Below are 42,760 nucleotides of genomic sequence, written 5' to 3' on the forward strand. Positions count from 1 at the left end.
GCATCCCGGCCGCGAACGCCTCCAGCCGCGGGCGGACCTGCGCCATCTCCTCCGGAGTCACGACCCGAACGAGATCACAGGCAGCGCCGGATCAGTGGGAACGACACACCTAACAAAGCCCTACTAGAGACCCTCGATCTCGTCGACGAGCTCGGCGACGGACGCGACCACCCGGCTCGGCCGATACGGGAAGCGGTCGACCTCCTCGGCGCGCACGATGCCGCTGAGCACCAGGATGGTGCGCATCCCGGCCTCGAGCCCGGCGACGATGTCGGTGTCCATGCGGTCGCCGACCATCACGGTGACCTCCGAATGCGCCTTCAGCTGGTTCAGGGCGGCGCGCATCATCAGCGGGTTCGGCTTGCCGATGAAGTACGGCGACACCCCGGTCGCCCGGCTGATCAGTGCGGCGACCGACCCGGTCGCGGGCAGCACGCCCTCCGACGACGGCCCGGTCGGGTCGGGATTGGTGGCCACGAACCGGGCGCCCGCATCGATCAGCCGGATCGCCGTCGTCACCGCCTCGAAGCTGTAGGTACGGGTCTCGCCGAGCACCACGTAGTCGGGATCGCTATCGGTGAGCACATAGCCGATCTCGTGCAACGCCGTGGTCAGTCCCGCCTCACCGACGACGTAGGCGCTGCCCTCGGGGCGCTGGTCGTCGAGGAACGCCGCGGTGGCCAGCGCGGAGGTCCAGATCGACTCACAGGGCACGTCGATGCCGGTGTTACGCAGCCGGAACTGCAGGTCGCGCGGGGTGTAGATGGAATTGTTGGTCAGCACCAGGAACGGGATGCCCGACTCCCGGAGCCGAGAGATGAACACATCGGCACCCGGGATGAGCCGTCCTTCGTGGACGAGCACGCCGTCCATGTCGGTCATCCAGCACTCGATCGGCTTGGCGTCGCCCACGCGCGTCCCCTTGTCCTCGGCGGGCCCGTCCGGCGGCCCCAGGGTACGCAGAACGGCCCCGTCCCAATCGGCGACGACCAGCGGATCCGGGGCGATCATGACCGGGAACGAATGGAGCTCGCCGGGCGTTATCACTACCGAGCGGGCCATGCAAACCGGCCCACATAAGGAGTGAGAACTGTGACGGGCACGATCGTGACCCTCCTGGTGGTGGTGGGGATCATCGCCGGCGTCGTGTGGCTCGTGCGTCAGAAGACGGCCGCCCAGGCACGTGAGCTGGAGGACGCCAAGTCCGAGGCCCGGCGCTGGGTCGAGCGGCTCGGCGGCCAGGTCCTGAACCTCATCGGCACCGACGAGCCCTCCAAGCAGGCCCTCGCCGACGCGTCCGAGCGCTACAACGCCGCCGGATCGCAGCTCGAGCAGGCCAAGAGCACGGCGCAGGCACGCCAGGTCACCGAGACCGCCTACGAGGGCCTCTACTACGTGCGCGCGGCGCGGAGCGCCATGGGTCTCGACCCGGGTCCCGAGCTGCCGCCGCTACCGGGTCAGCAGCGCGCCGGCGCGGTCTCCGAGGCGCGCGACGTCGAGGTCGAGGGGCACTCCTACAGCGCCTCGCCCAACCCGTCCGACCGCAACCGGCACTACTACCCCGGCGGTAACGTCGCCGGCCGGCCGGTGCCGGCCGGGTGGTACTCCGAGCCGTGGTGGAAGCCCGCGCTGGTCGCCGGAGCCTGGGGTCTGGGCTCGGCGCTGCTGTTCAGCTCGCTGTTCTCCGGGATGTCCGGGGTCGCCTACGCCGACGGGTACGCCGATGGCGCCGCGGCGGCCGACGGCGGTATGGACGGCATGGACGGCGCCGACGCCGGTGGCGACATGGGCGGCGACATGGGCGGCTCCGACTGGGGCGGCGACATGGGCGGCGGCTTCGACTTCGGGGACTTCTGACCCACGACGACCGACCGTCACATCCGACACCGACCGGCCCGGGGGCACCGCCCCCGGGCCGGTTCGTCTTCTCCGGACCTGTGGCCGACGCGGTGGCCCGCACGGACGTCCCGGGATCGCAGCGCGGCCCCGTCCTCGCGCGGGGCGGGCTCTACCACCGGGCGCTGGAGGGGCTGCCGGAGGCGGTTCGCGACGGCGGCACACCGTTCGAGATCGTGCACGGCACACCGTTCTTCGAGCACCTGGCGGCGCGGCCCGCCGCGGAGGCGGCGTTCCAGGCTCGACGGCCGACCGGTCGGCGCACGAGGCCGCGGCCGTCGTGGCGGCGTACGACGTCGGGCGGTTCCGGACGCTCGTCGACGTCCGCGGCGGGACCGGGATCCTGCTCCGGTCGATCCTCGCTGCGACACCCGGTCTGGACGGGGTGCTGTTCGACCGGCCGGACGTCGTGGCCCGCGCCCAGCTACCGCCCGGCGCGACAACGGTCGCGGGTGACTTCTTCACGACGGTGCCCGACGGCGGCGACGCCTACCGGCTGTCCCGCGTCGTCCACGACCGGGACGACGACGAAGCGGTGCGCATCCTCGGCTGATACCGACGCGCCATGCGCTCCGATGCGACGTTGTTGCTCCACTCCCGAGCGCGGGAGACTCGGATCAGGCCGCTGGCTGGCAGCTCGGGCACCAGAACAGATTGCGGGCCGCATGCTCGGTGTGCGCGATCGGCGTACCGCACACCAGGCAGGGCTGCCCCGCCCGGCGGTAGACGTAGACCTCCCCGCCGTGGCGGTCCTTCCGGCCCGGCTCGCCACGCCGCCGCGGGTCGTGCTCCGGGCGCACGGTGTCGATCCGCCCGCGCCTGACGCCGTCACGCATCAGCACGACCAGGTCGGCCCACATCGCGTCGAAGACCGCACGGGGCAGCGCACGCCCCGGCAGCTGCGGGTCGACGCCGTGCCGGAACAGCAGCTCCGCCCGGTAGACGTTGCCGACACCCGCGACCACCGACTGGTCCATCAGCAGCGTGGCCAGCGGGGCGCGGGACCGTGAGATCCGCGACCAGACCTTCTCCGGGTCGGCGTCGCGACGCAGCGGGTCGGCGCCGAGCCGGGCACGCAGCGCCCGTACCTCGGCGTCGACCAGCAGCTCGCAGGCCGTCGGCCCGCGCAGGTCGGCGTAGTGCGTCGCGCCGACCAGGCGCATCCGCACCTGCCCGCGCGGTTCCGGAGCCGGGACCGGGGCCTCGTCGAACGTGCCGTAGAGCCCGAGGTGCACGTGCACCACGAGATCGGGCCCGTAGCGGTGGAACAGGTGCTTGCCGTGTGCCTCGGCGCGCAGCAGCACCCGCCCGTCCAGCAGCGCGGCAGACTCGGTGAAACGGCCCTGCGGGCTCGACACCGCGACCGGAGCGCCACCGAACTGCCTGCGATGCACCCGGGCCAGCCGGTGCAGCGTGTGACCTTCGGGCACGGGGTTACGGCCGGGCCGGGATCTGGTCGGGCGGCAGCGCCGGCGGCGCCCCGGTGCGCTCGTAGTCGGCGAGCATGCCGATCCGGCGCAGGTGACGCTGGTCGTTGGAGAACGGCGTGGAGACGAACGCCTCCGCGATCGCCGCGGCCTCCTCCAGGCTGTGCATCCGGGCGCCGATCCCGGCGACCTGCGCGTCGTTGTGCTCCCGGGCGAGCCGGGCCGTCTCCACACTCCAGGTCAGGGCGGCGCGGCAGCCGGGAACCTTGTTCGCGGCGATCTGCTCGCCGTTGCCGGAGCCCCCGAGCACGAAGCCGAGGCTGCCGGGGTCACCGACGGTCTGGACGGCGGTGGCGATGCAGAAGGGCGGGTAGTCGTCGTTCGGGTCGTAATGAGCGGGGCCCACGTCGATCACCTCGTGGCCCAGACTGGCCAGGTGCGCGAGCAGGTGGGCCTTGAGTTCGAAGCCGGCGTGGTCGGAGCCGATGTAGACGCGCACGGGCCTGCATCCTGCCCTATCGCCCCGGCGGCCGGGGTCGACGGGGTCCCCGACGGTTGGGTCGTCGCCCGGGTCGACCCCGCGGGTGACGTCCGATGGTCGGTGTGCACCGACGCCGCCGCAGTGCTCGACGCGACCACCGACTGCGTGGCCGTCGGGGTCGACATCCCGATCGGGCTGCCGTCGGGTGTTGCCCGCCGCGCCTGCGACATCGAGGCCGCGGCCCGGCTCGGCCGGGCCCGGTCCTCGGTGTTCCCGGCACCGCCGCGGCCGGTGCTCGCCGCAGCGTCCTACACCGAGGCCTGCGCGATCGCCCGCGAGCTCACCGGGCGCGCGATCAGCCTCCAGACGTTCCACATCGGACGCAAGATCCGGGAGTGGGACGCGCTGGACGTGCTTCCCGCCCGCGTCGTCGAGGTGCATCCGGAGCTGTCGCTGCGGACGCTGGCGCCGGAGGTGGACTTCGCGCCGAAGAAGACCACACGGGGCGCGGGCCAGCGCATCGCCGCTCTCGCCCGCTGGGTGGACCCCGCCGTCGCACTGGCCGACCTGCCCGCCGGCGCCCGCCTCGACGACGTGCTCGACGCGCTGGCGGCGGCCTGGTCCGCGCGACGGTGGGCACGCGGGTGCGCCGAGGTGATCGGCAACGAGACCGACGAGCGCGGACGGCCGATGCGGGTCGTGGTCTGACCCTCCCCGCCGGGCCGGTGGGCGCCCGGCGCGAACCACCGGGCGCACGGTAGCCGGCAGACCGCTGGACGTCAGCGGCCGCCCGCTGCGGCGAGGACCTTCTCGGCGAAGGCGACCGCGGCGGGGTCGATCCGGTCGGCGCCGGCGGTGGCGCGCAACCACCGCACGAGGTGCGGGGCCGTCTGCGGAGAGAGCGTGACGATCCAGCCCGCCGACGCGGCCCGGGCCTCGGCCACGTGCTCGGTGCTGCCGTCCTCGCGGTGTGCGATCACCTCGGGCCGGGTGGCGAGCAGACCGCCCACGGCCCAGCGGCCGGCGGTGGCGCGATCCGCGAGCCGTTCCAGCGTGTCGGCGGCGGCGAGCAGGACGCTCGCGGAATCGGCAGCTGGTGTCCCCTCGGCGTCGTCCACACCGCGAGTCTGGCAGCCGCCGCCGTCACTCCGGCCAGTCGGAGCCCCGGATCGTCTCGACGAAGTCGCCCCGCCGGGAGCCCGGCACGAAGTGTTGGAGGACGTCGGCCCTTGACGTCGCCGAACCTCGTCGCCGAACCTCGTCTCCGGGCGCGCGAGTCGCGGTCTGTCCGCGCGCGAGTCGCGGTCTTTCGGCGCGCGAGTCGCGGTTTCCAGGTGCCGGGTCTCGGTACTTCGGACCAGCGAACCGCGAGTTCACGCCGTGGCGCGCAGTGCTCGACGTCAGGGTGCTCACCCGTGACCTCAGACCGTCACGACGTCGAGGGCTGCGCGATCGCTGCGGCCGGGAACTGATCGCCGGCTGCTTCGCCGCCCACATCACCCTGGCTGTCGAACTCGATGCGAGCCCACCGCGCCGATCCTTGATGGACGGGCTGCTTCGCCCCACGGGCCGAGCGGCAGGATGGTGACGTGCGAGAGCCCGAGGGGTACTGGGTCGAGGTCGGGGACGGAGTGCTGGCGCGCCGGCACATCGAGCTGGACCTGACCACCGGCCTCGTGCTGGGTTCCGACCGCGCGCTCGTCATCGACACCCGGGGGGACGAGCGCCAGGGCGCCGAGCTGGCCGCGGCCGTCCGTGCCGTCACCCCGCTGCCGGTGCAGGTCGTCCTCACCCATGCGCACTTCGACCACTGCTTCGGCACCGCGGCGTTCCTGCCCTGTCCGGTGCACGCCCACCCCGCCTGCCGCGCCGCGATCGCCACCACCGCCGACGCGCAGCGCACCGAGTGGGCCGCCCACTACCGCGAGCACGGCAACCCTGGTACATCCGACGCACTCGCCAGGACCAGCCCACCGTTGCCCGACCACGCCGTCGACCCGGTGTCGGCCCTCGACCTCGGTGGCCGCACGGTCGAGCTGCGCCACCTCGGGCGCGGCCACACCGACCACGACGTCGTCGTGCACGTGCCCGACGCGGCCGTCGTGTTCGCCGGCGACCTGGCCGAGCAGGGTGCCCCACCGGACTTCGGCGACGCGTTCCCGCAGGACTGGCCACATACGGTCACCGCGTTGCTCGCACTGCGGCCATGTGTCGTGGTCCCGGGGCACGGGGAGCCGATGAGCGCGCACGACGTCGCGCAACAGCGTGACGCACTCACCGAGATCGCCGGGCTGCACGCCGCGGTCGCCGCCGGCGAGCTCGGCGGGGCGGCAGCGCAGGCGCGGTCCCCCTATCCCGGCGTGCGGTGGCCGGACTGAGTGCCCGGCTCCTTGCCGGATGCGCAACCCGGCACATGCGGACGCCCCACCAGCCCCCTCCGAGACAGCCGCCTCGCACTCCCGAAACGCGCGGCGCGCGCCCGAACGGGGCGACTCGCGGGGCAGGGGAACGCGACTCGGCCGCGGAAGTACCGCGACTCGCGGGGCAGGGGAACGCGACTCGGCCGCGGGAATACCGCGACTCGCGGGGGGTTGCGCGGCGCGTGGAGATGCGGGGCGGACGCCCCGAGGGCCGGAGGGCACCATGCACGCCTACGGTGCGGTACGTGACTTTCAGCGAGGAGCTCCGGGCGTCGACGGCGAGGGTCTGGGACGCGGCGGTCGGGCACCGGTTCGTCGACGAGTTGTGGCGCGGCACGCTGCCCCGCGACGTGCTCACCCGCTACCTGGTGCAGGACAACCAGTTCCTCGACTCGTTCGTCGCGCTGCTCGGCGCGGCGGTCGCGGGGTCTCGCCGGGGTGAGCCGCGGCTGCGGCTCGCCCGCCAGCTCGGTCTGGTCGCCGGACCGGAGAACGACTTCTTCGCCCGCGCGTTCGATGCGCTCGACGTGCCGGCGGCCGATCGCACGCGCCCCGAGCTGCTGCCACCCACGGCGGGCTTCATCGCACACATGGACGACATCCGGGAGAACGGCAGCTACCCCGATCAGCTCGCGGTGCTGCTGGTCGCCGAGTGGCTCTACCTCGACTGGGCCACCCACCCCGGCGCGGAGCTCCCGGCCGACGCCATCGCGCGGGAGTGGATCGAGCTACACCGCGGACCGGCGTTCGAGGAGTGGGTCGGCTTCCTGCGCACCGAGTTCGACACGGCCACCGCGGACCTCGACACCCGTCACCGGCAGGCCGTCACGTCCCGTTTCACCCGAACCGTCGACCTCGAGTGGGAGTTCTTCGAGGCCGCCTGCACCGGCTGACCTGCACCATGGGGAGCCGAACGGTCCCCAGCCCACCACCGTTCGGCGGCAGGTGACGGTCAGGAAAAGCGGTCGTAACACCGAGCCCCTAGCGTCACCGGTATGAGTGGCCCCGAGCTCCCCCTCATCGGTGTCGAGGAGGAGTTCCACGTCGTCGACCTGGAGACCCGCCACTCGACCCCCGAGGTGGACGCGCTGCTGGCCGAGCTCGACGGCGCCGAGTTCGCACCCGAGTTGCAGCGCTCGCTCGTCGAGACCAACACCCCGCCCTGCGCGACCCTCGACGACCTGCGCCGGCACCTGAGACGGCTGCGCGCGAGGCTGCACGACGTCGCCGAACCGCTCGGGCTCGGCGTCGTCGCGGCGGGCACGGTCCCGCTGGCCGACCTGTCGGGCGACGCCATCTCGGCGGGAGCCCGCTACGAGCGGATGCAGCACGAGTACCAGCTGCTGGTGCGCGAGCAGCACATCTGCGGTGCGCAGGTGCACGTCGACGTCCCCGACCGGGACATCGCCGTCGACGTGGTCCGCCGGTGCGCGCCGTACGTGCCCACGCTGCTCGCGCTGAGCGCCAGCTCGCCGTACTGGCGCGGCCGCGACTCCGGCTACGCCAGCTATCGCAGCATGATCTGGCAGCGGTGGCCCACCGCGGGCCCGCCGGGCTCGCTCCGCAGCGCCGCCGACTACGACGCGATGGTCACCGAGCTCATCGCGTCCGGGACCATCAGCGATCCGGGGATGGTCTACTTCGACATCAGGCCCAGCGCACACCTGCCCACCGTCGAGCTGCGGGTGTGCGACGCCTGCCCCGAGGTCGACGACGTCGTGCTCGTCGCGGGCCTGTTCCGCGCCCTCGTCGCCCGAGCCCGGGAGGACATCGACGCCGAGCGGCCGCCGCCGCAGCACCGTCACGAGCTGCTGCGAGCGGCGAACTGGCGGGCGGCCCGTTCCGGGCTGGAGGGCGACCTGGTCGATCTGGTCGGCCCGGCCCTGATCCCGCCGCCGCTGGTGATCGGGCAGCTCGTCGAGGGGCTGCGCCCTCAGTTGGAGGCGCTCGGCGACTGGGAGCAGGTGCTCGCGCTGTCGGAGGCCACGCTGGCCCGGGGCAGCGGGGCGGCCCGGCAGCGCCGCGCGTTCGGCCGCCGGGGCGAGCTGGTCGACGTGGTCGACGCGTTGCTCGCGCACACCCAGGGCCGCACGCTGCCACGGGACCTGCCGGTGACCGTGCCGATCGCCCCCGAGCTGCTGTCGGGCTATCAGCCCACGGCGTTCGACGAGGCGGTGAGCGCCCACGGCACCGTGCTGCCGCACTACGGTTGGCTGTTCCGGGCGCTGGACGGGCTGGGGGCGCGCGGGATGGCCGCCGCGGAGTCGGCGCTGCGGACCGAGCAACACGCCCGTGGGGTCACGTTCCGGGTGGCCGACGACGAGCCCGACCGGCTGTTCCCACTGGACCTGGTGCCCCGCATCGTCACGGCCGAGGACTGGGCGGCGCTCGAGCCCGGGCTGGCCCAGCGGGTCCGGGCGCTGGAGGCGTTCCTGCGTGACGTCTACGGCGAGCGCCGGATCATCAACGACGGCGTGGTCCCGGCGACCGTGGTCGACAACTCCCCCGGCTGGTCCCGGCTGGGCAGGCTGGTGCCCACCGGCGCGCTCCGGGTGGCCGTCGGCGGGATCGACCTGGTCCGCGACCGGGCCGACCGCTGGCTGGTGCTCGAGGACAACCTCCGGGTGCCGTCGGGCATCGGTTACTCGATCATGAGCAGGCGGCTGGTGCGTAGTGTCATGCCCGATCTCGAGCCGCCGGCGGGGGTGGTCCCGCTGGAGGGGGTGCCGGCCCGGATGCGTGCGGCGCTGCTCTCCGGGGTCGGCGACGAGAGGGCCGACGCTGCCGGAGCGGACGAGGCGGCACTGCTGTCGGCGGGCCCGCCCGACGCGGCGTTCTTCGAGCACCGGTTGCTGGCCGAGCAGATGGGCGTCGCGCTGGTCACCCCCCGCGACCTGCAGGTCACCGACGACGGGGTGTACCTCGTCGGTGACGGTGGCCGGCGACGGCTGTCGGCGCTGTACCGGCGCCTCGACGAGCAGGCGCTGCTGGAGGCGAAGGGGGCCGACCTGCAGCCCATCGGCCGAGCGCTGGTCAACGCCGCCGCCCGGGGCCGGGTCGCGCTGCTCAACGCGCTGGGCAACGGGGTCGCCGACGACAAGCTCGTCTACGCCTACGTCCCGGACATGATCACGTACTACCTGGACGAGCCGGTGCTGCTGTCCGGCGTGCCGACCTACCCGTGCACCGATCCCGACCGGCTCACCGAGGTCCTCGACCGGCTCGACGAGCTGGTGCTCAAACCCGTCGACGGTTACGGCGGGCAGGGCATCGTGATCGGTCCGCACGCCGGTCGCCGCGAGCTGGCCGAGCTCGCCGACGCCGTCCGGGCCGAACCGGCGCGCTGGGTCGCGCAGGACATGGTGATGCTCTCCACCCACCCGACGTTCGCCGAGAGCAAGCTCGAGCCCCGCGCCGTCGACCTGCGCGCGTTCGTCCTGCAGTCGCGGCACGGCGGCAGCACGCAGGTGGAGGTGATGCCGGCTGCCCTGAGCCGCGTCGCGCCCTCGGGCAGCATGGTGGTGAACTCCTCGCGCGGCGGGGGTGCCAAGGACACCTGGATCCTGAAATGACCGCGACCGAGGAGGATCTCGTCGCCGTCCGGAGAGGTCGGCGGCACGCAGCCTCCTGATTGCCGGAGGTCGAGGACGGGAAGGGAGGCGCCATGTGCGGTATCGCCGGAGAAGTGCGTTTCGACGGGCGGGCAGCCGATATCGCGGCCGTCGCCCGGATCACCGACGCGATGCGGCCCCGCGGCCCGGACGGACACGGCGTGCACGCCACCGGCCCGATCGCCCTCGGTCACCGCCGCCTGAAGATCATCGACCTGTCCGAGCGCGGCGCCCAGCCGATGGTCGACCCGCAGCTCGGCCTCACCGCGGTCTTCAACGGCTGCATCTACAACTTCCGGGAGCTGCGCGACGAGCTGGAGGGCCACGGCTACCGGTTCTTCTCCGACTCCGACACCGAGACGCTGATCAAGGCCTATCACCGGTGGGGCGCCGGCTGCGTCGACCGCTTCCTGGGCATGTTCGCCTTCGCCGTCGCCGAACGTGACACCGGCGTGCTCATCCTGGGCCGCGACCGGCTCGGCATCAAACCGCTGTACCTCACCGAGGACCCGGGCCGGCTGCGGTTCGCCTCGTCGCTGCCGGCGCTGCTGGCCGGGGGCGGGATCGACACGGCGATCGACCCGGTGGCGCTGCACCACTACATGTCCTTCCACGCGGTCGTCCCGGCGCCGGGCACGATCCTGGCCGGGATCCGCAAGCTACCGCCGGCCACCGTGCGCACGATCCGGCCGGACGGGACGTCACACGAGCACGTCTACTGGCGCCCGTCGCACGTGCGCCGCCCCGAGCTCGCCGAGTGGACCGCAGCCGACTGGCGCGACGCGGTGCTCGAGGCGCTGCGGCTCGCGGTGCGTCGTCGCATGGTCGCCGACGTCCCGGTCGGCGTGTTGCTGTCGGGCGGGCTCGACTCGTCGCTGATCGTGGCGCTGCTCGCCGAGGAGGGCCAGCGGGGCCTGCGGACCTTCAGCGTCGGTTTCCACCCCGCAGGTGGCGAGTCCGGCGACGAGTTCGCCTACTCCGACCTGGTCGCGGAGCGTTTCGGCACCGACCACCAGCAGATCCTCGTCGACCCGGCCCGGATGCTGCCCGCCGTCGATCAGACGATCGCCGCGATGGCCGAACCCATGGTCAGCCACGACTGCGTCGCGTTCCACCTGCTGTCCGAGGAGGTCGCGAAGTCGGTCAGCGTGGTCCAGTCCGGCCAGGGCGCCGACGAGGTGTTCGCCGGCTACGACTGGTACCCACCGCTCGCCGGGGTGCCGCGGAACCGCGCCGTCAAGGCCTACGCCTCGGTGTTCACCGACCGGACGCATGCGAAGATGTCCGAGGTCCTGGAACCGGGCTGGATGCTCGACCGCGACCCGAGCCGGGCGTTCATCGCCGAGCACTTCGGCGCCCCGGGGGCGCAGGACACCCTTGATGCCGCCCTGCGTCTGGACAGCACCGTCATGCTCGTGGACGATCCGGTCAAGCGGGTCGACAACATGACGATGGCCTGGGGACTGGAAGCACGCGTCCCGTTCCTGGACCACGAGCTGGTGGAGCTCGCCGCCGCGTGCCCGCCCGATCTCAAGCTGGCGCACGGCGGCAAGGGGGTGCTCAAGGAGGCGGCCCGCGGAGTGGTGCCCGACGGCATCATCGACCGCCCGAAAGGCTATTTTCCGGTGCCGGCGATCCGGCACCTGGAGGGTCCGCTCCTGGACCGGGTCCGCGACGCGGTCACCGATCCGGTGGCCAAGGCCAGGGGGCTGGTCCGCGGTGACTGGCTGGACCGGATGCTGGCGGATCCGAACACCCAGCGGACCAATCTGGGTTCCAACGCGTTATGGCAGGTAGCACTGCTCGAGATGTGGCTACAGGAGAGGGGGATCTGAGTGGACGCGACCCACAGCAGCAGCGGAGTGGCCGTGCCGTTCACCGACCGGCGCCGTGCGCAGCTCACGGGTGACGGTCCGGCCGCGGACGTCCTGTTCGCGGCCGCCTACACCGATCCCGTCCCCTCCCCCGACGGGACCATGCTGGCCTGGATCTCCGACCGTGACGGCAGGCCGCGAGCCTGGGTCGCCCCGCTGCCGCCCGCCGGGCCGGACGGCGTCACGACCATCGCCGAACCCGACTGGCCGCTGCCCGTCGACCTCGACGACCCGGATCTCCCCCCTGCCGACGTGCAGGCACTGAGCCTTTGCCAACCTGATCACGCGTTGGCGATCATCAGGGTCTGGACTGCGGCGACGAGCTCGGCCGCCCGACCGGGGCAGGATCGGATCTTGCGCAGCACCTTCCAGTTCTTCAGCTCAGCGTTGACCCGCTCGCCCGGTCCGCGGCGGCGGGCGTGCGCGGCGTTGACGTCCTTCTGGTTGCGCGACAGCCGCCGATAGCGGCCGGTGTCGGGGTCAAGGCGGCGTCGCCGCTGTGGGACGGCGACGGTTGGGCCGGCGCCCTGGTAGGCGGTGTCGGCGACGGCGGGGATCTCGGCGTCGGTGAGCGCGGTGATGATGCCGTGCTCGCGGGCGGCGCCCATGTCGTGGCGCGCTCCCGGCAGCGGTGGGGAGAGCCACACCAGCCGGCCGATCGGGTCGGCGATGACCTGCACGTTCAGGCCGTGGGCCTTGTGCTTGCCCGAGTAGTAGGCCCGGTCGCGGCCGGATGCCATGCCGACCCGGTCGATACGCAGCAGGGTCCCGTCGAGAATCACGAACGCCTTCCGCTGCGCGACCGCGATCGCCTGCTCCAGCGTCGGGGCCATCGCCGCGAGCAGTGCGAGCGCCTCCCGGATGTAGCGGTACACCGTCGACGTGCCGATCCGGAAGCCGCAGGCCAGATCGGCGTAGGTCTCACCTTTGCGCAGGTAGGCCATCACCAGCAGGGCCTGGCGGCCAGCGGAGAGTCTGCGCCAGCGGGTCGCCCGCTGGGTGCGGTGCGCGCGCAATGCATCCGCGAGCATCCCGAGGGCGCGGCTGGACACGGTCATCCCGGACGGGTAGGACAGCACGTGAAGCTCCTGGTGAGGCGAGTTGATCTAGGCAATCGCCCGTCTACCAGGAGCTTCATTTTTTCGTGGTCAGGCCACGCCGTACGTACGCCGACCTGCCCGTCTGCCAGGTTGGCAAAGGCTCACTGGATACGGTCGGGTCGTGCTCGCCCATCCCGCCGTCGCCTACCGGTGGTTACGCGATTTCCCGATCCAGGTCGCCGCCACAGTTGCCGTCAACGGGCTCACTGTCCCGGAGGTATTGCGCGGTTTCGGTGCCGATGCAGAACACCCCGTAGATCTCGCTGATTTTGCAACGAGCCGGGCCGGCACCTGGTCGGCAATCTGGGCGAGTCCGACTTGGCCCCTACACTCACGGTGATGAGTGGTGTGGAAGGCCGCCTCGCGGCCGCGGAACGCGGCGAGAATCCCACCGTGCTGGCCTGACTCAAGACTGGCTGGGCGGTCATCGGCGACACCCAGCACCTCCCCGGGTACTGCCTGCTGCTCTACCGGGGCGAGGCGAATCATCTCACCGACCTGCCCCGCTCCGAGCGGGCCGACTTCCTGCTCGACATGTCGCTGCTGGGCGAAGCGGTGCAGAACGTATGCAGCGCGCTCGATCCCCAGTTCCGGCGGGCCAACTACGAGGTGCTCGGCAACTCCTGGCCGCACCTGCACGCGCACGTGCACCCGCGCTACAACTGGGAACCGCCCGCGCACCGTAGCTCCCCGGTGTGGTCCTATCCGGACCGCAAGGACCCGCGCCACCAGCTCGACAGCCGCCACGACGCCCTGCGGACGAAGTTGGCCGACGAGCTGAGGCGGATCACCGCCGAGGCGGGGATGGGGCCGGACGCGGCACTGCGCTGACGTCTCTGTGGCGAACCCACAACCCAGGCCAGCTCGTCGACGTGGTCGGCCGGCTTCCACCAGCCCGGACGCTGCCCGGTCATCCGGATTCCGGTCCCTCGTCGCGGACGATCCGCAGGTCAGGGTCGAGCGGGATGCTGCGGAGGACGTCCAGCATCGCATCAGCATGCGCGCCCGGACCTCGTCGGCGGCCGCGTCCCGTGCCTTCACCACCTGGGCGATCATCTTCGCGCGTGCCCGTTCAGGAGTGAGGCCGCGCGCGGACGGGGCCTCCTCGAATCGCCAGTGGTACCTCGCGGCGAACAGGGTCCCGGGCGGCTCGGTCATCCAGACACCATTCCACCGGGGCCGACGGTTTCATTTCCGAGTCCGCGCTTCCATGCGCGCGGCGTCGTCGTCGGCCTGGCGGCCATGGTGGCGGGGGCTGATGCCGTCGAACTTCGCGTCGAGGCCGCGGGCGGGCGAGCGGTCGAGGTTCTGGCCGGGGGGCGGTTGTACCGGTTCGTGGGGCGCGGGTCCTTGTGGCCCGGCGTATCCTGGACGTCGCGGAGGCTGCCCCCGCCTCGTTGAGCGCGGACGTGGCTGCGGTGTGCCGCGACGAGTGCCTGCTGATCCGGACGGGGATCCCGGCCTACTCGCGGAGCTTGCCGAGTAGGTAGTTCACCTGCTGCCGGTTCCTCCGGCGGCCCTTCAGTTCGAACAGTGTGCCGCGCCGCCCATTGAGGTAGGTGGTCGATCGCGGCGGACGTCCCGGGGCCGCTGAGCAGCTTCTCGCGCTGGCCGCCCTTTCGGTTACGGTTATGACACGTCGCCCCGAGATCCCAGGACAGGTCCATTACCCGTGTCCCGCCTGGCAGGCTTCGGAGACGCGCATATCTTGTCGCCGGTCAATGACGCCGTTGAACAGGCTATCCACGTCTAGAGCAGACTCCTGACCCAGGTCAAGGGGTGTTCGCTCGGGTTGAGCCCGGGCTCGTCCTATCCAGTTACGCAATTCGCTGCCAAGATCTAATGACGTAATTGGTGAAGGGAGCTGGGATGACCCGGTCCGAGAGCACGTCACCTGCCGCGCCGCCGGTCCCGGAATCTGCCGGGGGCGCGGTCACCGCGGCCCGGCGGGCCTGTGTCGCGGCCGCCCGGGCGCAGGCGGCGCGGTGTCGGGCCGGGCTGCGCGCCGGCGAGGACCGGTATCCGGCGGGGGAGTGGGCCGCCCTGGAGCGGGAGGCCCTGGACGCGCTGCGGGTGCTGGCCGGGTTCCTCGAGCTGCACGCCGCCGACCCGATCGCCCAGGCCATCACCACCCACCTCACCCCGGCCCCCGCCGAGCCCTGGGGGGCGCGCGGGCCGCGCCCGGGCGGGGCAGGATCCCCCACGATGAGCGTCTCGGACCGGGCCCCCGTCGACCCCGGCCCCGACCCGGAGGCCAGGCCCGGCGGGGCGCGGTTGTGCGGGTACCGGCCCGCGGCGGGCCCGCCACCGGACAACAACGACGCACCTTCACACACGCTAGGTGATCTTCTCAAACACGTTCTTAGCCTGCCGACTCGCTTCACCTATCCGCCATAATGCTGACCAATGCGAATACGTATTGTGCCGGTTAATAATCGGAGGCCGTGGAGACCTGGCGCAGCGCCTCGAGAGTCGTTGGTCCCCGTCCTGATAGAAGGATACGTCTTTGCAACGGAATGTGGGATAGCTGACCGAGAATCCAGTCCGTGGCGCTCACTCGGCGTCCACGCCGGACTCCCCGGCAGGTGATGGCGCGTCCATGTGCTCGATGACGGTGTCGTAGAGCACCGAGAGGGTGGTCTCCGTGAGCTCATCGGGGAACGAAGGGTTGCCCCACAAGTGCGGAATCCGTGCGAGATCGTCGACCATGGTCCGCGCTGCGGTCGCGAGCGCATGAACGACTCGATCAGAAAGATCGGGCCGCGCGGTAGCGAGCCAACGTTGCCACTCGGCAAGATGATCGGCACGCTGGCGACTCATCACCTCGGCGGGGCCGTTCGTGAGTTCCAACGACTCGGTAATGGTCACGGCGTGGAGATCCAGAGCTGCAGCGGCGACCTGAATGTAAGCGCGGACCAGTGCGCGGAGAACGTCGTCGTCGTCAGCCGTCTCGGCTAGCGCGCGGTACGTTTCATAGGTAACCCACTCGTGAAAACGGCTGATGACAGTGAGTAGGACGCTTGCCTTGTTCTCGAAGTATCTATAGATCCCGGGACCCACGAGGCTGATGTCGGCGCCGAAGTCATCGATGCTGGTACCGCCGAAGCCATGTCGTCTGAGCGCAAGCGCCGCCGCATTAATGAGTTGTTCACGCCTTGACGTCGGAACGCGATGGCTCGGTCGGTCACTCGCCGCGGATCGCGGTGCGTCGTTCTGATGGGACGGCCCGGTCACGGTGGACACCGACGCTTGACAAGCTGCTGCGATCAACCGATGAAGGTGTCGCTGCGGCATGCGGGCTTCGTAGTAGCCGGCACTCGTGACGATGCTGAGCGTCGAGTATGCCCTGACCTCGGCTTTGAACGGGTCGACTGAAGGGTTCTCCCGGAAGATCGCGGCCTGGACCAGATGGGCGAGTTCTCGGGTGCCGGAACGTGTCGTGGCGAGGTCCTCCAACTCGAGGTGTCTGGCTTCTCGTTGCCAGAGGACCCCCAGATGGGGAGTGGTCAGCGCAGAGATGGTGAGGGCTTCGATGACGTCGTCGAGCGAAGCGTCGCGCGAGTGGGCTTCTCGGAGGGCCTTCAGCACTCGGTCCTGATCCTGTCGGATAACGAACGAGAGAAGTGCCTTCTTGTTGCGGTAGTGGCGGTACAGGGCGCGGGCGGTGATTCCACTCTCCGCAGCGATGTCGTCCATACGCACTGCGTGGAACCCGTGACGGCTGAAAAGCCGCCCGGCGTTGTCGGCGATCTCCGACTTCCGGTCTAGCGGTCGTCGTGAAAATTCCGGGGTGGTGGTCGCCGTTCGGCCACCAGGCTTGTTGGTCTCTGCACTCGGCATGGGAACTCCGATCCTAGCCCGGACCTTTCGCCATGCGCCCGGTGGTGATCGAGACCGGCCGCGGTCGGTCTTCGCGCGGTGATTCTGCCTGGTGGGCATGACGGTGCGCCGAGGTCGCTCCGGTGGGCGCCGGGTCCGCGGGCCGGGCGGGGTGACCAGCGTGTCCTGTGCTTGATCTGGGGGGTCACCGGCGCAGGGAGGTGCTTGCTGCCTCCGGGCCGAGGGGCCGTGTCCCAATAGGGACCTTGCCGCGAACAGGGCACCATCACAGTCCTGACTGTCCCTGCCGGTCCGGCGACGGCCACCCGTTCCCGAGCCGAGCTAGAGAGGAACGGCCGGCCCAAGATGCTCCAAGCGCCCGAGCCCAGCCAGGGCCACGCTTGACCACTAGGACATCCATGCCGCCGCCGTAATCAACGTGCTGGGCGTGCTGCTGGGTCCGTGGCCTCCCCACCAGCGGGGCCGGCTATCGACAGATGCTGCGCTGGGCGACAGGGTTCGGAACGGTCCGCCGAGCCGGTGTGGAGCGCAACCGGCTCCTGGGGCAGCGTTGGTCCGCCGCCTCACCCTCAGGCGGAACTCGGTGGCGTCGCCGTACCTGGCGTCGCCGGCCACTGGCGGGCGAGTGGCGGCCCCCATCCAGAGGCGGTGGGGCCGGTGATCTGGTCGAGCATGTCCAGCGCCAACCGCCATTTCTCCCGGTGCCGGACCTCGTCGCCGATCCCGACGCGGGCCCGCCGGACCCAGTTCCGCGCCGGCCCCTCCGTGTCCCAGCCGCAGCAGCGGTGGTGTCGGACCCAGGACTCGGGCAGGAACAGCCGCCAGTCGATCGCCGCGGACGTCCCAGTCACCGCGGCGTGCACGCTGACCCCGATCTGGCAGTTCCCGGCCTTGCCTAGCGCCCCGCAGTACATCCACGTCGCCCCGGGCGAACTGGCGCCGTCCTTGGAAAACCGGGAGTCATCGATGATGATCAGTGACTGCGGGTCAATGACTGGCCCGACCACCGCCAGCCGGCGGCTCACCTCGACGTACTCCCAGGCCGAGGACGTCACGAATTGCTGCAGCTGGTGGTCGACCCCGAGCCGGCCGCCACCGGCTCGCGCCGGAACCAGATCACGAGATGGTGGCGCCAGCCCGTCAGCGACACACCTAATACAGTGCTACTAGCCGCTGGCCTCGTCCATCCCGCAGGCCCGCCTCCGCCTGTCATTGCAGCTTTTTCGAGTCGGCGGAGTCAGCGCCGTCCGCCCGCAGCAGTTGCTCCATGCACCCATCGCGGTCGGCCGCCCGGGCACCTCCATAGGGGCCATGCACCCGCTTCGATGACCCCGTTCCACCAGAACAACGCCAAGCTTCCAGGACGACCTGCGCCTGCAGCGCGTCCGCCTATGCAGGCGGACGCGCATCAGGTGCCGGTGTAGACGGGGGAACGCTTCTCGAGAACCGCATTCACCGCTTCCTTCGCGTCGGAGTAGGTGGAGAACTCCCCGGACAAGGTCTGCTCGTAGCGGTAACCGTCGTACAGGTTCTGGTACTCGATCTCGTTAAGGCTCCGCTTGACGAACTCGAGGACTAGGGGACTGTGGCGTGCCATCAGCCGGGCGATTCGGTAGGCCTCGCCCATCAGCTCTGCGCGAGGGACCACCTTCAGCACACCGCCGTATCGGGCAACCTCCTCGGCGGTGAGGTTCTCCCCGGTCAAGTGCAGGTACCGGACCAGCTGCTGGGGCACCAGCCGTGATGCGTGCTTGGCACCACCCAGCAAGCCGACGTTGACCTCGGGGAGGCCGAACTTCGCGTCGTCGGATGCGACAACGAGATCGCAGGACGCCGCAATAGCCAGCCCCGTCCCCAACGCGGCGCCGCTGACCGCGGCAACGGTCGGAATCGGGTTGGCACGGAGGGCCCAAAAGGCGTTGCGCGCGTTCTCCATACGGGCCGGGGAGTTGTCGGGATCCAGAGACGGGAACTCCCTAAGATCATTGCCCGCGCAGAAGTGCTTACCCTCCCCGGTCAACACGATGGCACGGGTGTCCGGCAGGTACTCGCGAGCGTTCTCAAAGAACTGCCGGAGCTCCACGTACATCTCCTGCACGAAGGCATTAACCGGTGGCCGGGCGAGGCGCACAGTCGCGATGTGATCGGTGATGTCCCACTTCAAATATTTGATTTCCGACACGTGTGGTCTCCTCTCGTCACGACCGACGCAATCAAGTCGTGTGTTGTCCTGGTGGATGGTGGTGCTCAGGAAGGGCGACGCGGAGCACGCCGCCTCGCGCTGATCCTCACGCCCATGTCGGTGCGTCCGGATCCGTGGGGTCGCTGTCACGCATGGGCAACGGCAGGCTCACGTTCTGCATCCTTGACGCCAGCATGGGAGAAGAGGAATCCGGAGTAGCATTTGGCGGCCGCCTCGTTTATCCTGCGTCGGTATTCGAGGCCGCCGGCCAGATACATCAGGCATTTACGCGGCTTTCCAGGGATGTTCGCGCTCATGTACCAGCTGTTAGCCCTCGGGAAGAGGGTAGCGTTGGCGATCTCGTCGAGATGCTCGCTGTACTCGTGCTCGAGGGTGTCGGTCGGCTCGATCGTGGATGCTCCTCGGTCCCGCATGTGCGCAAACGCGTTGGTGATCCACTCGGTCTGCAACTCGGAGAGCAAGATTGGGTGATAGAGGGGGGCGGGGCTGCCCGGGCCGTCTAGGAAGAACAGGTTGGGAAAGCCTGCGGTCATCAGCCCGAGCGCCGTCCGCGGTCCGGTGCTCCAGTGCTCGGCAACTGGCAAGCCCCGGCGGCCGCGGATGTCGACCCGGAGCATGGCGCCAGTGACGGCGTCGAAGCCGGTTGCGAGGATGACCACGTCGAACTCGTACTCCTGCCCACCGGCGATCAGACCACGCTTGCTGAAGCGCTCGATCGGGTTCGCCTTGGCATCGAGGAGCTCGACGTTATCGCGGGCGAACGCCTCGTAGTAGCCGCTATCGGCAATGAGTCTCTTGGTTCCGAACGGGAAGTCGCGCGGCATCATCACCTCCGCGAGCTCCGGGTCGTGGATACGCTCGCGAGTCTTCTCCCGTACCCACTCGGCGACGGTCTCGTTCGCGACCGGATTGACGAAAAGGTCGGGCCAAGTGTTGAGGAGCAGCGCAAGGCCCCCGTTCTCCCAGCGCACGTTGAAGCCGGCTTCACGCTCCTCGAGGGTGAGCTCGTTCCACAGCCGGGTCTCCACGGCGCCGATATCGAAGTTGAGGGCCAGGGCGCCCGTCGGGTGCTGCCTCTGTGCAGCGCGCCACTTGTCGTAGTTTGCCTTGACCCGGTCAAGGTACTCGGCCGGCATCGGACAATTGCGAAGTGGGATGATATACGGCGCCGTTCGCTGGAACACAGTCAGGTGGGCGGCCTGCTCAGCGATGATAGGGGTCATCTGGACGGCAGTGGATCCGGTGCCGATGATGGCGACGCGCTTCCCATTGAAGTCGACCTCCTCACGCGGCCATGTGCCCGAGTGGTATACCTCGCCTGCGAAGTCCTCCAAGCCCTCGAACGCCGGCTTCGACGGCGCCGACAGAAACCCGGTCGCCATGATGAGGAAACGTGAGCGGACAGCGTGACCCCGGTCAGTGCGAATGTCCCAGGAGCTGGATTCCTCGTCGAACACCGCGCTCTCGACCCGCGTCTCGAGGGTGATGTCTTGCCGCAGATCGAACCTGTCCGCAACGTGGTTAAAGTAGCTGAGGAGCTCCGGCTGGGCGGCGTAGCGCTCGCTCCACTCCCACTCCTGATCCAACTCAGGGTCGAACATGTAGTTGTACTCGACGCTCTCGACGTCGACGCGGCAGCCCGGATAGCGGTTCCAGTGCCAGGTTCCACCCACTCCGTCGGCGGAGTCGAAGACTCGGCATGCATAGCCCTCCTTGCGGAGGCGGTACAGGGCGTAAAGGCCCGCGGCACCGGCGCCGACGATCACCACGTCGGTCGTCGAACGCTTGTGGACCCCGTCGTTCTCGGTGTTCTCGACCATCCAATTCACCGTTCTCCTCGTTGTGGTCACGCCGTATAGGCGCGGGAGGACCAACATCCAACGGGCCCGCCAGGAGCCGACTTGCCTACTGGCTGTGCGGCACGCCGCTGTGCTTCACGTCGGCGACGCGGATCTCGCCGCTGGACCTTCCCGCAAGGAAGTCGTCGAGCGTCGTCGTGTTGCAGCTCATGTAGAGGCGATTCAGTTGCTCGCCACCGAAGGCACAGGCGACAGCCCAGGTGCCGCGGGTGGGTATGCGATCGGTGATCTCGCCGCCTTCGACGACCCGGTAGAATCCGCTGTCGTCGCCGAGCGTGAGGGCGTTGCCGAACCACACACCACCCTCCGAGTCCAGGGCAATACCGTCCGGGTGCAGGCTGTCGTCGAGTTGCGCCCACACGCGAGGGTTCACCGGGTGACGGCGCTCGTCGAGATCGAACGCGGTGATGCGGTGGGAAATGGTTTCGGCGACGAGCAGCGTCCCGTCGGGCGTCATCGCCGTTCCGTTGGGAAACATCAGGTCGGCGTCGACCCGTCTGACGGAGCGATCCGGGGCGACATGGGCGAGATAAGCTGGCCGCGGCTCCTCCGCGCCGAGCAGGAACCCGAAGTTGCCGGCGTAGACATGGCCGTCCGCCGAGACGAGCATCTCGTTCGCCACCGAGGTGGCGATGTGCGAGTAATCGGCGTACGGGGTGAGCGATCCACCCTCCCCGATCTCGAGGATCATCGCGTCCTGCTGGGACACGACGAGAACGCGGCCGTCGGGGAGAAAGCCGAGTCCGGACGGGGTACCCTCGACCGAAGCCACAACCTCCGCGGAACCGTCCTCCGCGAACCGCAGCACCGTCTTCGCAAAGAAGTCACTGACCCACAGCTGGCCGTCATGCCAGCGAGGCGCTTCCAGGAAGCGGTGACCGGAGGAGAACGCCTCGTGTTCGTATTCATTCATCATTAAGCTCCTCACCATTGAGAGCTCACCGGAATGTCGCGACCACTGCTCACTTCTCGAGGAGATCGCGCACCATGTCGCGGAGCAGGAACTTCTGGACCTTGCCACTGGCAGTACGGGGAAGCTCGTCGACGACGAACAGCTGCTCCGGCAGCTTCTGCATCGCGATGTGGCGTTCGCGCAGCCACATCGTCACGGACTCCAGGTCGATCTCGGCGCCAGCAGTCGGGACGACAACAGCCGCGACCCGTTCGACCATCAGCGGGTCGGGGTAGCCCACCACTGCGACGTCCTCGATCCCGGGGAACTCAATGAGATGGTCCTCGACCTCGCGGACGCTGATGTTCTCTCCACCCCGGATGATGATGTCCTTCTTGCGGCCGGTAATGGTGACGAATCCGTCGTCGTCTATGACGGCGAGATCGCCGGTTCGAAACCAGCCGTCCGCGTCGAATGCGGTATTGTCGAGCCCGGAGTCGAGATATCCGAGGAACATCTCCGGTCCGATGAGCTGAAGCTCCCCCGCTTCCCCGGCCGGAACTGGTCGATCCGCGTCGTCGACAACCCTGAACTGGACGGCACCGAGTGCCCGACCGTCGGTCTCGGCACATTTGTTGGCCGGGTCCGACGGGGAACTAGCCACAGCGGTCGGGTACTCGGTCGACCCGTAGGCTCGACATACGTGACAGCCGAGTGCGTCCGTCGCCCGACGAACCAGTTCCGGAGAAACGTCGGCACCACCGCAGGCGAACACCCGCAGCGGGGATAGATCGGTGCTCGGCCTGTCGGGGTGGCCCACAAGACCATGCAGGAACGGTGTCGCCGCGAGCACGACACTGCAGCGATGTTCTTCGATCAGCCGTAACGCGACGCCCGGGTCCCAGACCTCCTGCAGGACGACCGAGGTGCCGAGCAGCGACGGCAACTGAAGGCCGAATATGACCCCCGTAATGTGGCCGACGGGGGATGGCATGAAGATCACATCGGCGTCGGTCAGCGAGAAGAACTCCACGATGCTGCGGTTCTCGTAGTCCAGCGTGTTGTGCGAGTGCATCGCCCCTTTGGGAGTTGACGTCGTACCCGAGGTGTACAGCAGCAGGCAGATGTCGTTCGGGTCCCGATCCGCCGCGGACGACACCAGCGGCTCCGCCGTGAGGAGTTCGTCAAATGGTCGGGTCCCGGCATTTTGCCCCTCGCCGACGACGACGACCTCGGCCAGATCTGGGAGATCGTCTCGGATGCGATCGATCATCGCAACGAAGTCGTAGTTGCGGAAGGTGGCGGGAACAATCATGACCTTCGAACGGGCCTGGCCGAGGATGAAGCGAACCTCGGTGTCCCGGTATATCGGAATGATGGGATTGCTCACCGCACCGAGCCGGAGCACAGCCAGGTGCGTCGCCATAGCCTCGATCCAGTTCGGCAACTGCCATGACACGACGTCCCCGCGGCCGATGCCAAGAGCAGTGAGCCCACCGGCGGTACGTGCGACGAGTTCCTCAACCTCCGAATACGTCCAGACCCGATCCCGATCCACGACGGCCGGCCTGGCGGGCGTCTCAGCCGCGACCTGGGTCAGGTACTCGTCGATGAAGCGGTTTTCCCAGAGTCCGGATTTTGTGTATCGGGTGATCAGCTCGTCCGTGAGGCGCGATGACTTCATCCCGCCACCTCCTGGGTCGTCGTGTTCCTCGCCGCTCCACCGGCCAGCACGGCGAAGCCGATTTCCCTCTCCAGATCGCGCTCGTCGCCGAACCACGACCGCAAGGCGAGGGCGTGTTCGTAGTACCAGTGCAAGGACAGTTCGAACGTGTATCCGATGCCGCCGTGCATCTGGATAGCGTTCTCGCACACGCGGCGCGCCGATTCTGCTGCGTACGCCTTGAGACAGGCTGCACGCAGGTCCACCGCTTGCGGCGAGGCGTCCCGAAGGTCCTCGGCCGCGGCCGCACACATGTTCTCGAGGGAACGAGTGGATGCGTACATATCGGCCACGATGTGCTGCACGGCCTGGAAACTCCCGATGGGCCGTCCGAACTGCTGCCGCTGTTGGACATAGGTGAGCGTCTGGTCGAATGACCACCGAGCCACCCCCGCGAGGTAGCACCCCACCAGCATCCTCATCCAGCCACGGATTTCGGCTGCTAGCGCTACTGCCGATCGCCCTTCGGCGGCCGGCCCGCCGAGGATTGAGGCACCCCTGAACCTGACCGTCGCCGTGGAACTCCCGGGGTCGCCTTTGCCGTCGGCCACCACGATGACACCGTCTGTCCTGGGATCGACAAGACATACCGTTCGTTCGTCGTTCGCGACGACCACGAGCAGCTCTGCCTGCTCGCCGAAACGAACCAGAGACATCTCACCGTCGAGCTTGCCGTCCGTGCATCTCACCGAGCCGAGCTGATCCGCCCAGGTGGATCCCGTGTGGGGGGCAACCAAGCCGACCGGCGCACCGTCTTCAACCGTAGCGAGAAGTGCGGACCGGCCCTCGGCGCTCGCCCGCTCCACCAGCAAAGACGGCAGTACGCAGTTCTCGACGATCGGGCCGGGCACGAGGTACTCACCCAGCGCCGCGAAAACCGGAGCGAGGTCGGCTAGCGGGAGTCCGAGCCCACCATATGATTCAGGGATCGCGAGCGAGAACCAGCCCTGCGCAGCCACCGCACGCAGAAAGTCGCGGTCCGTGCCGGTGCCGGTCAGCATGCCGAGCCGGCGGCGCTCGTCGAACGCCCGGTCCAGGTACTCCCGGATCGGCAGATCGAGCTTCTGGTCGTCGGGTTCAGCCACGAGGAAGTCCCAGGATTCGTTGAGCGATGATGTTGCGCTGGATTTGTGACGTACCGCCGTAAATCGACACTGCGCGAGAGAAGTAGTGATCGTGAATCCAGCGCTCGGCCTCCAGCCCGAAGGGTGCGAGGTTCGGGGCCGTCCGGAACGGTCCGAGGAGGTCGACGACGGACTCGAACACTGCCTGTTCCACGCCGTTCAGCAACAGCTTGTCTAGGGAGTCCTCCGCGGTCGGACCCGCCGCGGCAACCAAACGATCAATCGTCTTGCGGGTCTGCCCTTCGAGCACCTGCAGGGCTATCTGCGCCTTGCCGAGAGCAGCGGCAACCCGATCCGGCACCCGCTCGCGCCCGCCGCCACTCCACGACTGCACCTGGGCCACGGCATCGTCGAAGGCCACCTCCAACTCGGCCCGTCGCCGCACCGTGTAGCTTCCGCGCTCGGATCCCAGCGTGTGGTTGGCCACGGCCCATCCCGCATTGATCTCTCCGACCAGGTTGCGCTTCGGTACTGAGACCTCGTCGAAGAACACCTCGCAGAACTCCTCGTCGCCCGTCATCTGCACCAGTGGGCGGACGGTGATTCCTGGCGAGGACATGTCCACGAGCAGGTAGCTGATCCCTTTGTGCTTGGGCGCATCCCGGTCGGTTCTGACGAGCAGGGCGCACCACTGCGCCTGTTTCGCCCAGCTCGTCCACACCTTCTGACCGGACACGACGAAGTCCTCGCCGGCATCGCGCGCCGAGGTACGGAGCGAAGCCAGGTCCGAGCCGGCCTCCGGCTCGGAGAACCCCTGGCACCAGATGTCCTCGCCCGACAGCAGCCGCGGTAAGAGTTCACGGCGCTGCCAGTCACTGCCGTAATGCTCAATCGACCGGCCGACCACCTCGAGGCCGATCAACCCGATCGGCTGGGGAGCCCTGGCCCGCACCAATTCCTCGTTGAAGACGAGCTGGTGGACGGGAGACAGACCTCGGCCGCCTACCTCGGTCGACCATGAGATACCGAGCCATCCGCTCTCGAACAGCGTCCGCTGCCAGGCCCTGAGGACCTCAAAACGGCCGTCTATGTCCAAGGGAACAACGGGAAGGTTCTGGTCGGCGAACCACTTCCGCGCTTCGCCGCGGAATGTCTCCAGCTCGATCATCGACCCTCCTGGGTGTTCGCGCCGAGCGAAGCCGACCCGCGGCGCTCGGCGTACGAGATGCTGCACCAGCCGGAGGCGGTCCGTCAACAACTACTAACGCCACTGGAGCAGCGACCTGATGAGATCGGGGATTCAGGAGGCGGCTCTTGTGAGGTCCGTGCTGCGCCCAACCGCAGCGCGGAACGGGTCTGACGAGGAATTATAGCTGCCTACGACCGGCGCAGCCGGACGCGGAGACAGCAGCGCTCATCTCGGCCTGGCCCACCATCGAGCGCCTTGTCCATGAGCACTCACGACTGTGGCCTGGCGCCAGAGGTCAATCGCGAGACCGGCGAACGCGCGAGGGGGGTCCGGTTCGACGCCCGACCCTCCTCAGGAGGGCCCTACTATCGAGTCGACCGAGCTCGCCGCGCTTCGGGTCGACTGCGCCCGAGGGTCCTTGAGCGGCGATCGCGTCGCGATGCCGGGCCGAGTCCGTAACAGGAAGCCCCGACAACTCCGACAAGCCGGTGCATCCGTGATCGCCGGGAGAAAACGAACGTGCCGAAGCCCCTTAAATGGATAGCTGCCATCAATCTGGTATTCATTGTGGGCTCGTGCCTAAACCGAGGCGATGACGAGGAGGCCGCCACGGCCACCTCCTCAGCCAGCAGTTCGCAGACCCACGCAACCCACGCCCAAGAACCCCCCGTTCGGCATCGTCCCCGGCCACGACTTTACCCAAAAGGTCACTGGCGAACCTGTGAAGGTGAAGCGGGTCATTAATGGCGACACGTTCCAGCTCGAAGACGGCCGGTCGGTCCGGCTCCTAGGCGTCGAATCCTGCGAGATGGGCACCTAGGGCGGAGAACAGGCCAAGATCGCACATAGGGCCAGGTCATGAAGCTGGGGGATATGTAGCTCCGCGCTCCGGCATGATCGCAGTCTCGCTGCCTGCAAGCCCTGTCCAGCGTCAGCAGCGGCGGGTGGCTTCGAAGTCGCCGTCACCCCTACAAGGCCCATTACAGCTGAGCCGAGCACCCCCGCGCCGAGCATTCCCCCTACTGAAAAAACGATTGCCGATAACTGATCTTTTACAACAAATCCGCGACTCAGAGGCGGGCCAGTCTTCGGCAGGATCCTTGCCCTCAGCGCGCAGCAGGCTGTCGATGATCCCGCTCAAGGCGGATTCCGGGACCGTCGATCACCACGCATGGAGCAATGCTTGAAAGCTGTGGATGACCTGGAGGGGCCGTACCCTCCCGGTGATCTTGAGGCTCTCAAGCAAGACCGGCGCTGCAACGCCGGTCGGGAAGGTACGACCCGTGCTCACCGTAGTTCCTGGAGCTGCCGACGCCGATGACCCCCGCCGGGACGGTTCGTCGTTGATCGACGAGATCGTCCGCGACGGTGCCCGGCGGATGCTCGCTGAAGCCCTGCAGGCCGAGGTCGACGCCTACATCGCCCGGTTCACCGCCGAGCGCGACGAGAATGGTCGCCGGCTGGTCGTGCGCAACGGTTCGCACCATTCGCGCGAGGTCCTCACCAGCGCCGGTGCGGTCGAGGTGACCGCGCCGCGGGTCAACGACCGCCGCACCGACCCCGAGACGGGCGAGCGGATCCGGTTCTCCTCGGCGATTCTGCCCGCCTGGTGCCGCAAGGCTCCGAAGATCACCGAGGTACTGCCGCTGCTCTACCTGCACGGACTCTCGACCGGCGACTTCGTGCCGGCCCTGGGCCAGTTCCTCGGCTCCACGGCAGGCCTGTCCGCGCCGGTGATCACCAAGCTGACCGAGACCTGGAAGGCCGAGCAGCGCACCTTCGCCGACCGGGATCTGTCGGGTGTGGACTACGTCTACCTGTGGGCCGATGGGATCCACGTCAACATCCGCCTCGAGGAGCACAAGCTGTGCCTGCTCGTGCTGATCGGGGTGCGCGCCGATGGCCGCAAGGAGCTCGTCGCCCTGGCCGACGGCTACCGGGAGTCGACCGAGTCGTGGGCGGATCTGCTGCGCGATGCCGCCCGGCGCGGGATGCGCGCCCCGGTCCTCGCGGTCGGCGACGGCGCGCTCGGGTTCTGGGGCGCGCTACGCGAGGTGTTCCCGACCACCCGCGAGCAGCGCTGCTGGTTCCACAAGATCGCCAACGTGCTCGGCGCGCTGCCAAAATCCGCGCATCCCGGCGCGAAGAAGGCCCTCGCGCAGATCTGGAACGCCGAGGACCGCAACCATGCGCTCGACGTCGTGCGGGCGTTCGAGGCGACCTACGGCGCGAAGTTCCCCAAGGCCGTCGCGAAGATCACCGACGACGTCGAGGTGTTGCTCGCGGTCTACGACTTCCCGGCCGAGCACTGGATCCACCTCCGAACGACCAATCCCATCGAGTCGACCTTCGCGACCGTCCGGCACCGCACGAAGCTCACCCGCGGTCCCGGTTCGCGGGCCGCGGGGCTGGCGATGGCGTTCAAGCTCATCGAGGCCGCCCAGGACCGCTGGCGGGCGGTCAACGGACCACATCTCGTCGCGCTCGTCCGCGCCGGCGCCACGTTCGTCAACGGCAAGCTCGTGGAGCGGCCCGATGACCACCACCAACCGGAAGCCGCCTGAAAGATCTTCATCCACAGGTCTTGACTATTGCTCCCACGCATGCCGTCTCCAACAGCCGTACTCGACCACCTTGTCCTTCCGGCGGAAGCCGGCCGATCGGTTGCCATTACTCGGTAGCTCCTTGTGGTGATGCCGGGGATCAGCGCATCCCGCGAAATCTCGGTGTATGCCCCGAATTTCTCCCAGTGAGTTAGGACCGCCGGTGACCCCCTTGTCGACCCAGCAGATGAGGCCGCGATTCGTGTACTCCAACGAAAGCCCTTGGCCTTTGGCACGTCTGTGGGTCTCTGTATGCCTACGGCACGGTAGTGGCCGACGGGTCTGGCTCTGCGGGGTGGTGGTGTCAGACGCGGACGGGCTGCCGGTCCCGAGTCCGGCCAACGCCAGCTTCACCTGCTCGGCGAATGTTCGGATACCCTTGACGGTCTCGTCGTGCTCGAGGAATCCGGCCTGGCCCATCAGCAGCAGGTGCCCGAACCCGCCGACCCGGTCATAGAACTTCTCGATCTGGCCGCGCACCGTCGACGGACTGCCGGCGAACACGATGCCCTCGTTGATTAGGTCCTCTAGGGACATCGACTTGAAGTCATACGCCGACCGCTCACCGCGCAGGATGGCCGCCCGCACGTGGTACGGGACGTACCCGGGCGGCATCACGAACTGCGGGGGCACCTTGTTCGCTTTTATGTACCACATCAGCTTGCGTGCGCCTTCGAGGCCTTCGGCGCCGGTCTTGCCGGTGTAGACGAGTGCAGCGTAGGCGAAGCGATCGTCGGCGGCGCTGGGACGTCCGGTCTCGACAAGCCGATCGCGATAAGCCTGAAATATCTTGCGGGTCCCCTCGTAGCCGGTGAGGAAAGTGGCGAGCACGGATCCGTTGTCAGCGATCCGTGCGGCGCTGCCCGGGGTCAGCGCCGTGACCCAGGTCGGGGGGTGTGGCTGCTGATACGGGCGCGGCCAGATATTCACCTGACGATGCTGAAAGAAGCGGCCCTCCCAGTTGAAGGGGCCGTCGTGGGTCGTCCAGGCCTTCTGGATCAGTTCGATGGCCTCCCACATTCGCTCGCTCATCAGCACCGGCTTGCTGTTGACCGCCGACACCTCGTACGGGACCCCGCGCACGAATCCGACCTCCAACCGGCCGTGGCTGAGCAGATCGACCATCGTCATCTCTTCGGCGACCCGCACCGGGTCCTTCCGGTTGGCGAGCGGGTTGCCGAGGATCAGGATGCGGGCGTTGCGAGTGGTCCGCCCGAGGATCCCTGCCACGATGGGCGCGGCCGGATCCATACAGGTCGCGGTGGCGTGGTGCTCGTTGAGCATCTCCGGCACAGTAGCTGTGCCCGAATTGGACGAGGGGCTACGAACGTTCGGGGCAAGGTGGGCCGCCGTGGCGATGCAGGCCGGCCAGGCCCGACGTCGCGCTCGCAGTCGGCGTCGAGCAACTCGTCGTGCCCAGCCACGGTGAGTACAGCGCCACAGTGGACGATCTCGCCCGCATCGTGTCGGGCTCGCGAAAGGTCCGGGGCGATTTTCCCTCCTGTCTGAAGGGGCGTCAGCCAGGTCCAGCGGTCACCGGCTTCGGGGTCGCGGATCTTCGGGGCGCTCCAGCCGAGAGTCTGTTTGAACAGCCGAAAAGTGTGCTCGAGGTCGAACCGGCGCAGGAACCCGCGCCAGCAGCAGTCGACGTCGTCCGGGGTGGCTCGGTTCGCGACCACCACAGCCACAACGGCTTCGGGTCCCGAAGACCGGGAAGCCGGGCCACCTGCAGCCGGATCAGCGTGCCCTCCAGGATCGGAAGATCACCGTCGTGGTCGGCCCAGCGCCTCGGGCCGGGCGATCGAGCCGAGGACCCCGCCGACGTCGGCCTCGGCGGTGAGCCGGGTCCGGATCTTGCGCCAGGTCCGGCCCCCGGCCCGGTAGGGCTGGTCGAGGCGTTTGGCTACCCCCAGCGTCGACAGGCATGGACTGCGCCGGACTTCACCGCGGCCGCCGTGTTTGGGGACGTCACCGTGGGCACCACCGGTGACGGTGTCGCCCGCACTCGATTGCGTGCTCTGGGAACGAGCGACGGGGCCGAGCGCTGGTCGGCAGAGGACGGCGGACGAGTACAGCGGGCCGGCCCCCGCCTCGTCGCTGTCTCCGGGACGGTCTACGCCTCCGGTCGGCCCTTCTTCCGCTTCTTGGACGCCGGCGATGGTCTAAGGTCCGCATCGTCCGGCCCGGGGTGGAAGGGCAAGACCAAGCTCGGCCGCGTTCGTTGGGGCGTCGAGCGCACCATCTCCTGGCTGCTGCCCGCGTCCACCGTTCCGTTTGTCACCCGCCGACAACGAGGGAAGGCGGAATGAGGAGAATGGGCGCATGCAGGAGGACGATGCCGAACCGCTGAACCCGAAGACGCGGAGACATCTACGTCGCGCGGAGATCGTCACGGCGGCGGCGCAGATATTCGCGAAGAATGGGTACAGCAACGTGGGTATGCGCGACATCGCCGACGCTGTCGGCATCCGCGGGGCCAGCCTGTACCACCACTTCCCGTCGAAGGAGGAGATCCTCTTCGCGATCTGCCTGACGGTCACGCGGGAGCCGGTGGAGGAAAATCTCCCCTTGCTCGACGCGGCCGGTACACCGTCGGAGAGGTTAGCGAACCTGGTCCGCGCACACGTCCGACACCTGCGTGGGCGCCGCGTTGAGCATCTGGTCGGGCTGCACGAACGGGCCTCCCTCACGTCCGAGCACCTCGCCGAGATCGATGAGTACCGGCAGTGCTACAACCATCGTGTCCGCGACGTGCTAACCGCGGGGATGCGCTCCGGCGAGTTCCGTGAATTGAATCCCAAGGTGGTCGCGCTCGGCATGCTCGACATGCTCAACGGTGTGAGTGGATGGATCCGTGGTGCTTCGGACGACGACGTCGACGAGGTCGCCGATATCTATCTCCGCCTGTTGTTCGACGGTCTCCGCCCTTAACCGATCGTTCCGAGGGCGGACGTGAGCCCTACTATCCGGCGCGGTGTGGACGAACAGGTCCATCTCTTCGCGTTCACCGATACCGAACCCAGCTTCTGCGCGGGGGGTGTCTCTATGGGGTTGTCAAGCGGCTGCGGCCGCCGGAGGCGGCGTGGGGATGCTCGGTCGGAGGTAGGGGCGACGGTCGCGGAGCATGGCGTAGATGACGTCGGTGCGGCGGCGGGCCAGGCAGATCAGGGCGGCGTTGTGCCGCTTGCCCTGGGCCCGCTTGCGGTCGTAGTAGGCCCGGCTGGTCGGGTCGGCGAGACTGGCGAAAGCCGACAAGAACAGCGCGGACTTCAGCGCGTGGTTGCCGCGCTGCGAGCGTGTCTCGCCCTTGATCGAGGAGCCGGATCTGCGGGTCACCGGGGTCAGGCCGGCGTAGGCGGCGAGGTGTCCGGCGGTAGGGAACGCGGCGGCGTCTCCGGCGATGGTGAGGATCTTCAGGGCGGTCCTGACCCCGAGCCCTGGTATCGAGGTCAGGACCTCGGCAAGAGGGTGGGCCTCCAGCAGAGGCTCGAGCTCGGACGCCAGGGTGTCGCGTTCGATGCGGACTTCCCGCAGCCGCGCGGCGACCTCGGCGATCACACGCCCGAACGCGGCAGTCCCGGGAACGGTGACGGTCTGGGCGTCGAGCGCGGCCAGGATCGGCGCGGGCAGCGTCTTGGCCAACCGTGGGGAACGCGGTCGCATGGCCGCGGCGATGCCCTGCTCACCGAGCTGGCGCAGCGCCTGCGGTGTGGGTGCGGCGGCGAGCAGGTCGAGCACGCCGCCACGGCCCATCCGCGGCCCGAGCAGGCGTTCCAGCGCCGGATGGACGTGCAGCAGGGCGTCGCGGAGCCGGTTGGTCAGCCGGGTGGACTGGGCGGTGAGGTCGTCGTCGTAGCCGGCCAGGACGGTGAGCTCGGCCAGGGTTTCGTCGTCGGTGCCGACCCTGCGCAGGGTGTGCGGCATGGATGCGGGCGGCGTCGGCGATGACGTGGGCGTCGCGGGCGTCGGTCTTGCCCTGGCCTGGATGCCAGGTCAGCGATCCGGCGCATTGCGAGTCCGGGCAGGTAGGCCACCTCGATGCCGAGAGAGCGGGCCACTGCGACGGCCAGGGCGCCGATCGAGGCGGGCTGGTCGACGACGACCAGCACCCGTCCGTGGGTCGAGAGTCGGGTGAAGACCTCGGTCAGGACGGCCTCGTCGTTGGGCAGCGGCTTGTCGTGCAGCCGCTTCCCGGACGGGTCCAGGGCGCAGGCGTGATGGGTGGACTTGACCACGTCCAGGCCGCAGACACCGCGAAGCCGTGATCGGGAATCTTGTCGGGTTCCGACAAGGACGTCTCCTCGCTCGCCGTGGCAGACCGACCTGGACACCCGCGCCGGCAGCCACGTTACGAGCAGACCGCACATGCGGGTCAGGTCTCTATCAGCGGTCGTTGGCGCCCGCCGACCACGGTGACAACACCCCCCAGATCATCAACGACAGGGGCGACAAGTCATGCCGCGGCCGGTGGCCTGCAAGCCCTCACCGGGCTTGATCAAGAAAGTAACGGGGGCATCGGTGCGCCCCGACCCCGGTGGCTTATAGATGGTCGACGTCGCGGTCAGGTCCGGGAGCTGGGCCGTCGTTCCTGCCATGCACTCGTCGCTTACCTTGCTGCGAAGAGACACCGAGGCGCGAATCGAACTACAAAAACGCCTACCTCAGGTATGCGGAGTGGGCCGTGGCCCCCGCACGTAGCTGCGAACTCGCGCAGCTCTTCCATGCCTCGACGGTTCCGGCAGGAAGGGGAAGACCGGAAGATGTGCACGGTGTCGGGGAACCAGTGCGTCCGAACGTTGCCGCCAGTACGGCGGACCTGCTCCCCCAGGCTCCTGGCGTCTTCGAAGAGCGCCTCGGGCTCGGCGGCATGGAGCAGGATCGGCGGGCAGCCGGCGAATTCGCCGAAGATCGGGCTCAGGTATGGGTCCTCTGGGCCATGTCTGTGCAGGTATGAGGCGTCCATACCGGTCAGCAGATCACGATCGGCGACGGGTCGCGGCCGGCTGAGGCGTCCACAGACGAGGCAATGCTGCCAGCCGTCGCGACGCATCTCTGCCACGGGCAGCGGATCGACGTCGTGGCGCGGGAGATGTCGTTGCACCCCACCGTGCGCGCGCTACTGCCTCGCGCGGTTCCGGGAGCTGACCGGAGCCGATCTCGACGAGGCCAACGACGTGGTCGGGTCGGCACCTGGTGGGCCTCAAGTACAGCGCCTGGAGCGTTGACGCGGGCAGAGGCATTGGCGGCGGCTGGCCGGGCGGCGGCGAGCGTTCGCTCCCGCCGCCCGGGCCTGTCGTCGTCGCTACCGGGAGGCGTCCTCCAGCGCGGGCTGAACCCGGGGCTCGACCTGGTACTGGTCCAGGTCGGCCTCGCGCGTCATCCGCCAGTAATCGATGATTCGCCAAGGCATGGTGGAGACGACCCGGCCGGCCGCGTTTCGGTACCAGTTCGTCATTCCCGGATGGGTCCACAGCATTTGGGAGTGCGCCTCGTCGTGCCGGCGCATGTAGTCCTCCTCCACCCCCGGCAGAACCTCCACGGCCCGCAGATTCCGCTCTGCCATCGTCACCAGGAGGTCGACGATGTAGTGGATCTGACACTCCGCGACGGTGATGAAGCTGCCGCCGTGACCCAAGGCGGTCCCAGGGCCGCAGGTGATGAACAGATTCGGGAAGTCCGGCACGGTGATGCCGAGATGCGCGTGCGCGTTCTCGGGGCCCCAGGTCTCCGCGAGCGTCTTCCCGGAGCGGCCGGTGATCTGCATCGGGTACAGGTACCGGTGGGTGTGGAAGCCGGTGGCCAGGATGATCACGTCGACCTCGGCCCCCGTGCCGTCGGTTCCACGTAGGCCCGTCGGCGTGATCTCCGCGACTCCTTCCGCGACGAGGTCGACGTTGTCCCGCCGCAGCGTGGCGTACCAGCCGTTGTCGAGCAACATGCGCTTGCCGAACGGCGGATAGTCCGGCAGGGCCTTCTCGACCAGATCCGGTCGCCCCTCTAGCTCCGACTCCAGGTAGCGGGTGAAGACCCGCCGGTGGCCGTCATTGGCCGCGTTGACCGACCGGTCCGAGTGCTCCCACTCCGGGTCGACCTGCAGTGTGGGGTGCACGCGGTCGTTGAAGTTCCACGCTAGCCGGGTGCGGTACCAGCGTCGGTAGAACGGGATCCGCTCCATGAGCAGATGGACCGCGTTGTCGACCTCGGTGAAGTAGACGTCGTTTGGCGCGACCCACTGCGGCGACCGCTGGAAGACCGCCAGCCGGGCGACCGTCCCGGCGATGGCCGGGACGACCTGCATCGCGCTCGCCCCTGTACCGACCACCGCGACCCGCTTGCCGGCGAGGTCTAGTCGATCGGGCCAGGTGGCGGTGTGGAAGATCGGCCCATGGAAGGTGTCGAGCCCGGGAATCGGCGGGATCTTGGGGCGGTTCAGTGCACCGGTCGCGCTGATGAGGACGCTCGCCGTCAGTTCCTCGCCGTCCTGCGTGCGGACGGTCCACGACGCCGTCTCCGGGTCGTAGTCGGCGGACACGACCTCGGTGCCAAAGCGGATGACCTTGCGCAGGTCGTACTCGTCGGCGACGTCGCGCAGGTACTGCTCGACCTCGTCGCGCTTTCCGAAGTGCGTGCTCCAGGCGCGCGGAACGAACGAGTACGAGTAGAGGTAGCTCGGTGTGTCGACCCCGGCTCCGGGATAGATATTCTCCAGCCAGCAGCCGCCGACGTCGTCGTTCTTCTCAAGGACGACGTGCTCGATGCCCGCCTCGCGGAGCTTGATCGCCGCCAGCATCCCCGAGACGCCAGCCCCGATGATGATCGCGTCGATGTCGGTCGGCGGTGCGACGCGCGGGGGCACGACCTCGAAGCCATTGTCCTCGGCGACCATATCGGCGTACTCGGGAGGCACGGTCTCACCGTTCGCCAGCTCGAGCAGCTCGACCAGCGCGGCTCCCGTCGGGACGGGGACGGCCGGAGCGGTACCGGCATCATGTGCCGCCACTGCCTCCAGCGCGGCAGCCTTGATCTCGGCCGCGACCTGGGGCGAGAAACCCCCCGAGTCGTTGTCGTCCATCCCGCGGCTGCGGGTGGGCCGGTAGGGATCCTGCAGCCATTTGCGGTCGCCGGTGAGCTGGAAGAGGACCGGGACGAGCGCAGGGAGATTGGCGTGCTCGAGCGCGGCGGCGAGCTCAGCCACATCGGTGGTCCTCGTTGACGGGCGTGTCTCGGTCATGGCCCCCAGTTCCTACGATTTTGGCTGTCAGCGGTTAGGCAGATGCGGGCAGACCTCAGCTGCCCGGAAAGTGTGATCACGGAGCCACCTTCACGGTCAAGCTCCAGGTCACTCTCGGTCGGAGCTTGACACGTGGAGTGGGTCACAGCAGTATCGCGCTCTACAACCTAACCACTGATAGGCAAAGCGAGGAAAGGGGCGAGCAATGGAGCTGGCCGACGCAATGCGCACCGTGGGCACCTGCCGGTACTACCGGAAGGACCCCATCCCCGACGAGGTTCTGCATCAGGCCTTCGACGTGGCCCGCTTCGGGCCTCAAGGCGGCAACCGCCAGCCCGTCCGCTGGATCGTCGTCCGCGACCATGCCCGCAAGCAGGCCCTGCAGGACCTCTATCTGCCGATGTGGAAGGCCTACTTCAACGGCATCGGCGACGGCACCGTCAACGTCGGCGCCCTCCCCAAGGCCGTCCGCGACGCGGACTACTTCGCCGAGCACTTCGCCGACGTCCCCGCGATCGTCGTCGTCTGTGCCGAGGTCGACGGGCTCCACCCCACCGACCTGGAGCTCGACCGGCTGTCCGTCGTGGGCGGAGCGTCGATATACCCGACGGTCCAGAACTTCTGCCTCGCCCTGCGCGACCAGGGTGTCGCCTCTGCGGTGACCACCCTGCTCTGCCACGCCGAGCCGCAGGTCCGCGAGCTGCTCGAGATCCCCGACGGCTTCCTCACCGCCGCCCACGTCACCATCGGCTATCCCGAGAAGAAGTTCCCGACCAAGCTCACCCGCAGCCCCGTCGAGGACATCGTCGCCACGGAGACCTTCGCCCAGCCCTACTTCGCCACCACCGCTGGGGTCTGACGCAGCCGACCCGTCGACATCACCGATCACGCAGGAGACCGTCCGTGCCCGACCTCGCCCCGCACCACCGGACCCTCTTGGGACGCGCCACCATCGGTGACCAGCTTCGCCGTCACGCTAGGACACAGCCAGACAAGGTGGCGTTCATCGCCTACGGCGCCGACGGCACCAGGGCGCAGACGACCTACAGCGAGCTCGACCAGCGCGCCAACCGGTTCGCGCACCTCTACACGACACGCGGAATCGGACGCGGAGGCCGGATCGCGTCGATGGCCCGCAACAGCGTCGACGTCGTCGCGGCGTACTACGGGGCGCTCAAGGTCGGCGCGGGATTCACCGGAGTCAACCCGCTGTACCGCGAGGCGGAGATCTCCCACCAGATCACGCACAGCAGGGCCAGGCTGGTGCTGGCCGACGCAGAGTTCGAGAAGCTGGTCGACGCGGTGCTGCCGGAAGACGCGATCCAGCTCGCCTACGGGGCCGAGCTGAACCGGATGCTCGACGCCCAGCCCACCACCGAGCCCGAGGTGGAACTCGACGAGAACGACGTGGCCCTGATCGTGTACACCTCCGGGACCGAGGCGGCCCCGAAGGGTGTCATGATCCCGCACCGGAACTACCTCGCCTCCACCGCACCCGCATGGGGATGGGGTCTGGAGACCGGGCCGAAGGACACCTGGCTGTTCGTCATGCCCTTCCACACCATCGCCGGACTCGGTTCGATGACCAGCCTCACCCTGATGGGTGCCACCCTCGTCCTCCCCGCGACGGTCGAGCCGGCGAGCGCGCTGCAGATCATCGGCCACGAGCAGGTCACGGTGATCTCACAGACGCCGACCTTTTACGTGGCCCTGTCCCGGCAGGCGGAGTTCGGGCCCGACACGGTCGGCCAGGTCCGCCGATGCATGACCTACGGCGGGCAGATCCCGCCCCAGCTCATCGACGCCTGGGCTGCGGCCACACCGGACGTCGTGTGGGGCACGTACTGGGGCCAGTCCGAGCTCTCGCAGCTTGGCACCGTCGGGTTCTTCCGGAAGCTCGAAGACATCCCCGACCAGGACCCGTCGTGGATCGGCAAGCCGGTCACCCACCTCGAGATCAAGGTGGTCGACGCCGAGGGCAACGACGCCGAGATCGGCGAGCTGCTCTGCCGGACGCCGTCGGCCATGCTCGGCTACCTCGACGACCCCGAGCGCACCGCCGAGACGTTCCGGGACGGATGGGTCCACACCGGCGACATGGTGCGAATCGACGCCGACGGCAACCTCTTCTTCTACGACCGGCTCAAGGACATGATCAAGTCCGGTGGCATGAACGTCTCGTCGCAGGAGGTCGAGCGTGTCGTGCACAGCCATCCGGACGTTCTGCGAGCCGCCGTGGTCGGCATGCCGGACCCCTACTGGTCGGAGGCCGTAACGGCGTTCGTCATCCCGCAGGACGGCCACGGGGTCACCTCCGAGGCGATCATTGCGCACTGCAAGGAGCACCTCGCCTCCTACAAGGTGCCGAAGGCGGTCCACATCGTGGAGGAGCTGCCGGTCGACCCACAGGGCAAGATCCTGAAGCGTCAGCTGCGCGCGACGCCGACGACATGATGTCAGCAGAGCCTGCCGTGCTCAGGCAGACCGGCGTGCGGCGCGAGGAGATCGTCACCGTGGTCGCAGCCGTGTTCGCGCGCAATGCCTACGCCAACGTGGGGCTCCAAGACATCGCCGAGGTCTTGGGAATGCGCGGCCCCAGCCTCTACCACCATTCTCGGTGCTCTCGACCCCGCTGTTTCTCGTGATCCGGGACGCTCCCGTCGGCTTCGCGATCGCGGCGCAGGCGGTCTTCAGCCTCATGCTCGGGGTCCTGGTCTCCACAACGATCGTGGCCATGACCGAGATCTTCCCGACGCAGGTCCGGTCCAGCTCCGCGGCGATGAGCTACAACATCTCGGTCGCGCTGTTCGGCGGCACCGCGCCCTTCATCGCCGTCTGGCTCGTGAACGCCACCGGGACGGCGATCTCGCTGGCCTACTGCCTGATCGCGACAGCGCTCGTCTGCTTGGCCGGCATGCTCGCTCTGCCCGCGGCGGCCCCGTCAGCCGCCCCGGCGCAGGCCGGCCCCGAGGACGGCCCCCCGCACCGAGGTGCCGGGCTGGCCACGCAGTAGGACGCGCGGCCGCCGCTTTCCGGCGGCCGCAAGACCACGCTGTCGAGGATCCGTCACACCGGATCCTCGACACCACCGCAGCACAATGATCAAGGAGGATCGCATGGCTAAAACGATCGAGATCGGCGGCGTGTCCGTCACCCGAGTGATGGAGTGGGAGGGCCTCTTCGCGCCAGGAACCGAGCTCGTCCCGGATAGCGACCAGCAGTTCTGGGAGAGCGAGCGCGAGCTGCTCGTGCCCGACCACTGGGACCCCGAGACCGGCCTGGTGCGCGCCTGCCTACAGACCTTCGTCCTGCGGAGCGAGGGCCGCACGATCCTCGTCGACACCGGCGCGGGCGACGGCAAGGAGCGCCCTTACATCCCGGTCTTCGGGCATCTGGAGACCGGATTCCTGGACCGGCTCGCCGAGGCGGGCGTCCGACCCGAGGACGTCGACGTCGTGGTCAACACGCACGTGCACATCGACCACGTCGGCTGGAACACCTACCTGCACGACCGCGAGTGGGTACCGACCTTCCCGAATGCTCGCTACGTGTTCAGCAAGACCGACTACGAGTACTGGAACCCGGTCAACGGGCACGAGCGCCGGGGAGCGTTCGTCAACCAGAACATGTTCGAGGACAGCGTGCTCCCGGTCTGCCAGGCGGGCCTCGCCGACGCCTGGGAGGGCGACACCCATCGGCTTGACGGGAACTTGACGCTTGAGCTGGCCCCCGGGCACACCCCGGGTCTGTCCGTGCTCAAGCTCGAGTCCGAGGGCGAGCGCGCGGTGTTCGTCGGCGACCTGCTGCACAGCCCTTCCCAGATCCTCAACCCGGACTGGAACAGCTGCTTCTGTGAGGACCCGGCCCGGGCACGCGAGTCCCGGCGAAAGGTCCTGTCGTGGGCCGCGGACAACAACGCCCTGCTGGTGCCCGCGCACTTCGGTGGCCAGCACGCTGCCGAGGTCGTCCGCACCGGCAACGACTTCGCGGTCAAAGGGTGGGCGCCCTTCAAGGACACGGTCGCCTCCTGACGGCCGCAACCCGCTCATCGAAGGAGCAGTCGTGACAGTGATGTTCGATCCGCTCGACCCGGAACAGTTGGCCGACCCGTTCCCGACCTACCGTGCCCTCCGCACTGAGGACCCGGTGCAGCGCATCCCGGTGGGCGGCGGGACGTGGGTGGTCTCGCGGTACGAGGACGTGAAGAACCTCGTCCGCTCGGGAGACGGCCTCATGCAGCCGCCGGGGTTCACCACCCCGACCGAGTTCGCGGGCGGGCCGGCGGAACGGATCTACAAGGGCCTGATGGTGCTCAACGACGCACCGGTGCACACCCGACTTCGCAAGCTCGCTGAGAAGGCCATGACGCGCGGCGCGGTGGAGCGGCTCAGGGCCGACGTCGATGCCGTCGTCGAGGAGTGCGTCGACACCATGCTGGAACGCGGGGAGGCGGACGCGATCACCGACCTCGCGTTCGCCGTTCCGCTGCGAGTCATCTGCGGCATGCTCGGCATCCCGGAGGCGGACCGGACCCAGATGCTGGAGTGGACCCCCGACTTCTTCCGGATCTTCCTCCCCTCGGCCAATGACGCCGAGGGCATCGCAGCTTGCCACCACGCCTGCCAGAATTTCATCGACTATCTCAGTGAGCAGATCGAGTTCCGCCGGCGGACACCGGGCGACGACATCTTCTCGGCGCTCGTGCGGGCCGAGGACGAGGGAGACCGGCTCAACCGCGACGAGCTGGTCGCCACGGTGCTGTCGCTGCTGACGGGCGGCTTCGACACCACGATGGGAATGATCAGCGCGGGCGTCTTCGGGCTCGCTCGGCAGCCGGAGCAGCTCGAGCGCCTGAGCGCCGACCCGGCCGGCGTCGCCAAGTCGGCAGTGGACGAGTTCCTGCGCTGGGAGTCTCCGGTCGGGGTCACCTACCGCCACTACCGGCACGACATCGAGGTAGCTGGGACGACCATCCCCGCCGGAGAACCGATCTGGCTGCTCCTGCTGTCCGCTAACCACGACGAGGCGCAGTTCGACGACCCGGACGGCTTCGACGTGGTGCGGCCGAAGAACCGGCACGTGGCGTTCGGCGGAGCGCATCACTACTGCATTGGCAACCAGCTCGCCCGGTTGGAGGGCGAGGTCGTCTTCCGTGAGATCGGCAAGCGGATCGGCTCGATCGAGGTGACAGGCGATGCGCCACGCCGGCCCAACTTCCAGTTCCGCTCGTTCCTCACCCTGCCGGTGAAGGTCTCGCCTGCGGCGTAGGCCATAAAGCGGGGCCGACGGCGCTGCCGCCGGCCCCGCTTCCCGTCCGGATCGTTCCCTCGCTCCTGCAACGAAGGAGAGACATGACCGCTGCTTCCTCGAGCCCCGCGCTCCGGATCCTCGACGAGAACCCGCTCAAGCTAGGCCTGTTCGGCATGACCGTGTCAGGTGGCATCACCATGACCGACGTCGACGGGGCCTTCGAGCTGAGCTGGGAGTCGACGTTGAGCCTCGCCCGTCAGGCCGACGCGATGGGCCTCGATCTCCTCGTCCCTGTCGCACGCTGGCGGGGCTACGACGGCCGTCTCGACCCGAACGGGCAGAGCTACGAGACCTTCACGTGGGCCGCCGGGGTGGCCGCGTCGACGTCTCGCATCGTGGTGACGGCCACCGCGCACGCTCCGGCACTGCACCCGCTGGTGGCCGCCAAGCAGGCGGCGACGGTCGACGCCATCTCCGGCGGTCGCTTCGCATTGAACGCGGTCATGGGCTGGTTCAGCCCCGAGCTGGACATGTTCGGCATAGATACCAAAGACCACGACGACCGCTACCGCTTCGGCGACGAGTGGATGACCGTCATCGACCGGCTGTGGGCCGAGTCGGAGCCGTTCGACCACGACGGCCGCGCGTTCCAGATGAAGGGGGCAAAGTCCGCTCCGCGGCCGGCTACCCGCCCCCTGGTCCTCAACGCCGGAGCGAGTCCGGCCGGGATCGATTTTTCCGCCCGACACGCCGACGTCAACTTCGCGACGATCATGACCGTCGAGCAGGGCCGCCAGCTCGCCGAGTCCATCCACAAGGTCGCCGAAGGACACGGCAGGCAGGTTCGGGTCATGACCTACGGCACCGTCGTCATCGGGGACACCGAGGCCGACGCACATCGCCGCTACCAGGAGATCCTCGATCACGGTGACGTCGAGGCCGCCCGCAACTTCATGCACTTCCTCGGCCTGAACAGCTCGTCCTTCGAGGCCCAGATCGTCGCCGCGCTCGAAGAGCACTTCGTCTCCAGCGGCGGTGGCTTCCCGATCGTCGGCACCGCCGAGCAGGTCGCCGACCAGCTCGCCGCGATCCACGACACCGGCATCGAGGGCTTCATGATGGGCGGTGTGCCCTACAGCGGGATGCTCAACCGCTTCGACGCCGAGGTGATGCCGCTGCTCAAGGAGCGTGGCTTGCGGGTCTGACAGGGAGCGGGACCGACGACACCCGTGACGAGGAGGCCTCGTGTACATGGTCATGCTCACCTTCAAGAAGAAGGCCGGGCCGTCGCGCGAGGAGTTCATCGACCACTATGTTCGCCGTCCGCGAGTTCGGGCGCGTGTAAGCGGCAGTCGTAGCGACCGACGGAGGCGCCTCCTCCAAGATCGCTGCCGCGGTCACCACGTCCTGCGCCAGAGCGTTGCGGTGCGGACGGTTCGCCCACGCGCTTCTCGTCGACACAGCAAGCCCGACGTCGACGAGCATCGCCTCGCCTTCCGCGAGGGCTACCGGGCACCGTTCCCGGAACTGCTCGACGAAGCGCATCACCCAGGGTGAGATCCCGGCACAGGACACCGGCACCTCAGCCGCCGCCCTCCTCGGGATCATGACCGAAACCCTCGTCCGACCGCTCGGGCAGCTCGGCGAGTAGAAGGCCCCCGACACTTTGACCGCGCAAGTCGTCACGCCCTGGCTCGCCGCAGTCCAGGCCTCGCCGGATCGCGTCGACACATAGGCGTGCCGGTACCTGCACCGGGACCAGGGCCCAGGGGCTGACGGGTCCGCCGACATGCCGCCCCACAGCGCACGTGCTGATGGGCGCCTGGACCGCACGAAGTTCGCTTACTCGCACCCGCTACGAGGACTCGCGGTGGGCGATCCGGCCGGGGCCGCCCGCTCCGGCGCCGACGCCGTGTTCGCCGAACTGCTCGACGGACCAGACACGGTCCTGTCTAGGGAGTTCCAGGGCGGGCGGGACCTGTCCGGCGGGCAGTGGCAGCGCATCAGCGTGGCCCGCGGGCTCTACCGCGACGCCGGTCGCAGGTGGTGGACTGCTCGCAGGTCTCGAGCATGCATGGCTTCCTCTCGGGTCGGACG

35 protein-coding genes and 2 pseudogenes are annotated in these 42,760 nt (G+C 68.7%); 20 read left to right on the forward strand and 17 right to left on the reverse strand.

All coding sequences use genetic code 11. The annotated features are described in order from the left end of the window. Nucleotides 1-123 precede the first annotated feature (123 nt). Nucleotides 124-882 carry an HAD-IIA family hydrolase gene (locus HF519_RS12790; protein ID WP_211169944.1) on the reverse strand — a complete coding sequence of 253 codons (759 nt, stop codon included), beginning with the start codon at nucleotides 880-882 and terminating at the stop codon, nucleotides 124-126. A 210-nt stretch (nucleotides 883-1,092) separates the two neighbouring features. Here HF519_RS12790 and HF519_RS12795 point away from each other — a divergent pair, with 210 nt between their 5' ends. Both HF519_RS12795 and HF519_RS32845 read left to right on the forward strand, forming a co-directional pair. Beyond that, nucleotides 1,093-1,857 (forward strand): hypothetical protein, encoded by a 765-nt coding sequence (locus HF519_RS12795; RefSeq protein ID WP_169413143.1) that lies wholly within the window; start codon nucleotides 1,093-1,095, stop codon nucleotides 1,855-1,857. Continuing rightward, a complete protein-coding gene (locus tag HF519_RS32845) occupies nucleotides 1,778-2,449 on the forward strand; it encodes a methyltransferase (RefSeq protein WP_211169940.1) in 672 nt (223 codons plus the stop codon). The genes HF519_RS12795 and HF519_RS32845 overlap by 80 nt, the downstream gene beginning before the upstream one ends. 64 nt (nucleotides 2,450-2,513) lie before the next feature. On the opposite strand, the gene HF519_RS12805 is transcribed toward HF519_RS32845, so the two are convergent. Together HF519_RS12805 and HF519_RS12810 are read right to left on the reverse strand one after the other, a co-directional pair. Then, nucleotides 2,514-3,326 (reverse strand): Fpg/Nei family DNA glycosylase, encoded by an 813-nt coding sequence (locus HF519_RS12805; RefSeq protein WP_169413145.1) that lies wholly within the window; start codon nucleotides 3,324-3,326, stop codon nucleotides 2,514-2,516. Between the two features lie 4 nt (nucleotides 3,327-3,330). After that, complete coding sequence (locus HF519_RS12810) at nucleotides 3,331-3,822, reverse strand: ribose-5-phosphate isomerase (RefSeq protein WP_169413146.1); 492 nt, start codon at nucleotides 3,820-3,822, stop codon at nucleotides 3,331-3,333. On the opposite strand from HF519_RS12810, the gene HF519_RS12815 reads away from it, so the two are divergent. Then, nucleotides 3,796-4,512, forward strand: coding sequence for a DUF429 domain-containing protein (locus HF519_RS12815; RefSeq protein WP_312860078.1), 717 nt, complete (start codon nucleotides 3,796-3,798; stop codon nucleotides 4,510-4,512). The genes HF519_RS12810 and HF519_RS12815 overlap by 27 nt on opposite strands. Before the next feature lie 71 nt (nucleotides 4,513-4,583). Here HF519_RS12815 and HF519_RS12820 read toward each other — a convergent pair whose 3' ends face one another. Beyond that, nucleotides 4,584-4,922 (reverse strand): hypothetical protein, encoded by a 339-nt coding sequence (locus HF519_RS12820; RefSeq protein ID WP_169413148.1) that lies wholly within the window; start codon nucleotides 4,920-4,922, stop codon nucleotides 4,584-4,586. Between the two features lie 471 nt (nucleotides 4,923-5,393). On the opposite strand from HF519_RS12820, the gene HF519_RS12830 reads away from it, so the two are divergent. From HF519_RS12830 to HF519_RS12845, 4 genes are all read left to right on the forward strand, one after another. Next, on the forward strand, nucleotides 5,394-6,182 hold the full coding sequence (locus HF519_RS12830) for an MBL fold metallo-hydrolase (protein WP_169413149.1): 789 nt from the start codon (nucleotides 5,394-5,396) through the stop codon (nucleotides 6,180-6,182). Between the two features lie 287 nt (nucleotides 6,183-6,469). Continuing rightward, entirely contained in the window at nucleotides 6,470-7,117 is a 648-nt protein-coding gene (locus tag HF519_RS12835) for a TenA family protein (RefSeq protein WP_169413150.1), read from the forward strand. 102 nt (nucleotides 7,118-7,219) lie between these two features. Continuing rightward, a complete protein-coding gene (locus HF519_RS12840; protein WP_169413151.1) occupies nucleotides 7,220-9,796 on the forward strand; it encodes a carboxylate--amine ligase/circularly permuted type 2 ATP-grasp protein in 2,577 nt (858 codons plus the stop codon). A gap of 92 nt (nucleotides 9,797-9,888) precedes the next feature. Then, entirely contained in the window at nucleotides 9,889-11,670 is a 1,782-nt protein-coding gene (locus HF519_RS12845) for an N-acetylglutaminylglutamine amidotransferase (RefSeq protein WP_169413152.1), read from the forward strand. A gap of 320 nt (nucleotides 11,671-11,990) precedes the next feature. Here HF519_RS12845 and HF519_RS12850 read toward each other — a convergent pair whose 3' ends face one another. Continuing rightward, nucleotides 11,991-12,788 (reverse strand): transposase family protein, encoded by a 798-nt coding sequence (locus HF519_RS12850; protein WP_169413153.1) that lies wholly within the window; start codon nucleotides 12,786-12,788, stop codon nucleotides 11,991-11,993. A gap of 447 nt (nucleotides 12,789-13,235) precedes the next feature. Between HF519_RS12850 and HF519_RS12855 the strand changes: the two genes are divergently transcribed. Further along, the gene (locus HF519_RS12855) at nucleotides 13,236-13,640 is read left to right on the forward strand and encodes an HIT family protein (protein ID WP_169413176.1); all 405 of its coding nucleotides are present in this window, start codon (nucleotides 13,236-13,238) and stop codon (nucleotides 13,638-13,640) included. 1,038 nt (nucleotides 13,641-14,678) lie between these two features. Continuing rightward, nucleotides 14,679-15,206: a hypothetical protein gene (locus tag HF519_RS12860; protein ID WP_169413154.1), complete on the forward strand. Its 528-nt coding sequence runs from the start codon at nucleotides 14,679-14,681 to the stop codon at nucleotides 15,204-15,206. A 156-nt stretch (nucleotides 15,207-15,362) separates the two neighbouring features. Here HF519_RS12860 and HF519_RS12865 read toward each other — a convergent pair whose 3' ends face one another. The 8 genes and pseudogenes from HF519_RS12865 to HF519_RS12900 all read right to left on the reverse strand — a co-directional run bounded on the left by HF519_RS12865 (nucleotide 15,363) and on the right by HF519_RS12900 (nucleotide 25,558). Next, a complete protein-coding gene (locus HF519_RS12865) occupies nucleotides 15,363-16,649 on the reverse strand; it encodes a TetR/AcrR family transcriptional regulator (RefSeq protein WP_169413155.1) in 1,287 nt (428 codons plus the stop codon). A 555-nt stretch (nucleotides 16,650-17,204) separates the two neighbouring features. Beyond that, a pseudogene (locus tag HF519_RS12870) lies at nucleotides 17,205-17,737 on the reverse strand (transposase); the annotation flags it as partial. A 320-nt stretch (nucleotides 17,738-18,057) separates the two neighbouring features. Next, the gene (locus tag HF519_RS12875; protein ID WP_169413157.1) at nucleotides 18,058-18,831 is read right to left on the reverse strand and encodes an enoyl-CoA hydratase-related protein; all 774 of its coding nucleotides are present in this window, start codon (nucleotides 18,829-18,831) and stop codon (nucleotides 18,058-18,060) included. Nucleotides 18,832-18,977: 146 nt separating this feature from the next. Continuing rightward, the gene (locus HF519_RS12880; protein ID WP_169413158.1) at nucleotides 18,978-20,672 is read right to left on the reverse strand and encodes a flavin-containing monooxygenase; all 1,695 of its coding nucleotides are present in this window, start codon (nucleotides 20,670-20,672) and stop codon (nucleotides 18,978-18,980) included. A gap of 85 nt (nucleotides 20,673-20,757) precedes the next feature. Then, nucleotides 20,758-21,624, reverse strand: a complete 867-nt coding sequence (locus HF519_RS12885) for an SMP-30/gluconolactonase/LRE family protein (protein ID WP_169413159.1) — start codon at nucleotides 21,622-21,624, stop codon at nucleotides 20,758-20,760. A gap of 49 nt (nucleotides 21,625-21,673) precedes the next feature. Beyond that, nucleotides 21,674-23,287 (reverse strand): AMP-binding protein, encoded by a 1,614-nt coding sequence (locus HF519_RS12890; protein WP_169413160.1) that lies wholly within the window; start codon nucleotides 23,285-23,287, stop codon nucleotides 21,674-21,676. Next, a complete protein-coding gene (locus HF519_RS12895) occupies nucleotides 23,284-24,411 on the reverse strand; it encodes an acyl-CoA dehydrogenase family protein (protein ID WP_169413161.1) in 1,128 nt (375 codons plus the stop codon). The genes HF519_RS12890 and HF519_RS12895 overlap by 4 nt, the downstream gene beginning before the upstream one ends. Next, a complete protein-coding gene (locus HF519_RS12900) occupies nucleotides 24,404-25,558 on the reverse strand; it encodes an acyl-CoA dehydrogenase family protein (protein ID WP_169413162.1) in 1,155 nt (384 codons plus the stop codon). Before HF519_RS12900 ends, HF519_RS12895 begins: the two co-directional genes overlap by 8 nt. Nucleotides 25,559-26,862: 1,304 nt before the next feature. On the opposite strand from HF519_RS12900, the gene HF519_RS12905 reads away from it, so the two are divergent. After that, complete coding sequence (locus tag HF519_RS12905; protein ID WP_169413163.1) at nucleotides 26,863-28,143, forward strand: IS256 family transposase; 1,281 nt, start codon at nucleotides 26,863-26,865, stop codon at nucleotides 28,141-28,143. 24 nt (nucleotides 28,144-28,167) lie between these two features. On the opposite strand, the gene HF519_RS12910 is transcribed toward HF519_RS12905, so the two are convergent. Next, nucleotides 28,168-29,466, reverse strand: coding sequence for an LLM class flavin-dependent oxidoreductase (locus HF519_RS12910; protein WP_246243358.1), 1,299 nt, complete (start codon nucleotides 29,464-29,466; stop codon nucleotides 28,168-28,170). 158 nt (nucleotides 29,467-29,624) lie between these two features. Between HF519_RS12910 and HF519_RS12915 the strand changes: the two genes are divergently transcribed. Together HF519_RS12915 and HF519_RS12920 are read left to right on the forward strand one after the other, a co-directional pair. Continuing rightward, nucleotides 29,625-30,491, forward strand: a complete 867-nt coding sequence (locus HF519_RS12915) for a hypothetical protein (RefSeq protein ID WP_169413164.1) — start codon at nucleotides 29,625-29,627, stop codon at nucleotides 30,489-30,491. Between the two features lie 13 nt (nucleotides 30,492-30,504). Further along, a complete protein-coding gene (locus HF519_RS12920; protein ID WP_169413165.1) occupies nucleotides 30,505-31,113 on the forward strand; it encodes a TetR/AcrR family transcriptional regulator in 609 nt (202 codons plus the stop codon). Nucleotides 31,114-31,236: 123 nt separating this feature from the next. On the opposite strand, the pseudogene HF519_RS12925 reads toward HF519_RS12920, so the two are convergent. The 3 genes and pseudogenes from HF519_RS12925 to HF519_RS12935 form a co-directional block, all read right to left on the reverse strand. Then, nucleotides 31,237-32,423, reverse strand: a pseudogene (locus HF519_RS12925) (IS110 family RNA-guided transposase). 365 nt (nucleotides 32,424-32,788) lie between these two features. Then, on the reverse strand, nucleotides 32,789-33,232 hold the full coding sequence (locus tag HF519_RS33285; protein WP_369009247.1) for an alpha/beta hydrolase fold domain-containing protein: 444 nt from the start codon (nucleotides 33,230-33,232) through the stop codon (nucleotides 32,789-32,791). 252 nt (nucleotides 33,233-33,484) lie between these two features. Beyond that, nucleotides 33,485-35,377: a flavin-containing monooxygenase gene (locus tag HF519_RS12935; protein ID WP_312860079.1), complete on the reverse strand. Its 1,893-nt coding sequence runs from the start codon at nucleotides 35,375-35,377 to the stop codon at nucleotides 33,485-33,487. 241 nt (nucleotides 35,378-35,618) lie between these two features. Between HF519_RS12935 and HF519_RS12940 the strand changes: the two genes are divergently transcribed. From HF519_RS12940 to HF519_RS30440, 8 genes are all read left to right on the forward strand, one after another. Further along, entirely contained in the window at nucleotides 35,619-36,272 is a 654-nt protein-coding gene (locus HF519_RS12940) for a nitroreductase family protein (RefSeq protein WP_169413168.1), read from the forward strand. Nucleotides 36,273-36,316: 44 nt separating this feature from the next. Further along, on the forward strand, nucleotides 36,317-37,867 hold the full coding sequence (locus HF519_RS12945; protein WP_169413169.1) for a class I adenylate-forming enzyme family protein: 1,551 nt from the start codon (nucleotides 36,317-36,319) through the stop codon (nucleotides 37,865-37,867). 163 nt (nucleotides 37,868-38,030) lie between these two features. After that, nucleotides 38,031-38,426 carry an MFS transporter gene (locus tag HF519_RS12950; RefSeq protein ID WP_169413170.1) on the forward strand — a complete coding sequence of 132 codons (396 nt, stop codon included), beginning with the start codon at nucleotides 38,031-38,033 and terminating at the stop codon, nucleotides 38,424-38,426. Between the two features lie 103 nt (nucleotides 38,427-38,529). Next, complete coding sequence (locus tag HF519_RS12955; protein ID WP_169413171.1) at nucleotides 38,530-39,444, forward strand: MBL fold metallo-hydrolase; 915 nt, start codon at nucleotides 38,530-38,532, stop codon at nucleotides 39,442-39,444. A 40-nt stretch (nucleotides 39,445-39,484) separates the two neighbouring features. Continuing rightward, nucleotides 39,485-40,681, forward strand: a complete 1,197-nt coding sequence (locus HF519_RS12960; RefSeq protein ID WP_246243379.1) for a cytochrome P450 — start codon at nucleotides 39,485-39,487, stop codon at nucleotides 40,679-40,681. Between the two features lie 83 nt (nucleotides 40,682-40,764). Further along, entirely contained in the window at nucleotides 40,765-41,868 is a 1,104-nt protein-coding gene (locus HF519_RS12965; protein ID WP_169413173.1) for an LLM class flavin-dependent oxidoreductase, read from the forward strand. Nucleotides 41,869-41,908: 40 nt separating this feature from the next. Next, the gene (locus tag HF519_RS12970) at nucleotides 41,909-42,220 is read left to right on the forward strand and encodes a hypothetical protein (protein WP_169413174.1); all 312 of its coding nucleotides are present in this window, start codon (nucleotides 41,909-41,911) and stop codon (nucleotides 42,218-42,220) included. A gap of 313 nt (nucleotides 42,221-42,533) precedes the next feature. Further along, on the forward strand, nucleotides 42,534-42,760 hold a 227-nt coding region (locus HF519_RS30440), incomplete at its 3' end, for an ABC transporter ATP-binding protein (RefSeq protein ID WP_211169943.1).

This window comes from Pseudonocardia bannensis (assembly GCF_012911875.1).
Taxonomy (GTDB): domain Bacteria; phylum Actinomycetota; class Actinomycetes; order Mycobacteriales; family Pseudonocardiaceae; genus Pseudonocardia; species Pseudonocardia bannensis.

Bases quoted from the DNA above. Each gene is read 5' to 3' on its own strand.
- HF519_RS12865 (WP_169413155.1), bottom strand. From the start codon at position 16,649: ATGCCGAGTGCAGAGACCAACAAGCCTGGTGGCCGAACGGCGACCACC.
- HF519_RS12960 (WP_246243379.1), top strand. From the start codon at position 39,485: ATGTTCGATCCGCTCGACCCGGAACAGTTGGCCGACCCGTTCCCGACC.
- HF519_RS12890 (WP_169413160.1), bottom strand. From the start codon at position 23,287: ATGAAGTCATCGCGCCTCACGGACGAGCTGATCACCCGATACACAAAA.
- HF519_RS12910 (WP_246243358.1), bottom strand. From the start codon at position 29,466: ATGCTCAACGAGCACCACGCCACCGCGACCTGTATGGATCCGGCCGCG.
- HF519_RS12860 (WP_169413154.1), top strand. From the start codon at position 14,679: ATGACCCGGTCCGAGAGCACGTCACCTGCCGCGCCGCCGGTCCCGGAA.
- HF519_RS12920 (WP_169413165.1), top strand. From the start codon at position 30,505: ATGCAGGAGGACGATGCCGAACCGCTGAACCCGAAGACGCGGAGACAT.
- HF519_RS12900 (WP_169413162.1), bottom strand. From the start codon at position 25,558: ATGATCGAGCTGGAGACATTCCGCGGCGAAGCGCGGAAGTGGTTCGCC.
- HF519_RS12790 (WP_211169944.1), bottom strand. From the start codon at position 882: ATGACCGACATGGACGGCGTGCTCGTCCACGAAGGACGGCTCATCCCG.
- HF519_RS12955 (WP_169413171.1), top strand. From the start codon at position 38,530: ATGGCTAAAACGATCGAGATCGGCGGCGTGTCCGTCACCCGAGTGATG.
- HF519_RS12940 (WP_169413168.1), top strand. From the start codon at position 35,619: ATGGAGCTGGCCGACGCAATGCGCACCGTGGGCACCTGCCGGTACTAC.
- HF519_RS12965 (WP_169413173.1), top strand. From the start codon at position 40,765: ATGACCGCTGCTTCCTCGAGCCCCGCGCTCCGGATCCTCGACGAGAAC.
- HF519_RS12880 (WP_169413158.1), bottom strand. From the start codon at position 20,672: ATGGTCGAGAACACCGAGAACGACGGGGTCCACAAGCGTTCGACGACC.
- HF519_RS12845 (WP_169413152.1), top strand. From the start codon at position 9,889: ATGTGCGGTATCGCCGGAGAAGTGCGTTTCGACGGGCGGGCAGCCGAT.
- HF519_RS12840 (WP_169413151.1), top strand. From the start codon at position 7,220: ATGAGTGGCCCCGAGCTCCCCCTCATCGGTGTCGAGGAGGAGTTCCAC.
- HF519_RS33285 (WP_369009247.1), bottom strand. From the start codon at position 33,232: ATGCGTCGCGACGGCTGGCAGCATTGCCTCGTCTGTGGACGCCTCAGC.
- HF519_RS12885 (WP_169413159.1), bottom strand. From the start codon at position 21,624: ATGAATGAATACGAACACGAGGCGTTCTCCTCCGGTCACCGCTTCCTG.